Here is a 57,671-nt window from a genome sequence, read left to right as displayed (position 1 = left end):
CCTCCTCGGGCGGCGGGGCCGGCTTGATCCACGGCCGCGCCAGGCCCACGAGGCCGCGTACGGCGGCCCGGGCGCGCGGATCGCGCAGCAGGGCGGCGGGCCCGGCGTGCTCGGCGGCCGGCTCGGGCTCGCGGTCCCGCTCCCAGAGCACGCCGCCGACCCGGTCCAGCAGCTCGAACAGGTCTCCGTCGACGGTGAGGTCCCCGGCCACCCAGGCGCGGGCCAGGCCCAGCTCGCCCGGCTTCCACAGGATCCGGCGCAGGGCGTGCCGGTTGTTCAGGACCAGGATGGGACCGCCGAGCGGACCGGCCTCGCTGCCGTCCCAGGCCCGGATCCGGACGGGGAGAGGGGCCCCCAGCAGGGTTTCGGCTGAAGCGGCCAGCCGCGGCGCGGCGTCGTTCATGCAGGACCCTCCAACAAGCTCAGACAAGTTCCGACCGCACGGCATACCCGGATCCGATCCCGAATATGCCGAAGGGGCCGCCCGCACCACGGATGGCGGGCGGCCCCTTCGGGACGCGCTGGGTCCTACTGGTCCTGCTGGTACCGCTGGTCCTGCCGGGTCCTACGGGGTGGTCAGGAGGCCTTGGCCTTCTGGGCCGGGGCCACGGCGGCCGGAGCCGGCTTGGCGGCCTCGTAGAACTCCTCGCGGGGGGTCTCCAGGGCTCCGAGGGAGACGACCTCGCGCTTGAGGAACATGCCGAGGGTCCAGTCGGCGAAGACGCGGATCTTGCGGTTCCAGGTCGGCATGGCCATGCCGTGGTAGCCACGGTGCATGTACCAGGCGAGCCGGCCCTTGAGCTTGATCTTCATCCCGCCCATGACGATCATCGCCACGCCCTTGTGGAGGCCGAGGCCCGCCACCGCACCCTTGTTGGAGTGCGAGTACTCGGTCTGCGGGAAGCCCCGCATGCCCGAGATGACGTTGTCGCCGAGGACCTTGGCCTGGCGCAGCGCGTGCTGGGCGTTCGGCGGGCACCAGGCGTTCTCCACGCCGGCCTTGCGGGCGGCGAGGTCGGGCACCTGGGCGTTGTCGCCGGCGGTCCAGATGTAGTCCGTGCCCTTGACCTGGAGGGTCGGCTCGGCGTCCACGTGGCCGCGGGGGCCCAGCGGGAGGCCGTAGCGGGCCAGCACCGGGTTGGGCTTCACGCCGGCGGTCCACACGAGGGTGTTGGAGTCGACCTCGAGGCCGTTCTTCAGCACCACGTGGCCGTCCACGCAGGAGTCCATGGAGGTGTTCAGGTAGATCTCGATGCCGCGCGACTCGAGGTGCTCCTTGCCCCAGGTGCCGAGCTTGGGCCCGACCTCGGGAAGGATCTTGTCGGCCGCGTCGACCAGGATGAAGCGCATGTCCTCGCGCTTGATGCTGGAGTAGTACTTCGCGGCGTCGCGGGCCATGTCCTCGACCTCGCCGATCGTCTCGGCGCCGGCGAAGCCGCCGCCGACGAAGACGAAGGTGAGCGCCTTGCGGCGGACGTCCTCGTCCGTCGTGGACTCGGCCTTGTCGAGCTGCTCGAGTACGTGGTTGCGCAGGCCGATGCCCTCTTCCACGCCCTTCATTCCGATGCCCTGTTCGGCGAGGCCGGGGATCGGGAAGGTGCGGGAGATGGCGCCGAGCGCGATCACCAGGTAGTCGAAGGGCAGCTCGTACGCCTCGCCGACCAGCGGCGTGACGACGGCGACCTTGCGGTCCTGGTCGATGTTCGTGACCCGGCCGGTGAGAACCTCAGCCTTGGGCAGCACGCGTCGCAGCGGTACGACGACGTGCCGAGGCGAGATGCTGCCTGCGGCCACTTCGGGGAGAAAGGGCTGGTAGGTCATGTACGAGCGCGGGTCGACGACCGTGACGGTCGCCTCGCCGTAACGCATCTTCTTCATGATGCGCTTGGCTGCGTACAGGCCTACGTACCCACCTCCTACAACGAGGATCCTGGGACGCTCCGTGGTGCTCATGGAACGAGTATCCAGCACCCCAAGGGGTGACGCTCGTGAGCCCCTTCACAAGGACCGGATGACCCTCTGCTACACTCCGCGGCCCACGTGACCGAGGTCATGGCGCGAAGCGGGAACCAGGGTGTAACGGGAGTCGTTGAACACCAGTCCCGACCTGGCCTCCAGGCCCTCAAGCGGAGTAGACCACCGGCTTCGTGGATACCTACCGCCAGAGGCTCGCGGCGTCCGCCATTCGCACGAACACGAGCGAAAAGAAGGCCCGAGGGCCTCCCGAGTCACCCAAAAGACTCTTCCAACGCCCTCACGGGCACCTTTTCCTTGTGAAGAACTTCACGAAGTTCATGTGGACGGCGGGACCCAAGACCCCCGAACGGCCCCCCGAACGGCTGCCGACCCCCTGCGGTTGACCCTCTACCTGGTCGAGGCAGCAGGGTTCGGGGCGTGGAGAACGAGATGCGCAGTATCGGCGAGACGGCCCGTGACAGCGGCCTGAGCGTGAGTGCCCTGCGGTTCTACGACGGGGCCGGCGTGCTGGTTCCCGTACGGGTGGATCCGGCGAGCGGGTACCGCTGGTACGGGCCCGAGCAGGTCGGGGAAGCCGGGCTGCTGGCCCGGCTCCGACGGGCCGGCATGCCCATGGCGGACATCCGGCTCGTACTGGCCGGCTGGGCCGGCGCGGACACCGACCTGGTGCGCGGCCTGCTCCGGGCGCACCTGCTCCGGCTCGAACGGGGTCTGTCCGATGCCCGCAGCGAGTTCTCCGCGATCAGCGCGCTACTCGAAGGCAGGGAGAACCCCATGATCACGTCCATCGGCACGTCCAACGGCACGTCAAACGGCGCGTCCGCGAGCACGCCCCGTCCGACCGCCACCGCCACCCCGACCGCCCGGCTCACCGTGTCCGGACCGGAGCTGGCCGCCGCGCTGGACGCGGTCCGGTTCGCCGTCTCCGCCGACCGGGAGCTGCCGGTGCTCGGCGGCATCCTGTTCGACATCGAGGGCGAGGCGCTGCGCGTGGTGGCCACCGACCGGTACCGCCTGGCCGTCGCCCGCGCCGGCGCCACCGGCCACACGGGACCCCGTCTGCAGCTCCTCGTACCCGCCCCGCTCGCCGACGCGATGCGGGCGCTGCTGAGCGACGACGCCGCCCCCGTCGTGCTCACCGTGGACGGTGACCGCGTGGCCCTGGAGACGCGGACGGCGGACCGTCAGGCGGCCGGCCGCTGCCTGGGCCACGAGTTCCCCGACTACCGCCGCCTCGTCAGCCTGCCGGCGGGGCGCCGGGTCCCGGTCGACGTACGGGCCTTCCGCGAGGCCTTGGAAAACGGCCCCGTCCGCCCGACCGAGCGCGAGGAGGACGGCGCGACCGGCGACGTCAGCGTGCTCAAGGTGACCGACGGGGGCGCGGTGTCCCTCTGCGACGACGGCGACGACGACCCGGCCGGCGTCGGCCTCAACCGCGCGTTCCTGCTGCACGCCCTCGCCGCCGGCAACCGGGACCGGCTGATCCTGGAGCTCGGCGCCCCGAAGGCCCCCGTGGTGGTCCGCCGCCCCGACGACGAGGAGACGTTCTCGCTCCTGATGCCGGTCCGGCTGGACGGCTAGGCCGTCTGCCCCGCTGTGGCCGGTCCGGGGAACGGCGGTGCCCCCGGCGGGATCCGCCGGGGGCACCTGGCCGTGCGTTCGAGCGGGTCGTCAGGCGATGGACCAGGCGATGCCGTCGAGGATGTCGTGCTCCGAGACCACGACCTCCGAGGCGCCGACGCGCTCCATGATCGCCAGCAGGACCAGGGCGCCCGCGCCGATCACGTCGACCCGCCCGGGGTGCATCACCGGGATGGCCGCGCGCTCGGCGTGCGTCAGCGTCAGCATCCGCTCGCTGACCTCGCGGACCGTCTCGTACGGGATCCGGGAGTGGTGGATCCGCTCCGAGTCGTACGCCTCCAGGCCCAGCGCGATCGCGGCGACCGTGGTCACCGAACCGGCCAGGCCCACCAGCGTGCGCGCCTCGGCGAGCGGGACGGTCTCGGAGGCCAGGTCCAGCGCGGCCTCGATGTCGGCCCGTATCGCGGCGATCTGCTCCCCGGTCGGCGGGTCGGTGACGACCCCGTCCACCGTCAGGTGGCGCTCGGTCATCCGGACACAGCCCACGTCGACGGAACGGGCGGCCCCGACGTGCTCGGTGCCGACCACGAACTCCGTGGAGCCGCCGCCGATGTCCACCACCAGGAAGGGGCGCTCCAGGTCGGTGCGGCCGGTGAGTTCACCGGTGGCGCCGGTGAAGGAGAACTCGGCCTCCTGGTCCCCGCTGATCACCTCGGGCTCGACGCCCAGGATGTCCAGGACGCCCCGGACGAACTCGTCCCGGTTCTCGGCGTCCCGGGAGGCCGAGGTCGCCACGAAGCGCACCCGCTCGGCGCCGAGCTCCTTGATGACCGCCGCGTACTCGCGGCAGGCGGTGAAGGTGCGCTCCAGCGCCTCCGGTGCCAGCCGGCCCGTCTTGTCGACGCCCTGGCCGAGCCGGACGACGATCATCCGGCGGTCCAGCTCGATCAGCTCGCCGGTGGCGGGATCGAGGTCCGCGACGAGGAGCCGGATGGAGTTCGTACCGCAGTCGACGGCCGCGACGAGGGTCACGCGCCGGCCTCGGTCGCTTCGGCCTTGGCTTCGGCCGTCGCTTCGGCCGTCGCTTCGGCCTTCTTCTCGCCGCACGGGGTGACGCAGGCGCCCTTGGCCCACCACTCGGGCAGCATCGCCAGGGCCTCGTCGCCGAACGGGTTCACGCCCGGGCCGGCGGCCAGGGAGTGGCCGACCAGCACGTGCAGGCACTTCACCCGGTCCGGCATGCCGCCGGCGCTCGGAAAGCCCTGGAGCACCTCGACGGCGTCGCGTCGGGTGATGTAGTCCTCGTGCGCGGCCCGGTAGGCCGCGGCCAGCTCCGGGTCCACGGCGAGGCGGGCCTGCATCTCCTTCATCACGCCGTTGGCCTCCAGCGTGCCGATCGCACCGGCGGCGCGCGGGCAGGTCAGGTAGTACAGCGTCGGGAAGGGGGTGCCGTCGGGGAGCCGCGGGGCGGTCTCCACCACGTCCGGCTGCCCGCAGGGGCAGCGGTGCGCGATGGCGCGGAGCCCGCGCGGGGGGCGGCCGAGCTGCTGCTCGAACGCCTCGATGTCGGCGGCGGTCGGCTCGGTCCGGTCGGTCTGGGGCGGGGGCGTCTGCATGCCTGGAGGAAGTCTTTTCGTTCTCGTGGATGGGTGGGACTCAGTCGCCCGGGCGGTCGGCCTTGTCGACGCCGTCCCAGACGTTGGAGTACCAGGGCCGGTCGGTTGCGGCCTGTCCGGCGCGGCGGTGCTCGGCGCCGCCGGCACCGGGGTCGGTCATGATGTAGCTGATCTCCCCCGGCCGGACGAAGTGCAGGTGCTTGCGCGCCTGCTGCTCGGCGTACGCGTTGTCCTGCCAGCGGGCCTTCTCGTCACGCAGCCGTTCCAGCCGGTCCCGCGCGGAGACGGCGTCCTTCTGCTGCTTCGCGATCTCCGAGCGCTGGGACACGTACTGGCGCATCGGATACGCGAGGGCGACGACCAGGGTACAGAGGACGAGCACGAGCAGCGCGGCCCGGCCGGTGAGCCGGCTGCGGCGGACCTGCCTGCGGGACTGCGAGCGGTACACGTGCGCCGCGGTCCGCTCACCGAGCTGCTTGAGCCTGGTCGCGGTCGAGAACGTGGCGAACCGGTCCCGGTTCCCGGCCATTGATCCGCCTCCCCTATATGCGCACGACGCACTACGTCCCCGCACACGGTACGGGACCGAGTGCGGGGACGTAGGGAGGCTTGCGCCCTAAAGGACCGATCAGCCCTTGAAGCGCGGGAACGCGCTGCGGCCCGCGTACACCGCGGCGTCGTCGAGGATCTCCTCGATGCGCAGCAGCTGGTTGTACTTGGCGACGCGGTCCGAGCGGGCCGGGGCGCCGGTCTTGATCTGGCCGCAGTTCACGGCGACCGCGAGGTCGGCGATGGTGACGTCCTCGGTCTCACCGGAGCGGTGCGACATCATGCACTTGAAGCCGTTGCGCTGGGCCATCTCGACGGCGTCCAGGGTCTCGGTCAGCGAACCGATCTGGTTCACCTTGACGAGCAGGGCGTTCGCCGAGCCCTCTTCGATGCCGCGGGCGAGACGCTCGGGGTTGGTGACGAAGAGGTCGTCGCCGACGATCTGGACCTTGGAGCCCAGGCGGTCGGTGAGGGTCTTCCAGCCCGACCAGTCGTCCTCGAAGAGCGGGTCCTCGATGGAGACGAGCGGGTACGCCTCGACGAGCTCGGCGTAGTAGTCGGTCATCTCGGCGGCCGAGCGGGACTTGCCCTCGAACTCGTAGTTGCCGTCCTTGTAGAACTCGGACGCGGCGACGTCGAGCGCGAGCGCGATCTGGGTGCCCGGGACGTAGCCGGCCTGCTTGATCGCCTCGACGATGAGGTCGAGCGCGGCGCGGTTCGACTCCAGGTTCGGCGCGAAGCCGCCCTCGTCGCCCAGACCGGTGGAGAGGCCCTTGGTGTGCAGGACCTTCTTGAGGGTGTGGTAGACCTCGGCACCCCAGCGAAGGGCCTCGGAGAAGGACTCCGCGCCGATCGGGGCGATCATGAACTCCTGGATGTCGACGTTGGAGTCGGCGTGCGACCCACCGTTCAGGATGTTCATCATCGGAACGGGCAGCAGGTGCGCGTTCGGGCCGCCGAGGTAGCGGAAGAGCGGCAGGTCCGAGGCCTCGGACGCGGCGTGCGCCACGGCGAGGGAGACACCGAGGATGGCGTTGGCTCCGAGGGAGCCCTTGTTCTCGGTGGCGTCCAGGTCGATCATCGCCTGGTCGATCAGGCGCTGCTCGGTGGCGTCGTAGCCGACGAGCTCCGGGCCGATCTGCTCGATGACGGCGAGGACGGCCTTCTCTACGCCCTTGCCCATGTAGCGGTTGGGGTCACCGTCACGGAGCTCTACGGCTTCGAACGCTCCGGTGGAGGCGCCGGACGGGACTGCAGCACGGCCGGTGCTGCCATCGTCGAGGCCCACCTCGACCTCGACCGTGGGGTTGCCTCGGGAGTCCAGGATTTCCCGGGCTACGACGACGTCGATGGACGGCACGAGCATCTCCTTCTGGGATGTGACGCTGGGTGTGCGGTGGCGTGTCAGGCCGTGGGATGGCCTTGCCGCTTAGAGCCTAACCGGCTCTGGGCACTCGGCCGGCCGACCGCCCGGGGGCTGGGACGAAAAAGGGCCTGAATGCCCCTCTTACAGGACATAGGACCCTTGATCACCGGCTTTCCGGAGGCACCGTCAGGCCGGAGCCACCCGCACACAGCACCGCCCGGCGCGAAGGGGGTTGCGCGCCGGGCGGTGGAATTGCGCGGTGGAACTACTGCGTGTCGCGAAAGCGGCCACGACCGTTCCCACAGGTTTCAGCCGGGGTTCAGCTCCGGCCTCACCTTCGGGTTCAGCTGAGCTTCAGCTTCTGGCCCGGGAAGATCAGGTCGGCGTCCGAGACGATGTCCTTGTTGAGCTCGTAGAGCTTCTCCCAGCCACCGGACACGTTGTTCGCGTCGGCGATCGCACCCAGCGTGTCGCCGGACTTGACCGCGTAGGAGCCGTTGCCCGTCTTGGGGGCTTCGGACGTCGGCGCGGCGGCCGGGCGGTCGGAGCGGGTGGTCGGAGCCTCGACGCGCTTGGTCTCCTTCTTCGGCTCGGCCTTCTTCTCCTGCTTCGGCGCGGGCTTCGGCTGGGCCTTCGGCTTGGCCGGGGCCTGCGCCGAACCGCCGGTGTAGGAGGAGTTCGACAGGCCGACGCCACAGGACGGCCAGGCGCCCTTGCCCTGACCCTTGAGGACCTTCTCTGCGATGGCTATCTGCTGCGACTTGGAGGCCTGGTTGGCCTGCGAGGCGTACGCCTTGCCGCCGTACGCCGCCCACGTGGAGGACGAGAACTGCAGGCCGCCGTAGTAGCCGTTGCCCGTGTTGATGGACCAGTTGCCGCCGGACTCGCACGAGGCGACGCGGTCCCACTCGGAAGCGGTCGCGGCCGAGGCGGTGCCCGCGGCCATCAGCGGAGCCGCGACGGCGACACCGGCGACACCGGCGAGCGTGACGATGCGGACGGCCTTGGAACCGCGACGGTGCTTGCCCTTGCCCGAAAGCAGCATGGAGTTCTCCTCACCGACGCCTACGAGGTGAGCTGTCGGGTTCGGGCGAGTGAGTGCCCGGCCGAGCGACCTAGCGCTCGGCTTAACCCCTAGCCGGTTCCATGACCGTCTCTCAACGGCCGGTTCCGGCGCCTACCTTGGTTCCCCCGCTCCTGCCTTCGGCGCTTTACGCGACGAGTGTTCCCTCCGTCCGCCGGCAGGATTCGGCGATGCGGTCGAAGGAGCCCGCGGTGGCGGGCGATTCAGAAGGTAGACAGGTCTCCCCCCGATGTTCAACGAGGGACATCGGGGGGAAAGGGTGCCTACTTGCGCTCCCCCGAAGGGTGTTTGCGCAGGTGAGAGCGGGGTTTGCAGAACCCTCCGAACCAGACACGCCAGTTGGCCTAGAGAGACACATGTCTCACTTACAGAAAACGGACAATCAGCTGGTTCCGGGCGCCTTAAGTGCCCTTATTGATGCGTTAGATCCAGGTTCTGACCGGGCTTGATCAGGTCCGCGTCGCCGCCGATGACCTGCTCGTTGGCCTCATAGAGCCCCTTCCAGCCGCCCTTCACTCCGTTGGCGTCCGCGATCGCGATGAGGCTGTCGCCTTCCTTCACGGTGTACGTCGGGTCCGACGCGGCGTCAGGCGCGACGGGCGCTTCGACGGCGGCCGGGCCGCGGTGCCTGCCGCTGCCCTCGGTCGCGCCGGGGGCCGCCGGGTCGCTCGGGGCGGTGGACTCGCCGGGTGCGGCCGGAGCCGTCGGGGCGGTGGGATCAACCGGGTTGACCGGAATGGCCGGGTTGGCTTGGTTCTCCGCATTACCCGGGTTCGTCGGGTTCGTGGAGTCGCCCGGGCCGGACGGGTTCGCCGGAGCCGTCGGGTCCACGGGTGCGGTCGGGTCCGCGGACGGGGGCGCCGGAGTCGCGGGGTCCGCCGGAGCCGTCGGGTCCACGGGTGCGGTCGGGTCCACCGGGCTCGTGGGAGCCGTCGGGTCGCCCGGGAGTCCGGGAGGCGACGTCTGGAGGTCCGGCGAGGGCATGACGGGCAGTTCGCCGGGCACGCCGATCGGATAGTCGGGCAGCGGCGAGTCCGACGGGGCCGGGATCTGCTGCGTCGGGGCCCCGAAGTCCGTGGACGGCTTGCCCGAGCCCGTGTGGGGCACCGCGTCGTCCGGGCGGGACGGAGTGGGCGCGACGGACCCGGACCCGGCGGGCAGGCCCGGGTCCACCACGGCGGCGGGCGCGTCCTGCGTCAGACCGGCCGGCACCCCGCACAGCGGCCACGCCTGTGGGCCCTGGGAGGCCAGGACCCGCTCGGCCACGGCGATCTGCTGGGAGCGGCTGGCGAGGTCGGCGCGCTCGGCGAAGTCGAGCCCGCCGGCGTTCTTCCACTGCTCCTGACTGAACTGCAGCCCGCCGTACGAGCCGCTGCCGAAGTTGGCGCTCCACGTGCCGCCGCTCTCGCACTCGGCGACCTTGTCCCACGTGGAGGTCTCCGCGGCGCTCGCGCCGGTGGCGGCGAGCAGCGGCAGGGCGAGGGCGGTGCCGGTGACTCCGGCGGTGACGACAAGTGCGGGCACTTGTCGGGGGCGTCTGTGGCGGCCGTTCCCGGAACGCATGAGGTTGCACCTTTCGCATAACGGCGGGGTAACGGCAGAACCTAGCGGCCTTCGAACGCCGGTCACAAGTTTGGGCAGCGAACTGACTTCCGGTCAGGCAGGTTTCAGGTGTTTTGGGGGGTGATTTCAGCACTGAAGCGGACCGGGAGCGTCCGCAGACCCCGCATGATGAGCCCCCCGCGCCAGCGCAGCTCCCCGGGAGCCACGGCCAGTTCCAGATCGGGCAGCCGCGTCAGCAGGGTCGCGAGCCAGACAGCACCAGCAGGGACTCGGCCACGCGCACCGTCACTCGCAGCGGCGGGATGGTGGGGCGGACGTAGACAGGCGTCCCCGCACGCCGCTCGTTCAGCCGTGCCACGAGCAGGGGCCACGCCCCCCGCTGCCACCAGGAGAGTTGCCGCTCACGGATGCGCTGTGCCGGCCCGAACTCCGCCGGGATCTCCTTCCAGGCGATCCCCGTACGCAGACGGTGCAGCATGCCGTTCAGCGCCAGCCTCAGGTCGATCTTGGTCTTGGTGAACGAAGCGGGCGGGTAGATCGCTTCCAGGATGCTCCGCACGCCGTCCCACTCCTCCTCCATCACATCAGCCGGTACGTCCCGCTTCGCGGACACGTGCCACTGCGTCACCGGGCAGCGCGCACCGGCCTTGTTCTTGAAGCGGTGGTTCTCGACCTCGACGTGGACATCGAACAGCCTGAACAGTTCCAGCTTCTCTTCCAAGCCGGGAGTACCCAGGTGCAGACGTGTCCCGCGAACCCGCTCCCGGAGGTGCTCCTCGCCGAGGAAGTTCGTGCGCTGTTCCCAGACCTCGTTCTCGACCTCGTCTGCTTGCAGGTACACGTCGTCACACCCGCCGGCGTTCCCCTTGCAGCGGTACAGGCGCTTCTCGGGACCTCGCACGCCTCCGCCGGTGTAGCTCTCACCGCAGTTGCCCTTGATCCGTGTGGAGAGCGGGTACAGGGAGTTCTCGCGACGACGTTCGATGCTGAGTCCGTCCATGGCGGAACGGAGCTGCGCTCGACGTGCCGCGTCGAAGGCTTCCGGCATGGGGATCTTGACGGCATCTCCGTACTTGCGACGTCCGTCCCCGTCCACCGCTGTCTTGCCGCCGTCCTTCCGGTAGGTGACGCAGAGCTCGAGGACCGGTTCACTGCCGACACGCTTGATGAGGTTCGCGACCGTCCAGGGACGCCCGCTACGGGTGAACCTGTTGGTGTAGTTGAGATGCCTGCCAGGTCTCGGAGTAGTTCAGCTCAAGATCGATGAGGCAGTGCGCTGCCATGCCCAGAGTCCGGACTTCCTCCTCGCACAGAACGACGGCCGATCCGCTCCGCCCCTGGTTCAGCAGCTCGAAGCCGTACGGCGGGGGCCCACCTGGCCAGCCACCCGCTCGGAGCTTCCACTCCCGGCCACTCCAGGTCCGCGAGAAGATCAGCTCGTGTTCCAGCTCGGCCAGGTATGCCAAGGTCGGCACGGCGACCTTGAACTCAAGGTCGTCCTCCGAGTCGATCCGGCCGTCCGAGGTGACTACGCGGGTCCCCTTGTCGACCATCTCCCGGACCCAGTCAACGATGATCCGGGCGGTGCGGCCGTACCGGTCGAGTTTCTGCGCGATGGCCAGATCGACCTTCCCTGCACGGACAAGGCCTTCGATGAGCACCTTGTCGTCGCGCTGCTCGAGCTTCCCGGAGACACCGTCGTCCGCGAAGACGCCGACGATCTCATAGGGGGTGCCTCGCAGGTGACTGTCGAGCCACGACCGGCAGTCCTTCTCCTGCTGCTTGAGTCCGGACTTCGTACTCTGTGCCTTCGTCGACACCCGGAGGTAGATGACGACCTGAAGGGCAGCATTCCCGGCCTCGTTGGCCCTGATTCCGCTTGCATTGCTCTTCTTGGGCAGGGTTGAATCACGCACGGTCAGTCCTTCCCGACTGGCAAGTCAGACCCCGGAGCCTTCTTAGCGGGACGCTCCGGGGTCTTGGCGTTTCCAAAGCCTAGGCGCCTCGGAAGGTGTCCGTGGGGGAAACCGGCCCTTCACCCGCCTGATGCTCCGTCGCTCGCCACCCGCCACCGACCAGCATCTCGGCGAGAACCCGTCAGGGCGCTTTCGTCGTTCCCAGGGCAGGGCTCGGGGTGAATCGGACGGGCAGGGTGCGCAGGCCCCGCATGATGAGCCCGCCGCGCCAGCGCAGCTCTGCGGGGTCTGCGGCAAGTTCCAGATCGGGCAGCCGGGTCAGCAGCTCGGAGAGGGCTGTCTGGCCCTCGAGGCGGGCCAGGGGTGCTCCCAGGCAGTAGTGGATGCCATGGCCGTACCCGAGATGCTGGTTGTCGCTCCTGGCGAGGTCGAGCGTGTCCGGATCGCTGAACCGTTCCGGATCCCGGTCGGCCGCCGCGAGGACGACGAGGACGGGGTCGCCGACCGGAATGTCCTGCCCGCCCAATGTCAGCGGCTCCGTTGCGTACCGCCAGGTGGCCATTTCCACGGGCCCGTCGTAGCGCAGCAGCTCTTCGATGGCCGTTTCCAGCAGGTCGGTCTCTCCGGCAGCGAGGGAGTCCTGGAGGTGTTCGCGCTGGTCCGGGTTCTGCATCAGGGCATAGGCCCCATTGCCGATCAGGTTGATCGTCGTTTCAAAACCAGCGAAAAGAAGCACGAAGCACATTGCGGCGGCCTCGTTCTCGGTGAGGTGCTCGCCGTGGTCGCTCGCCCGGATCAGTCCGGAGATCAAGTCGTCGCCGAGATCATCGCGCTTGCGGTGGATCAGTTCGACGAGGTAGCTGCGGATCTGCTTGACCGCGCGAGCCACGCCCCCGCGCGGGCCACCCGCGTGCCGGATCATCATGCCCGCCCAGTCCCGGAAGTCGTCCTGGTCCTCTCGCGGTACTCCGAGCATCTCGCAGATGGCGTAGATGGGGAGCGGGAAGGCGAACTCGTGGATGAGGTCGGCCTCGCCCTTCTCGCAGAACTGATCGATGAGGTGGTCGGTCAGTTCCTGCACCCTCGGGGTGAACTCGGCGACCCTGCGCGGGGTGAAGGCCTTCGAGACCAGCCGGCGCAGCCGGGTGTGGTCCGGCGGGTCGATGTTGAGGAGGTGCGTCATCAGCTCCGCCTTGCGCTCCCCCGGGATCCCGGTCCGGCCCTTGGCGTGCGCGGAGCCCTCGTGGTGGGCCGGGTTCTTGCTGAGGCGCTGGTCGGCGAGGGCCTGGCGGGCGTCGGCGTACCGGGTGACGAGCCAGGCCTCGACCCCGCTGGGGAGCGTGGTGCGGTGCACGGGCGCGTGCTCGCGCAGCCAGGCGTACGCCGGGTACGGGTCGGTCGCGAACTCCCAGTCGAACAGGGTCGGCGGCGGGGCGGACCCGTCCGCGGAACGGTCGGCGGAACGGTCCGCGGACTGGCCGGCGGACTGGTCCGCGGACTGGTCGGCGGCTGGCTCTTCGGGGGCTGCGGGGGTCTGCTCGTGCACCCGGAGACCGTATCCCGCCCGCCACCCGTCACCCCATACGGGGCATTTATCGCGGCTGTCCGTAGATAGGCCCTGGCTTGACCTCACGTTCCCCGGCGTTCCTACTTTCGGTTTTGTGGATGTGAGGATCTTGAAAAGCAGCTTCGCGGTGGTGGAGAGACGGGCCGAGCACGCGGTCAAGTTCTTCTACTCCCACCTGTTCTGGCACAACCCCGGAGTCCGTGATCTCTTCCCGGCCTCCTTCGAAGACATGGAACGACAGCGGGACCGGCTCTTCGCCGCGCTCACCCATGTGATCGCCCACCTGGAGAACGAAACGCTCGTCCCCTATCTCCGCGACCTCGGCCGCGACCACCGCAAGTTCCTGGCGGGCCCCGATCACTACGCGGCCGTGGGCACGAGCCTCATCGCCGCGCTCGCCGAGGCCTCCGGGTCCGCCTGGCACGCCCAGGCCGAAAAGGCCTGGTCAGAGGCGTATCAGGTGATCGCCGACGCGATGATGGCGGGCGCCGCCGCCAGCGACGACCCACCCTGGTGGGACGCGGAAGTCATACGCCATCTGCTGTACGGGCAGGACATCGGCGTCCTCACCCTCCGCCCGCACGCCCCCTTCCCCCACCTCCCGGGCCAGTACACGAGCGTGAGCAGCGACCGGGTGCCGACGACCTGGCGCACGTACTCCCTGGGGAACGCGCCCCGCGCCGACGGGACGCTCGACCTGCACGTCAGCCGGATCGAGGGGGGCCGCCTCAGCACCGCCCTGATCCGCGAGACCCAGCCCGGGGACATGCTGCGGCTCGGCGCGGCCGGCGGGCAGATGACCTTCCGCCGCGAGGACCGCCCGGTCAGCTTCATAGCCGCCGGCACCGGCTGGGCCCCGGTCCGCGCCATGCTGGAGGACCTGGCGGAACACCCTCCCGATCAGGACGTACGGCTCTTCGTGGTCGCTCGGGACGCGGCCCACCTCTACGACCGCCCGCTCATCGACGGGTACGCGGCCACCCTCGGCTGGCTGAGCGTCACCTACATCACGCCCGCCCCCGGTCAGCACCGCAACCAGGCCACCGACCGGCTCGCGACCGCGCTCAGCAACCGCGGGCTCTGGCCCGACCAGGACGTCTACCTCAGCGGTCCGCCGCAGTTCATCCAGGAGACCTCGTACCTCCTGGAGGGGCTCGGCGCGCGCCCCGACCGGATCTTCTACGACTCCGTACCCGCCAGTGGCACGGGCCACGACCACGGGAGCCGGCCGATGGGCTTCGGCGAGTGGTTCCTGAACCGGCCCGACCCGCACTGGCACAACCCGTCCGGCCGCGCGCCCCGGGAGTACTGACGCAGTCGCGGTCTCCCGCTGCTGAGGGTTATCCGCCGACGCCCTCGACCGCACGGATCGCGTCCCGGTAGGTCCGGGCCGCCGCGCGCAGCGCGGTCTCGGGGTCGGTCCCCGCCGCTTCGGCACGCGCCGCGAGATCCAGCAGTTCGTACCCGACCCCTTCGCCGCGGGGCAGTTCCACGGGCACCGCCCCCGCACGGGCTCGGCCCGCCAGCTTGGCCGCGAGCGCGAGACCGGGCTGGCCGAGCGGGATCCCGTCGGTCACCGACTCCCGCTGCTTCTCCACCTGCTTGGTGCGCTGCCAGTGCGCGTGCACGTCCTCCGGGGTTTCCGCCGTGGCGTCGCCGAAGACGTGCGGGTGGCGGTGGATCAGCTTCTCGACGAGGGCCCCTGCCACGTCGTCGATGGAGAACGGCTCGTCCTCTTCGCCGGGGCCGCCCTCCTCCGCGATGCGCGCGTGGAAGACCACCTGGAGCAGGACGTCCCCGAGTTCCTCGCGCAGCTCCTCGCGGTCCCCGTCCTCGATGGCCTCGACCAGCTCGTAGGCCTCTTCGATGGCGTACTTCGCCAGTCCCTCGTGCGTCTGCTCCGAGGTCCAGGGGCATGCGCGCCGGACCCGGTCCATGACCTGGACGAGGTCGAGCAGGCGCGCGCCCGGCAGATCGTACGAGCCCGGCAGCAGCTCCAGGTCCGGAACGGCGACCCGGCCCGAGCCCGCGAAGCGGGCCAGCCCGTCGGTGAGCCGCCGGTCGCCCTCGCCGCTGAGCAGGACGACGACCGTGCGGCCGCCGGCGCACTCCTCGATCAGGGCCTGGGCGTCGGGGGTCTCCAGGGCCACGTCGACGCCCGCCTCGCGGAGGTAGGGGAGCTGGACGTGGTCCGGGTCGGCGCACAGCACCCGGTGCGCGGCGTGCAGGGTCTGCCAGGCCGGCCAGGACAGCACGCCGGGGGCCACCCGGTGGCTCGTGGTCAGCAGCACGATGCGGCCGGTGGGCTCGGAGGACACGTCGTCAGTCACCCTCCGAACCTACCTCCCCCGGGGGACGGGCCGGGCCCGGGCGGCCTAGGGCCGTGGCCGGTCACGGCACTAGACGCCGGCGGGGGGCTGCTCGGGCCGGGTGACCTGGGTGATCCAGGGGGTGGCGTGCTCGCCGAGGGTGACCCGCTGGGGGTCCCAGACGCCGTAGCGCGGGTTGACCTCGATGCCGAGCGCGGCCGCGGCCTTCGCGGCGGGCTCGGCGAGCTTGCCCTCGCCGTACTTGGCGTTGAGCTTCTCGAAGAGCACCTGGTCCCGGACCCAGCGCTCGATCTGGTCGGGGGCGACGGCGGCCTTCTGCAAGATCGCCTCCTCGAACGCCGCGGCCCCGCGGTTGCCCTCGTCGTAGGCCTTGCGGGCCTCCTGGAGCTCCTTGGGGGTCACGGTGATGCCGGCGTCGGCGGCCATCCGGTCGAGGATCCGGCTCTGCAGCATCGTGCTGAGCTTGACCCGGTCGAGCTGCGGGACGGCCGCGATGAGCTCGGCCGCGTGTTCGGAGCGGTTCTGTGCGGTGCGGACGTCGTTCACCTGGGCCTGGAGCGCGGAGGTGGTGATCCGTTCGCCGCCGATCACGGCCGCGGTGCCGGGGCGGGCTTCGCCCGAGCACGCGGACAGCAGAGGGGCCGCCAGGAGCAGGGCGGCGGAAACGGAGAGCGCTGTGCGACGGTGCAAAGGAGCCTCCAGGGCCGGGAGATTGTGCTTCGGTGCACAAGGGCCGTGCGGTGATCGATGTTATGCAGTCGAGGTGATCAGAGCCACCGGTTCGACCAACGATTCCGGGGGTGTTGGGGTTCGCGTCCACCGATGGCAACCCTTCGGCCCACCGGGAGTGCCAGGGTCGGCCCACCATGTCGACACCGCACCGCTCCCCGCGCCGCCCCGGTCTGCTCGGTTCGGCGCTCGCCGCCCTGGTCACGGTGGTGGCCGTGGGCGCCGGAGACGCCGTGGCGCGCGTCTTCCCGTACGGGCCGCGCCACCGCAGCGTCAACGACCTCGGCAACCAGTTCGTGCCCTTCCACGCGTACCTGTGGGACCTGCTGCACGGGCGGGCCGGGGGCGGGCTGCTGCTGAACTGGCGGTCCGGGTACGGGACCAGCTTCCTGCCCGACTTCGGGACCTACCTGACCAGCCCGTTCGCGGTCCTGGTGGGCCTCTTCCCGCGCCAGGACATCGACCTCGCGGTGTACGTGGTCACCGTGCTCAAGACGGCGGCCGCCGCGGCGGCGATGGCCTGGCTGCTGCGCACCCAGCGGCGCGGACCGGCCTGGGCGGCGGGGCTGCTCGGGGCCTCGTACGCGCTGTGCGGCTGGTCGGTGATCGAGGCCTCGTACAACCCGATGTGGCTGGACGGGCTGATCGCCTTCCCGCTCCTGTGTCTGACGGGTGAGTGGGCGCTGCGCGGGCGCCGGCCGGCGGTGGCCGCGGTGGTGGTGGCGCTCTGCTGGACGGCGAACTTCTACACCGCCTACATGGCGACGCTGGGCGCGGTCCTGGTGCTGCTGGTCCGGCTGCTGCCGGCCCGCTCGGGCACCGACCGGTCGCTACGGGTCCTGGCGCGGGCGGCGCTGACCACCACGCTCGGCGTCGCCCTGTCGGCTCCGGTGCTCCTCCCCCTCTTCCTCAGCTCGAAGCGGGCCTACCCGGGGTGGTTCAAGCCGTTCGAGCCGGTGGCGACCGGGGATCTGCTGGCCCGGCTGCTGCCCGCCACCTACTCCTTCTCCTCCCCCGCCCTGTTCATCGGCACCGGGACCCTGCTGCTCGCGGCGGCCCTGCCGTTCCACCGGGCGGTGGCGGGGCGGGAGCGGCTGGTGTGGACGGGGCTGGTGCTGCTGGTGCTGCTGTCCTTCCAGTGGATGCCGACGCACCTGGCCTGGCACCTCTTCGCGACGCCCAACGGCAGCCCGTACCGGCAGACCTTCGTGCTGGCCGGGATCGTGGTGATGGCCGCCTGGGCGGGCCTGACCTCGGCCGGCCCGCCGGGGGCGCGGGCGCTGACGGGGGGCGCGGCGGTCCTGACGGCCGTACTGCTCGCGGCGACCGGGAGCCCGCTGGCGACGCCGTGGGGACTCGCCCTGTTCGGCGGCGGGCTGGCCGTGACGGGGGCGGCCTGGTGGGCGGTGCGCCACGGAGGGCGCGGGGTCGGGGGTGACGGCGACGTTGGTCACGGGGACCGGGGCTGGGGACGCGGCGACCGGGGTCACGGCGGCGGGCGGCCCTACGGCCCGGGGCGAGGCCACCGGCGCCTCGTGCTGCCGGCGGCGGGGGCGCTGGCCCTGGTCCTGGTCCTGGTGGCCCAGGCGGCGGCGACCACCGCCCACGGACAGCGGGGCAAGCTGGCGGGCCTGGACGACTACCCGGTGTGGGGCGCGGCGCACACGGCGCGCGCCGGGGCCCTGGCGTCTGCCGAGGGCTGGCCCGCGTACCGCACGGACGCGGGGCGGCCCGCGCTGACGGGCAACGACCCGATGCTGTTGGGCGGGGAGGGCGGCGCGTACTACAGCAGCCACACGCCGGACGTGTTCACCCGCACCATGGTGGCCCTCGGGGCGGGCTGGACCTCGCGCGGCCGCAACGTGCAGAGCCTCGACAACCCGGTGACGGACGCCGTCTTCTCGGTCGGCGCCCGCCTGCGGCCGGACGGCACGATCGCCCGAGCGGAGGTCCCGCCGCTGGTCACGGTTCGCCCGCCGGGGCCCGAGCCGCTCTTCGGCCCGTCCCCCTTCGCCAACCAGGAACTCCTGCTGGGCGCCGAGGTCTACGAGGCCCCGCTCTCCCCCGGCATCTGCCGTGCGGGCACGGAGGCCTTCCTGTGGGCCCCGGAGTACAACGCGACGGCCCGCCTCGCGGACGGCCCGCCCTTCCGCCTGAACGCCAACCCCCCGCGCAACAGGGCGGCCCTCCAGCCCCTGGGCGTCTCGCACGGCCAGCCCTCGCAGCTGGTCTTCGACGCCCCCGCCCCGGCCCACTGGGAACTCTCCTGCCTGGACCGCCCCCGCCTGACGGCGGCGGTAGCGGGCCTGCGCGCCTCGGCGGCGGTGTCGGTCCGGGTCGGCTCGTCGGGGATCCGCGCGGTGCTCCCACCGGGCAGCACGGGCACGGCGGTCCTCTCGGCCCCGGCGATCGCAGGCTGGACCTGCGACGACCGCCCGGCCGCGAGCCGCCTGGGCCTGGTGGCGATCCCCCTGAACGGACACACCACGACCGTGACCTGCACCTTCCGCCCGCCGGGCCTCGTCCCGGGCCTGGCAATCGCGGGAGCCGCCCTGCTCGTCCTCCTGGCCCTTCTGAAGTGGACCAGAAGCACCGTGCCTACGAGACGCACGGACGCATGAAAAAACCGGTCCGGCCGCGATGCGGCCGGACCGGTCTGAGCACATGGCTCCTGTCAGAGCTCCTGGCTACGACTTTCTGGCAGTTCAGTGTCGACGAGGTACTTCATGGCCGAAACCAGATAGTCACCGTACCCGTAGACCACGCCTTGTTTCTCCATCTCGCCATAAATGCGGGCGGGGATGAATCGATCGGAACTCAGGATGCATCGGATGGCGATGCGCAGCGCCAATTCTGGGCAGACGTTCTCGGCGATTTCGTTCCACGCAGCAATGAATTCGGAGTCTGAAGCCCCTTGCCGCACGAAACGCCCGGACGATGCTGTCTCTTCGATCCAGCCTCCGACTACATCGGAAAGCGCGTCATGTTGACAATCCCGGAGGAGTCCGAGATCAGACACGGATGACTCTGCGGGCCAGCTCCCAGCAATATCAGAGACCTGAGTCAGCCAATCCCTGCCGGCCCCAAAAACACCGACCGGATATTCGAAGGGAACGCAGGCAAGCCAGAGAGCCGCCAGGGACTCCCCCGAAAGGGATGACCCGATGAGCCTCTGAGCGTCCTTAAGCAGCAGGGACACCTTCTCGGCATGCGGCTCACCGAGCTCGCTGATCGACACGCGAATCAGACCACTGGGCGTGGTCGCGTAGTTGCGCCAATCCTGATGAAACTCACCAGCCAGCTGAGTAATGCCGAAGTCGAACTCGGCAACATTCACCGCGTGATCACTCATGACTTCAAGCGCCCCATCCTTCGCATCGGATCCTCACTCACTTCGGGATGATCGTATCGACAATGAACCCCATCGGATGGCCCTTCATACGCCGAAGAATCAACGTGTAGGAATTTCCGGTATTCGCCCCGACCAGAACCCCCTGAGCATTAAGAGTGTAGGAAGTTCCAAGGGAAGATCCCCTGGCGCCATGATGGCCCGAGACTACTTTCTTCAGAGCCTTAGTCTTGAACCATGTCTGCAACTCGCTCTTCTGTCCGCCTGCAGACATTCGAGCTATTTCCTTGTCTGCAATATCCTGGGCATCTTGCACGTTGTCGAAAACAGAGTTGATGCCCTTCTCATCCACCAGTTCCCTGAGCCTCGAAGGCGAGGGGTTCACGTGGTGGCCCAGCGTGTGGGCGAGCTGGGGATACAGGACCTCGTCCCCTGCCAGGTCACCGCAGTTGTGAACCAGGACTGGCATGTTGCCCGCCAGCACATGGTACGTGTGCAGACCTTCGACGCTCAGGTCGTACGTGACGCGTTCCGCCGTGTAGGACTTGACCTCGGCGATGGCGGTCAGCTCGCCGTCGCCGTTCTGGAGCTGCTGGCCGGCCTTGAGGTCGCCAGCCTGGGTCCAGGCGTTCTGCGTGGCCTCATAGAACTGGTGGTGCTTGGTGGTCTGGATCGTCTTCGGACCGTCCTTCGTGGCTACGACGACATCGACGTAATCACGGTCGGACTTGGTGACGATCACTTCCTTGACCCGATGCTTCTCCTTCTCCTTCTTGCCGGGCTCGGCCGTGAGGACGTGGTCCCCGGCCTTGACCTCCGCGATCGGCTTCGTCGAACCGTTAGCCAGCAGGACGATGGTCGTTCCCGTGAAGCTGTGCGGAGTCCGCACTCTGCAGCTGCCCGAACCAGTCGACTCCGGACCAGCCTTCGACTTCGGGCCGCGTGCGCTTCCCGCCGCGCCGAAGACACCACCCATCGCCGCGCCAACCGCCGTGGCCTTCGCCGCGCCGCCGACGCTGCAGCCCTCCCTGCTGTTGATGCAGGAAGTGCCGTATTCGACCGCTCCGGTCGCGGCGCCTTCCGTCGCGCCGCTGGCAGCGCCGGAGAGGATCCGACCGGCCGTGCCCGAGAGGAGGCGTCCGGCGGCACCGGCTGCGAAGCCGCCCGCCACTCCGCCGACAGCTCCGGTCAGAGCGCCCACGCCGACCGCCATGGCGAAGCCGCCCAGCGTCTTCGGACCGTCGCTCATCATGTAGCCGACGCCGTTGGCCGCCGCGCCTGCGAGGGCAGCGCAACCGATCGCGCCGACGCCGGCCGTGATGGCCGTGCATCCCGCGAAGACCGCGACACCGACCGCCACCGCGGCGATGGTCGAGGCGTGCTGCTTGACGAAGTTGGCTGTGGCCTTGGCTGCCTTCTTGACAGCCTTGCCAACCTTCCTGGCTGCCTTGACCACCTTCTTCGCTACATGCTTGGCAGCCTTGGCGACCTTGCGGACCTGCTTCTTTACGTGCTTGACGACCTTGTGGGCGACCTTTTTTACGGCCTTGTAGGTCCGTTTGACGTATCTCTTGACCTTCTTGACGCTGTCATTGACCCAGCGCACGGTCTTCTTGACCGCCCGGTACGTCCGGTACACGGTCTTCTTGACGGCCTGCTTGACCTGCCGCGCGGCCTGCTTGACCACCACTGCGGCCTTGTGGACGGTCGCGACCGTCGCGTGCCAGGCAGTCGAGACGGTGTGCGTGACCTTCTGCGTGACCTTCTTGGCGATCTTCTTGAACCAGTCACCCCAGTGACCCGTCGGGTCGGTGACGGTCATCGGGTTGGCGTTGGCGTACGCATAGCTGTTCGCGGTCACCGATGCCGGGAGCGGGTTCTGGGCGACCGTGTCACGGCTGTTGAACTGGCCGGTCTGCGGCGAGTACCACCGCGCGGCCATGTTGACCTTGGCCGTCTCGGGGTCGGTCCAGCCCGACTGGTAGCCCAGCTGGCCGGCCATGCCCTGGGTCGAGACGACCTTGCCGAACGGCGAGTACGTCGTCGAACCGGTCAGTGCCTCACCCGTGGCGGTGAATTGCCCCACCACGTCACTGCGGATGTCCGTCAGTGCCAGCACCGACGCGACGCCCGTCTTGATTCCGACCAGCGACCCGTCCGTGTCACGGCTGTAGGTCGCCATGCCGTCCGATGCGACGTCGTTGCCGGCGCCGCTGTACTGGAACGAGAAGAGCTGACCCCCCGTCGGGGAGCTCGCGCTCAGCACTCGGTCGAGGCCGTCGTACGCGTAGGTACGGTCGCCCTCGTTGATCACGCGGTTGAAGGCGTCGGCCTTGATCGAGGTCGTCTTCCCGCCCTCGTCAGTGACCGAGCTCATCGTGCCGCGCGTGGTGTACGCGTACGAGCTGTGCCCGTCCGAGGTGAGGCGGTTCCGGGCGTCGTAGGTGTACGTGTCACCACCGACGCGCGTGCGGTTGCCCGCCCCGTCGTAGCCGTAGACCTCCGTCGCGGTCCCGTTGTTCCAGGAGGACAGACGGTTCGCCCAGTCGTACGTGTAGGTGTTCGCGGACGAACCCGCGAGACCGGCCGTCGTCTTCGACGTCTCGTTGTCGTTCTCGTCCCAGCCGTAGGTGATGGACGACAGCTGCGCACCCGAGGGCGAGGTCAGCTTGTCGTTCGTGACCCGCTGCAGGGCGTCGTACGTGTACGAGCGCTTCGCCTTGCCGGCGCCGTAGTCGATCGACGTGACGTCGCTGTTGACGTTGTAGCCGTAGGTCAGCGTGCTGCCGGTGACAGCGTCGCTGACCGTCTTCAGCCGGCCGGCCGTGTCGTAGCCGAAGCCCGACGTGCCGGACGCATCCGTCCTCGAAGTCATCGCCCCGTCGCCGTTCCAGGCGAAGGAGGAGGCACCCGAGGGCCCTGCTGCGGAGAGCAGCAGACCGCGGTCGTCGTAGGCGAAGGTGTTCTTGTCGGTACCCGTGCCCGCGACGGCCGTGACCCGGTCGTCGGCGTCGTAGTCGTACGTGCGGGAGACCGTGGCGACTTCCGCGCCCGCACCGGCCTGCGTGATCAGCCGGCCCTTGACGTCGTACTCATTGGTGGTGACCACACCACCCGGGGAGCGCTGCTCCTTGGGTCGTCCCGCGCCGTCGTACACCGTGGTGAAGGTGCGGTCCGCAGCGTTCGGGTGGGTCGGGGTGGAGGGTTCGATGACCGATTCCGGCAGCCCCCACGTGTTGTAGGTCGTCAGGAAGGGGTTGCCTCGCCCGTCGGTGAAGCGCGTCCGGTTTCCCGCCGCGTCATAGCCGAAGGTCGTGGTGATCGACTCCGTCGCAGAGACCGGCTGGACCGCCTTGGTGATCATGCCGGTCGCGTCGTTGGTGAAGGTGGTGGTGTGTCCCCGGCCATCGGTGAGAGACACCGGGTTGCCCGCGCGGTCGTACGAGGAACTGCTGCTGCGCAGCACTGTTCCGTTCGTGTCCAGGTCGCTCGTGGTGGTGGCCTGGCCGAAGCCGTCGTAGGTGTTCTTGGTGCTGGTGCCGTCCGGGTCCGTCGCGGTGAGGACCTGGCCGTCCATGTTGTAGGTGAAGGTGGACTTGCTGCCCGCGGAGTCGGTCACCTCGGTGACATCGCCCACGTTGTTGTACTTGTAGGACTGCGTGATACCGGTCGGACTCACGGTCCGGGACAGGTTGCCACCCGGCGCGTCATACTCGCTGATCGCCGTGTAGGCATGCTGTGTCGGCTGACGGACGATGTCCGTGCTGGTCAGCGGGCGCTCCAGGTAGTCCCAGGTGGTCTCTTCGCGGGCGCCGTTCGGCCGGGTGGCCGACAGCTGGTCGCCGTTGGTGTCGTAGGTGTACTTCGTCGTACCGCCGCCCGGGTCGGTGACCGAGGCCAGGTCGCCGAGCTGGGTGTACGTGTAGGTCTTGCGGGCACCGAGCGGGTCGATCTCCGCCGTGACCTGGCCGAGCTTGTTGTACTCGTTCCAGCTCGTGGCGGTGATCGGGGTCGACGCCCCCGGCGCGGTGTAGTTCGGCATCGTCGTCGAGGACTCCTGGCCCTCGGCGTCGTACGCGGTGACCACGACGTTGCCGAGCGGGTCGGAGGACTCGGTCGGCTCGCCGAAGGTGTTGAAGCCGGTCATCGACACGGGACGGACGGAGACCGGAGTCCCGCCGCTCTGCTCCGTGCTGATGGTCGGCTCGGTGACCGTGGTTTGCTGGCCCGCCTCGTCATAGCCGTAGTCGGTGGTGGTGCCGTTGGCACCCGTCACCGACAGCGGCAGACCCCGCTGGTCCAGCTTCCAGGTGTTGGTGCGGACCGAGCTGCCCGCTGCCGGGAGCGTGCCGTCCTTGACCCCGGCGATCTGCGCCGCGGTCAGTGCCTCGCCGTAGACCTGGACGTCGTCGATGCCGCCCTTGAAGTTGCCTCCGTAGCTCGACGCGGTCTTGTGACGGCCGATCTGGAGCGGGCCGGTGGCCTCCCAGGCCGACGTGAAGGGGTCTTCTTGGGCGAGCGTGCCGTTGACGTAGAGGCGGACCTTGCCCGCCTCCTGGTCGTAGACGCCCGTGAGGTGGGTCCAGGTACCGGCGGTCGCTCCGGCGATGCCGGACACTGCCCGCACCAGGGTGTTGGGCTGGACGTCCTGCGTCGGGAGGGCGAAGGTCCAACCGGCAGTGGTGGAGAAGTACAGCGCGAAGCCGTACGCCGACTTGCCGTCCTGCGCCAGCACGGTGCGGTTGGTCGTGAGGTCGTCGAGCTTCGCCCACGTCGACACCGTGAAGCTGCCGGCGGTGTTGACGACCGGGCCCGTCGTGCGCCCGTAGGAGTTGGCGTCGCCGTCGAGGACGGCGCTGCCGCCCCGGTCGGTGCTCGCGCGCATCCCGGTGCCACGGGTGACGGTGCTGTTGCCGCCCGAGGAGTCGGCGGAGGAGGTTCCCGTCGTCTCGTCCAGCTTGTAGCGGGCCACCGGCGCCGTCGTGCCGTCGTGGACGGTCTTGCCCGTGACGTTGCCGAGCTGGTCGTAGCGGGTGTCCGTCGTGGAGACGTCACCCGTCGCCGGGTCCCTCTCCGTTTCCGAGACGACGTTGTCGTCCGGGTCGTAGGAGACCGTCGTCGTCCGGGCGAGCCCGGCCGGGTCGAGCACCGACTTCGTCGTGCGGTCGGCCGCGTCCACCGTGAAGGAGGTCGTGGTCCGGCCGTCGTTGGTCACCTGCTGGATGAGGTTTCCGGCGGCGTCGTAGGTGTTGGCCTGCTGCGTGAAGGACTTGCCGGTCTGCGGGTCCTTGCGGACCACGGTGGCCGACAGGCCGTCGTCGGTGTAGGTGTACGCCGTCACCCAGCCCATCGAGTCGGTGATCGACGCGAGGCGGCCGGCGGGGTCGTAAGCCCGCGACTCCTGGACCAGGGTGGCCGGTGCCGACGGGTTGTTCGGGTCGCCGGTGTGGTTCAGGAGGCTGCTGGTGAGCGGGCGGTTCTCGCCGTCGAAGGTGTAGGTGTTGACGTTCCCCGCGGGGTCGGTCTCCTTGACCTTGTTGCCGTAGCCGTCGTACTCGAACGACGTGGTGTCGCCGCCCGGGTCGGTGCGGCCCGCGAGGCGGTTGTACGGGTCGTACGTCATGGTCGTCGTGCGCGCGGCGTCGCCGCCGGTCACGTCCGAGACCGTCTGGGACAGGATGTTGCCGTCCGCGTCGAACCCGGTGGTCGTCCTGGCCTGGTGCACCGCGCCGGTGACCCGGTTGGTGATCGCCGGGCCGGTCTCGGTGAGGACCTGGTCGTTCTTGTCGTACGTCTGGGACGTGACGAGTCCGGCCGGGTTGGCGTCGGATATCTCGGTCCGGGTCAGCTGCCGGCCGAGGTTGTCGTACGTGACCTTCGCCTTGGCGCCGTTGGCGTCGGTGATCTCCGCGAGGTCACCGTTGGCGAAGTAGCTGTACGTGGTCTTCTTGCCGCCGGCCGTCGTGACCTGGCTGACCAGGCCCGCCGGGGTCACGGCGGTGCCGCCCTCGGCCGCCGGGGTGGTGGCCGTGGTGTAGGTGGTGCTGGCGGTGCGGCCGTTCGGGAAGCCGGGCACCGGCGGCGTGGTCACCGCGGTGAGCTTGCCGCCCGTGTCGTAGGTGTAGCTGGTGAGATAGGTGTTGTCCGTGGGGCTCGCGGAACGGCCGTCGCGCTCGGTGAGGAGCAGGTCGTTGCGCAGGTCCATCGGCGGGAACGCCGTGGTGGCGTCCGGGTAGTAGCTGTAGTACGCCGTGGAGCACTTGTTGGCGGCCGTGTCCTGGCAGACGGTCTGGGAGACCGTGTTGCCGCGGATGTCGTGGCCGGTGACGCTGCGGTTGCCGTTGGCGTCGGTCACGGTGTGCAGGAAGCCCGCCGTGTCGTAGCCGTAGGTGGTCCGCTTGCCGTCGGTGCCGACCGTCGCGAGCATGCGGTTGCCCAGCTCCGCGTCGTACACGTACGTCAGCGTCTTGTTGGTGGGGTCGGTCAGCGTGACCGTGCGCACCGGGGCGATGCCGGAGGACGCCTTGTACGCGGACCAGTGCTGGCCCACCTCGGCGTCGCTCAGGCCCTTGGCGTGGACGGCGACCTCGGCGATCGAGCCGTTGAAGAAGCTGACGTCGGCCGGCGAGCTGTACCACTTGCTGAAACCGGCACCGACGAACGTCCGCGTCGTCGCCTGGTCGTTCGGGGCTCCGGTGCAGGTGCCCTGCTTGGCGCCGTCGAGGTAGAGCGTCTGCGTGGTGCCGGTGGCCGAGAGGACCGCGTGGTGCCAGGCGTTGTCGGTGACGGTCGCCGTGGAGGAGACGTTCGCGTTGCCGTTGCAGGTGGTGCTCCACCAGTGGCCGTGCAGCTTGTTGTCCGCGCCGACGTAGAGCAGGTCGCTCCAGTCGCCGCTGACGCCCGCGGGGTCGTTGGGCGCCTTGGACTGGTCGCTCATGATGACGCCGGGCTTGGTGGTCTTGAACCACAGCTCGACCGAGCGGTCCGGCTTCGTGTGCAGCGGCCCGTAGGGCAGCTCCACGAAGGAACTGGTCCCGTTGAACTGCGCCGCGCTCACGTCACCGGCGCCGAACGGTCCCGCCACGCCCTGCGTGACCGTGTTGTACGTGCCGAAGCCGGTGTGCAGCTCGTTGGCCGCCTGCGCCGCGCCCTGCGTGTCGTCCAGCCGCCAGTAGCCGCCGGGGGCGGAGCCCATCACGGCCGAGCGGTAGACCTGCGAGGAGCCGGTGACGGTGGGCGGGTTCAGCTTCCAGGTGCCGCCGTTGCCGTCGGTGGCCTGCTGGACCAGGTCGTCGGTGGTGCCGTAGGTGACCGACGCCTGGGTCTTGCCGCCCGGGGTGGTGATCTTCTGCAGCAGACCGGCGGACCGCTTGGCGGCCTGGTACTGGGCCCCGATGACCTCGGGGGTGAGCGGCTCGGTGTAGATGGCGGCCTCGGCCAGCTGGCCGGAGAAGTGGCCGAGCTGGTCGTTCGCGTTCATCGCCGGCCAGCCGCGGTTGTTCACGCCCGCGCCCAGTGCGATGTACGGGGTGTTCCAGTCCCTGATCTGGCCGGTCTTGGAGCCCTGCGCGACGCCGTCCAGGTAAAGGGTCTGGGTGGTGCCCGCGCCGGTGAGGGTCGCCTGGTGCCACTGTCCGTCGTTGACGGAGGCGGCCGAGGTGATCGTCGTGCCGCAGGAGCCGGTGGCCAGGCAGCCGCGCAGCTTGCCGTCGGTGCCCACGTAGAGCGCCGGGGTGTTGTACCAGGTGTTGGCGACCGGGTCGGTGATGCTCAGCGGCTTGTCACCGTAGTAGAAGAGGACGCCGCCGGCCTGGGTGGTCTTGAACCACAGCGAGATCGTCGTGTACGAGGGCGTCGCGCCGGGGGCGCTCGGCATCTCGACGTACGAGGTCGTGCCGTTGAAGGTGGCCGTCTTCTGGGTGGAGCCGGCCAGCAGACCGGCGCTGCCCAGGGTCACGTTGCGGTACAGGGCGTTGTACTTGCCCTGGTTGGTGTCGACCGTGTCCTTGGTGACGGTCGCGCCCGAGGCCTCGCCGAGCCGCCAGTACGCGTACGGGTCGGCGTCCAGCACCGTGGTGCGGTGGTGGTTGCCGGTGGCGTACGTGTACTGCGTGCACTTGGACCAGTCCGCGGGCGGGCACACCGTGGCGAGCTGGTCGCCGGTGTAGGTGTACTGCCAGGTCTGGGCGCTGCTCGGGTCGATCAGCACCGACGGGTCGGTGGACACGGTCGCCACGTGCGGGACGGTGGCGCCGGCCGGGGTGGCCCAGGTCAGCCCGAGCGAACGGCCGGCCGTGGTGTTGGTGATCTTCGTCAGCTGCTTGGAGGCGTTGTACGTGAACGTCTCGCCGCGGCCCGCGAAGTCCACGATGCCGGAGATCGCGTAGACGCCGGTCTTCGCGGTCGCCTGCGTGAAGGAGTAGGCCGTGAAGTCCTTGTCGGTCAGCTTGTAGCCGCCGCCGACCGTTTCGAGGCGGGCGTAGCGGCCCAGCGGGGGCACGAAGCTCCCGTCGGTGTTGCGGCCGAAGGCGACCTGCTCACCGCCGGGGTAGGTGATCGCGACGCTGGTGACGGTACCGGCGCCGTCCTTGGTCTCGGCCGCCTTCATGTCGACGATCGTGGACCAGCCGGCGCCGAAGGCGCTGTCGATCCGCGGGTCGATGCTGTTGTACGAGCGGTCGATCTGGAGGGACGGGCCGACGACGGGTACGTCCGCGTCGGTGTCGTCGGTGGTGTAGTTGCCGTCCGACGGGTCGAACTCGTGGCCGTCGTTGTTCTGGGCCAGGCGCGAGGTGACGGGCGGCTGCGGCACCGCGGTGGAGAAGCGGCTCGCCGAGTACATCACCGAGTCGTATCCGTCGGTGACGCTCACGTACCAGTTGTAGTTCTTGCTCCAGCTGAGCTTGCCCGCGGGGACCTTCCAGGCACGGTCGGCCGTGAGGCCGGACGCGGCGATGGGGGTCGTGCTCGTGCTGTCGGCGTCGTACACCTCGAAGGAGTACGAGAGCGCCCCGGGCCAGTTGTCGGCGTCGCTCGCGTTGACGAGCAGCTCCGGCTGGAGGGTGTGCGCCTGGAAGTTCTCCGGCGGGTACTGGGCGTTGACCTGCGGCTTGGTGTTGGGCGAGTAGGTCAGTTCCAGGGCGGGCCGCCAGCCGGCGGTCGCCGAGTTGTCGGAGTGGAACTTCTTCCAGTGCAGGGCGTCCCCGGTCGGCGCGGTCAGCGCCAGGCCGTAGTTGGCGCCGCCGAGTGCCACCTGGTCGAACCAGGCGGTCTGGAGCGGCACCGGCATCTTCACGCCGACGCTGGTGGCGCCGGTGGTGTTGCTGCAGGAGGCACCGGGCGCGGGCGTGGCCGACCCGATGGCCGTGCCGTAGCTCGGGCCCGGGTAGCTCGTGACGCCGGAGGGCGTCCACGACTGCGTGATGTGGTTGACGGAGAACGACGACGCGGTGCAGGTCGAGGACCAGAGCGCGTACACGTTCAGCGTGGCGGCGGTGACCCGCTGCCCGGCGAGCGTGCTGCCCAGCGAGGAGAACTGCAGGAAGGAGTTCGCCTTGTTGGTGCCGGAGTCGTACGAGCCGACCTTGATCTGGTTCTCGGTGGAGTGGTCACCGGAGATCGTGTTCTGGGTGTACGTGGAGTTGCTGGCGGTGACGGTCGGGTCGACGGTCACCGGGTAGACCCGCTCGGGGGCGTCCAGCCAGGCACGGTCCGCGGTCATCCGCAGGGCCGGCTTGCCGTCGGCCTGGATCAGCTCGTAGGTGACGGCCCGGGACTGGGCGGCGTCGCCGGAGCGCGGGTCGATCTTGGAGTCTTCCATGAACGCGTGCGGGATGGTGGCGGTCACCTTGCCGTCGGCGGCGGTGAACTCCACGTCGCCGTCGGCCGCGATCCGCGGCGTGAGTCCCTTGGTGTCCAGGAGGAAGGTCCAGGAGTTCGCCGCCTTCGGGGACCGCAGGACGAGGTTCTCCTTGAAGCCCTCGCTGAGCGGCACCAGCTGCACGTCCGTGTCGGGCAGGGCTCCGGCATAGGTCACGGTGCCGTTGGCCGCCACGGTGGGCGTGGCCTTCGCGGCGCCGCTCAGGCCGTACGCGAGGGAGCGGCCGGATCCGAAGTCGATGGAGGCGAGCTGCTGGTCGGCGGCGTTCGGGGCGAACTCGACGTCGAGGGAGTTGGAGCGCTCCTGGAGCCGGCCGTCCTTGTCCTCGACCAGCGCGGTGTCGATCTGCTTCCAGGTGCCGTCGGCGTCCTTGAAGTTGCTGCGGCCGGAGAAGTGGCGGACGGTCGTGGAGCCGTCGGCGTTGACGTAGTGGTCCGACGTGGCCGTGGACTTCTTGGCGTCCCGCTTGCTGGTCCGGGCGTCGAAGCTCTTGCCCGTTCCCTTGGCCGTGCCGGTCGTGGCCGTGCCGGGCTCGTCGGTGAACCGCTCGTACGGAGCGAGTTCGCCCTTGCCCTTGCCGGGCTGGCGGCCGGCGCCGCCTTCTTCGCTGGTGTCGTCGGCGGAGGCCTGGTGGCCCTTGCCGCGGGCGGTGCCGCCCTGCTGGTCCGGTGTGTCCAGCGGGGACGTGCCGGCCCAGCCGATCAGGCCGGACAGGGAGAATCGGGGCATGCTCAGCGCCGGAAGCGTGACGCCGCTGGCAGCCGCGGTCTCGGTGGTGAGCATGCAGGAGAAGGAAATCAGGACGGAAAGAGCGGTGACTCTCGCTCTTCGCCTACCGGTACGACCCGGTGGGAAGAGGCGCGAGCTACGAACCCTACGAACAGGCATGGGCGAGCCTTTGCTTAGGCGAAATCGATAAAAGCTTCGCGAGACTGCCCGATCACCGAACACGCGCCCGAGGCGGGGTCGGTGGTTTTATCTCATCGTTACCTGCCGCGCGAGGGCGCCGCCTGACCGTTATGCGGCTATGCGCCCGACGACTTGACGGCCTGCCGGACGGCCTCCGCCACGGCGTCCTGGAGCCCGTCCCCGGACTTGACCACCGTGACGTTCCCGGCCGCCCCCGATCCGTCCACCAGGACGAAGCGCGCCTTGGGATGGTCCTTCGCCCCCGCCTGAGTGGCCTCCACCTGGGAAGCGCCGACAGCCAGCACCACGTCGCACTTGCGCTGCATCAGGCTGTTGAAGAACGGTCGGGCGTCGGCGGCCGACGGCTCCCCGACGACCGGGACGTACGTGACGCGCGCACGGGTCTCCAGCGAGGCCTTCTGCATGCCCTCCCACACCGGAGCGGCGGGCGCGCCGGTCACGATGCCCTTCTCGTCCGTCAGCAGACAGGCGTCGAACTCCTTGTACTGGCGCGCCCTCGGGTCGGGCGGGCCGTCCTGCCCGCCGCCGGCGAACACCCACACGCCCACCACGGCGAGCGCCAGTACGGCCGCGCCGCCCAGCGTCCATCCCTTGCGGCCGCGCAGCACGGCGCTCACCGCGGCCAGCGCGGCCGGCACCCGGACGCGGAGCGTCCCCCTGCCGGATTCCGGGTGGTCCGCCCGATTCCTCCACGTGCGTCGGGTCTTCATCGGGACACCGCCGCCACACTCTTGGCGAACAGGCGCTTGGCGAACAGGCTGTGCAGCGCGGCGCCCGCCGTGGCGAGGAACAGCAACAGCACGTCGGCGCCGAACTGCCAGCCGTGGGTCTCCTCCGGCGTGAGCGCTATCTGGAACCACCAGGCGACGGTGGCGCAGCCGAAGAGGAGCGCGGCGAGCCAGTCGGCGCGCGCACCCCGGCGCCAGGCGATGACCAGCGAGGGCACCGCGCCGAGGACCCCGAGGCTCAGCACCGGTACGGCGGCCAGCAGGGCCCTGGGAAGGATCCCGGGCAGGGTCCTTTCCCGCGGCGGGGCCGCACTCTGGACGGCCGCGGTGGCGGCGGTCTCCTTCACGATCGACAACCTCTCGGGAGCGCATGGGCGCGTACGGATGCGGACGGGACGCCGTACGGTACACCGCGGACCGAGGGCCTCCGTTCCCGGGTCCGTGATCGCGGAGCCCGCTCCGTCAGCGCACCTGGCCCAGCCACTGGAGGGTCCGCCGGACCTCCGCCGAGAAGGGGTGCGCCGGCCCGTGCAGGCGTTCCGCGTCGAAGAGGAGGCGGGCCAGCGTGTCGTGGGCCGCCGGGCGGTCGCCGAGGGAGAGCAGCAGGTGCGCTATGCGGCGGCGGACCTCCAGCGGGAGGCCCGGGTCCGGGTTCGCGTAGTGGTTCTCGAAGAGCGGCAGCAGCGCGCGGTACTCGGCGAGGGCGGCCGCCGGTTCGCCGAGCTGTTCCAGGCACTGGGCCGCGTCGTAGCGGAAGCGCAGGGACTGCGGGTCGCCCGCCGGGAACTCCTCGGCGAGCCGGCGCAGTTCGGGCAGGGCGCGGCGGTACTGGCCGTCGTCCATCAGCGTGGCCGCGTACTGCTTGCGCAGGGAGCGGACCACCGGCGAGTGCGCGCCGTGCTGCTCGGCCGCCGCCGGGAGGATGCCGCCGAGGATGTCCACCGCCTGGGTGAGCATGCCCTGGTCCAGGAGCTTCTTGGCCTCCTCCACGGCCGCCGGGACGTCCGGCCGCGGCGGCGGGGGCGGGGTGGCCGGCCGGGGCGGGATCACGTGGGCGCGGTCGGGCCAGGGTGCCTGCGGGCGCAGGAAGGGCCGGGTCGGGTCGAGGGGGCCGGTGGGGGCGCCCGAGCCGGAGTGGGGCAGCAGGGGCGCGAGGGACGCGTACACCGCCTGCGCGGAGGCGGGCCGGTCCTGCGGGTCCTTGGCCAGCAGGTTCAGGAGTACGGCTTCCAGCTGCTGCGGGACCTCGGGGCGCAACTGGCGTACCGGGAGAGGCGGTTCGTACAGGTGCCGGTGGAGCACCCCGAGCGCCGTGGAGCCGGCGAAGGGGACGTTGCCGGACAGCAGCTCGTACAGGACCACGCCGAGCGCGTAGAGGTCGGTGTGCGGTCCGACGGCCCCGCCCATGGCCTGCTCGGGCGCCATGTACGCGGGGCTGCCGATCGGTGAACCGGTGCTGGTGAGGCGGGTGGTGTCGGTGTCCATCACGGAGGCGACACCGAGGTCCAGGACCAGTACGGTCCCGTCGGGGCGGACCATCACGTTGCGCGGCTTCAGGTCCCGGTGGACGATCGGCACCGCGTGCACCGCCGACAGCACCGAGCACAGTTGGGCGATCACCGAGACCGCCCACGGCCACGGGTACGGATCGTGCTCGGCGAGGTGGTCGGCGAGGTCGGCGCCCTCGACGTACTGCATGACGAGGTACAGCTCGTCGCCGTCGCTGCCGGCGTCGTGCACGGTGACCAGGCCGGGGTGGTCCACCTGCGCGGTGACCCGGCACTCGCGCACGAAGCGGCGGCGCAGCTCCTCCGCCACGGAGCCGGGGCCGGCCACCTTGTCGGGGCGCAGCAGCTTGACCGCGACGCGGCGGTCCAGGCGCCGGTCGTACGCCGTCCAGACCTGGCCCATGCCGCCCTGGCCGAGGATGGTGGCGAGCTGGTAGCGGTCGCCGATGAGCCGGTCCGTCACGGGCGGGGGCCCTCGTTGTGGGGCGGCTGCTGCCGGCGCAGCAGCTCGCTGAGCTCGTCGAGTTCGGCGCGGACCTGACCGATGCGCGGGGGCGGCGTCGGGTTCGGCTCGGGCTCGGGGGCCTGCTGGGGGGCGGGCGGGTAGCCGTACGCGGGAGCCCGCGGCTGCTGCTGCGGCGGTACGTACGGCGCGTGCGGCGGCGGATACCAGGCGGCCGGCTGCCCCGCCCTGCCCACCGCGTGGTGGCGGATGTCGGCCGCGAGGAAGTACGCGGTGACGCTCAAGCCGGTGAGGATCGTGAGGGAGGCACCGGCGTTGGCCTGCCAGCCGCTGTTGTCGGGGGTCGGGTCGAGCCCGCTCAGCAGCACCCAGAAGAACTCGGCGACCACGGACGCGCCCATCAGCCACCAGTCCCTGCGCCGGCGGGTGACCAGCGCGAGCCGCAGCATCGTCCCCCAGGCGAGGAGTCCGCAGCTCAGGACGGGCAGCAGCGCGAACAGCACGCGGAGCGTCACCACGCCCCCGGTGCTGGGCTGGTGACCGTGGGGCGGCGGGGTGCCGGGGCCGTGCATCGCTGCTCCTGACGGGCCGTGCGGAGGAAGGGCGGAGGAAGGACGGAGAAGTGCGGAGGATTCCGGGTCTGAGGGTATACAGCGTTCCCGGCCGGAAGTGAGGGGATGCGCTCAACCGTTGTACGGTCGCGGCCCGGCCGTGCCGCGACCGGGCCGCGACCGGTCCGCGCGGTCATTCCGGCCGGACCGTACCGTCCGACAGCCCGTCGTACAGCCCCTGTACGAGCTGCTCCCCGAGCCGGGCGGCCAGCCTCAGGGCGTCCTCGAACTCGGCGAGCGCCCGGAACCGGGTCCCGTAGACCTCCTGCTCCGCCCGCGGCAGCCGGGGCAGTTCGAGGCGGCGCACGTCGAGCCGGGTCGTGGTGGAGGCGTGGCTGCTGGCGCGGCGGTTGTTGGCGGTGGCGCGCAGGAAGCCGGCCAGGAACCAGGGGTCCAGCGCGTCCGGGTCGGGCCGCAGGAGCTGCAGGCCCCGGCCGAGCGCCGCCCCGGCGGTGCCCGCGTCGACCACGCGGGCCACGCCCGCACCTCCGGTGAGGGGGACGACCACGTCACCCGGAGCGGTGAGGAGCGGCTGCTCCGCGCCGGCGGCCAGGGTGCCGGAGGGTCCGGTGCCGGCGCTCACGTCGTACTCGGTGAGGACGGGGGCCCCGCCCTCACCGCTGCCGGTGCCGGTGTGCAGGAGCAGGGCTCCGGCGCGGGCGAGTTCGCCGATGGTGGTCAGCGGCGGCCGGACCGGCGCCGCGGCGGCCCGGTCCGGGGCGGCGGCGGGCGGGGCCGGCGGGGTGAGCCGGGCCGCGCGGGTCAGCGTCGAGTCCAGCCGGTCCCGTACGGCAACCAGCTCGGCCACGCCGCCGCCCGCGGCGGGCGGCGGCAGGTGGCGGGCCGGAGTCAGGTCCACATCGTCGTCGAGCAGGTCCAGGACGGGCACCACGCGGCGCACGCCCGGGACGTCCGGGGCCGGGCCGCCGCGCTCGTACGCCGTCCAGGCCTCCTCCACCGCGCTGTGCACGGCGGCCCAGCCGGCCCGCCCCGGCCCCGGTCCGGGCCCGTCGGCGAGTGCGGCGGTGTCCACGAGGAGCAGCCCGGAGGGGGGCGCCGCGTGCGGGGCGGGCCTGCGCAGCACCCACACGTGCAACGGGATCCCGTACGGCGGCGCGGCGCCGGCCGGGAGGGCGACGACGGCCCGCAGCGCGCCCCGGCGCAGCAGGTCGGCCCGGATGCGGCGGCCGGAGCGGCGGGCGGCCGCGGCGGGCGGCATGAGCAGGACGGCGGTGCCGCCCTCGCGCAGGTGGGACAGGGCGTGCTGGACCCAGGCGAGTTCGGATTCGGCGCGGGCCGGCAGCCCGTACTCCCAGCGCGGGTCGTAGGCCAGCTCCTCGTGGCCCCAGTTGCGTTCGTTGAACGGCGGGTGGCAGAGCACGGCGTCGACCGGTTCGGCGGCGGGGCGTCCGAAGGCGTCGGCGCGCAGGCTGTCGGCGGCGGCCGCGCGGACCGGGGCGTCCGACTGGAGGGCGAGGCGCAGCGCGGCGAGGGAGGCGAGCTCGGGGGAACTGTCCTGCGCGTAGCGGGTGGTGGCTCCGGGGACGGCCCGCAGCAGGGTGCCGGTGCCGCAGGCCGGGTCCAGGACCGTGAAGGGCGCGGCGCCGGCCGCTCCGGTGCCCGCACCGGCGGCGGGTCCGGCGAGGGCGGCCATGAGGGTGGCGAGGCCGTCCGGAGTGAGCGTGTACTGGCGGGGGTTGGCTTCGAGGTGGCGGCCGAGCAGGAACTCGAAGGCGCCCCGGGTGCCGAGTTCGGCGGCGAGCTCGGCGGCGGCGCGCAGGAAGGGCACGGCGGCGGGCTGCAGGGCGCCGGTGGCTCCGAGCGGGTGCGCGGGCCCGAACCGCAGGGCGAGCACCCGGTCGACGGCGGGCGCCAGCAGGGTGGCCATCCGCTCGTCGGAGACGGCCGCGGCCTCCAGCCACTCCATGGGCCGGTCCCGTACGAGCAGCAGCGCGCTCCCGGCCTTGACGAGCGCGGCCACGGAGCCGCCGGGGTGGGCGGCGACGTACTGCCAGACGCGTTCGCGCAGGGGGACTTCGGCGAGCTTGCCCTGGGCCCGGAGCCAGTCGGTGACGTCCGCCAGCGCGAAGGAGGGGCTGGTGTCGGTGCCGCCGACGGGGCGGGGGAAGTCGGCATGGCGGCGGCGCCAGTTGCTCACGGCGGCGCGGCCGACTCCCGCGAGACGGGCGATCTCGGCGGCGGTGACTTCGGGGGTGACTTCGGCGGTGGCTTCGAGAGTGGCTCGGGGGGTGACGACTTGGGGGGTGGCGACTTCGACGGCTTCGAAGGCGGGGGCGCTCGTGGGCGTCGGGGTGGGGGTGGCTGGGGCCTCGGTGGGGGGCTTCTGCTCCGGCATGTGCGCGAGCATACCGCTGCAAAGAGGAGAGACCCATTCACAGCGTGAATTTAACAATCCCTCAGAAATTCGTTGACTCGGTTCACAGGCCCTGTTGCGATGATCGCACCGAACAGGACGTCAGATCAGGCAGGAGCCACACACTCCTGTCCCTCACCACGCGCACCAGTTGGACCGCCCGCACCACCCGCAACAAGATCCTGGCGGGCTGCGGCGCGGCCCTCGCCCTCGCGACGCTCACCGCGTGCGGCGGCACCGAAACCACCGCCGACAAGGGCGCCGACGCGGCCGCCTCGAAGCCCGCACCGGCGAGCAGCGCCCCGCCCCCCGACGCGGGCAAGGCGAAGTCGGCCATCAAGGGCAGCGACACCTTCCAGGTCGGCTCCGACGTCCAGCCGGGCCTCTACCGCTCGACGGGCAACACGGCCGACGACAACTGCTACTGGGAGCGCGCCAAGGACTCCAAGGGGGAAGCCGAGTCGATCATCGACAACGACAACGCCGTCGGCTCCACTTACGCGGCCATCGCCGCCACCGACAAGATCTTCAAGACCGAGGGCCGCAAGGGCTGGGAGCTCGTGGACCCGAAGGCCGCCGGCACCCCGAAGGCCGAGATCTCCGGCAAGGGCGGCATGCTCGAGGTCGGCGTCGACGTCGCCCCGGGCACCTACAAGTCCGCCGGTTCCACCGACGACGGCTCCGGCTGCTACTGGGAGCGCACCAAGGACGCGTCCGGCAGCGTCGAGACGATCATCGCCAACGAGAACCCCGAGGGCCAGGCCGTCGTGACGATCGCCGCCGGTGACGGCTTCTTCAAGACCGTCGACTGCCAGGACTGGAAGAAGGCCTGATCAAAGCCCTGATACAGAGGTAGGGGTGGCCCGGGGCCCGACACAGGGTGGCCCAGGGCCTGATGCAGGGGGGTCCGGGGCCCGGCCGAAACGCGCCCCAGGACCCGATCCAGGGGGGAGCTATTGGCGCGTTGGTTGACCCTTGTGAGTGATAGTGCATATGGGTGGGCGTCGTTACGGTCGGATGCATGAACCTGAAGGAGTGGGCGAAGGCGCGGGGTGTGCATCCGCAGACCGCGTATCGCTGGTTCCGTGAGGGCGCGTTGCCGGTACCTGCCGAGCGAATGGGCGACGAAGGTTTGGGAAGCGGTGGCTGCCGATGACTGGGCAGCCGAAGAAGAACCAGCTCCGCACCATCGATCCTCCGTTCGTGACCCTCGGCCCATCTGGTGTCGCGATACGTGGTCGCCTCAAGAACCTGAGCGTCGAGGACGACAAGGTGTTGCGATTGATCGGCGAACACCTGGGGCGTCTAGCCTCCCTCGACCTGGCGGCCCGCTGCGCGGATGGCAACGACCATGACGCGCAAAGGTGGGCGGCCCGCAAACAGGGCCTGACCGCTGCATCGTCATCGCGCTGGGCCGGTTCGATCACGAAGGCCACCCACGATCAGTGGGCGCCCTCGCACCGTGGTCAGCTCGCGCACATCCAGAACCTAGAGGCCGGTATCCGCACGCTGACGCACCGCCTGTCCCAGCCCATCAGGGAGAAGGGCACCAAGCGGGCGGCAGGCGGATACCACTCGAAGGGCGAGTGGTTCCACAAGACACGGCGTCTGCACATCCTGGAGCACCGTCTCGACACGGCCCGGGCCGACCGGGAGAACGGTGTCGTGCACGTGGTGCGCGGCGGCCGGCGGTTGCTGGGCACCCGGCACAACCTCGAAAAGGCGCAGCTCACCGAGGACGAGTGGCGGGAACGCTGGGAGGCGGAGCGCTGGTTCCTCGCCGCCGACGGAGAGTCGGGCAAGCAATGCGGCAACGAGACGATCCGGGTCACTCCCGGCGGTGAGGCGTCGGTCAAGCTGCCCGCACCGCTCGCGCACATGGCAAACGGCAAGCATGGCCGGTACGTCCTTACTTCCAAGGTGCAATTCCATCACCGGGACGCCGAATGGCGGGATCGTATCGAGGGGAATCGAGCCGTCGCCTACCGCATCCACTACGACGCGCCCCGGGGAGGCTGGTACCTGACCGCCTCCTGGCAGCGCCCCGTCGTCCAGACGGTCCCGCTCGCTGTCGCCCGCGCGACCGGCACGATCGGTGTGGATACGAACGCTGACCACTTCGCCGCCTACCGTCTCGATGCTGACGGCAATCCGATGGGCGAGCCACACCGCTTCTCCTACGACCTCAGCGGGTCGGCTGACCACCGGGACGCGCAGATCCGGCACGCCATCACCCAAGTCCTGCACTGGTCTTCGGCGCCCGCCCCTTGACCGCGAGCCCGTCCACCGAGGCCAGGGCCACCGGGCCGTTGGCCGGGCCCACGGCGTTCGCACCCGCACCGACTCCGGGCTCGGGGAGCCCCGCACAGCCGGAGACCGCGAGGGCCGAGGCGAGCAGGAGGGCGGGAAACAGCAGGCGGGGACGCATAGGACAAGATCATAAACTCCATGGCTTTACGGCACGTTCCGACGCTCCAGCGGGCGAACCACCCCAAACGCGCGTAGCGTCGCACACGGGATTACGGAAGGAGCCCGAGCATGGGGATTTTCGACAGGTTCAAGGACAAGGGCAAGGACATCTCGGACAACCTCGAACAAGAGGCCAACGAGAAGACCGGCAACAAGTACGCCGACCAGATCGACAAGGCCCAGCAGCAGGCGGAAGACAAGCTCGGCATCGACGACGACCCGAACAAGTAGCCCCCGCGGGAACGCGATCGGCCGCGACCCGGGACCGGAAGGTCCCGCCGCGGCCGTCGCCGTCCCTACGCGTCACGCCTACCGCCCTGCCTGCGCGCCGCGCTTACGAGCCGTCCCTACGAGCCCTGCCTACGAGCCCTGCCTACGAGCCCTGCCTACGAGCCGAGGATCGTGGCGAGGAACTCCCCGGTCCAGCCCAGCAGTTCCCGTCCGACCAGCGGCTTCCCGCCCACCCGGGCGGTCTTCGGCCGCGGCACCAGGACCTGCGAGGCGGCCGGCTTGATCACCGAACCCGGGTAGAGCCGCTTCAGCCGCAGCTCCTGCGACTCGCGCAACTCCACCGGCCCGAAGCGGATGTTGGGGCCCTGGAGGGTGATGTCACCGACCCCGCAGGCGCGGGCGAGCATCCGCAGTCCGGCCACCAGGAGCAGGTTCTCCACGGGCTCCGGCAGCTTGCCGTAGCGGTCGGTGAGCTCCTCGCGGACCGCCTTGACGTCCTCCTCGGAGTTGGCCGACGCGATGGACCGGTACGCCTGGAGGCGCAGCCGCTCGCCCGGCGCGTAGTCGTGCGGGACGTGCGCGTCGACCGGCAGCTCGATCTTGACCTCCAGCGGCGGCTCCTCCTCCACCCCGCCGTCGACGAGGGACCGGTAGTCGGCCACGGCCTCGCCGACCATCCGGATGTAGAGGTCGAAGCCGACGCCCGCGATGTGGCCGGACTGCTCGCCGCCGAGCAGGTTGCCCGCGCCGCGGATCTCCAGGTCCTTCATCGCCACGTACATGCCCGCACCCATCTCGGTGTGCTGGGCGATCGTCGCGAGCCGCTCGTGCGCGGTCTCGGTCAGCGGCTTCTCCGGCGGGTACAGGAAGTACGCGTACCCGCGCTCGCGGCCTCGGCCCACGCGGCCGCGCAGCTGGTGGAGCTGGGAGAGGCCGAAGTTGTCGCCGCGCTCGACGATGAGGGTGTTGGCGTTGGAGATGTCGATGCCGGACTCGACGATCGTCGTGGAGACGAGGACGTCGAACTTCTTCTCCCAGAAGTCCACCACGACCTGTTCCAGGGACTGTTCGGACATCTGGCCGTGCGCCGTCGCGATGCGCGCCTCGGGCACGATCTCGCGGAGCTTGGCGGCCGCCCGGTCGATGGACTCGACCCGGTTGTGGATGTAGAAGCACTGGCCCTCGCGGAGCAGTTCGCGGCGGATCGCGGCGCCGATCTGCTTCTCCTCGTAGGGGCCGACGAAGGTCAGGACCGGGTGGCGCTCCTCGGGCGGGGTGGTGATCGTGGACATCTCGCGGATGCCGGTGACCGCCATCTCCAGGGTGCGCGGGATGGGGGTCGCGGACATCGTCAGCACGTCGACGTTGGCGCGCAGCTTCTTGAGCTGCTCCTTGTGCTCGACGCCGAACCGCTGCTCCTCGTCGACGATGACCAGGCCCAGGTCCTTGAACCTGGTCTCCTGCGAGAACAGCCGGTGCGTGCCGATGACGATGTCCACGGAGCCGTCGCGCAGGCCCTCCAGCGTCGCCTTGGACTCGGTGTCGCTCTGGAAGCGGGACAGCGCCTTCACCTTGACCGGGAACTGCGCGTACCGCTCGGAGAAGGTCCCGAAGTGCTGCTGCACCAGCAGCGTGGTCGGGACGAGCACGGCGACCTGCTTGCCGTCCTGGACGGCCTTGAAGGCCGCTCGCACGGCGATCTCGGTCTTCCCGTATCCGACGTCTCCGCAGATCAGGCGGTCCATGGGGACCGACTTCTCCATGTCCTCCTTGACCTCGGCGATGGTGGTGAGCTGGTCGGGGGTCTCCGCGTACGGGAAGGCGTCCTCCAGCTCGCGCTGCCAGGGGGTGTCGGGGCCGAAGGTGTGGCCGGGGGCCGCCATGCGGGCGCTGTAGAGCTTGATCAGGTCGGCGGCGATCTCCTTGACCGCCTTCTTCGCCCGCGCCTTGGTCTTGGTCCAGTCGGCGCCGCCGAGCCGGTGCAGGGTCGGGGCTTCGCCGCCGACGTACTTGGTGACCTGCTCCAGCTGGTCGGTGGGGATGTAGAGGCGGTCGCCGGGCTGGCCGCGCTTGGCCGGCGCGTACTCGACGAGCAGGTACTCGCGGGTGGCGCCCTGCACGGTGCGCTGCACCATCTCGATGTAGCGGCCGACGCCGTGCTGCTCGTGGACGATGTAGTCGCCGACCTCCAGCGTGAGGGGGTCGATCGTCTTGCGGCGCCGGGTCGGCATCCGGCCGAGGTCCTTGGAGGCGGTGCGCTGGCCGGTCAGGTCGGTCTCGGTGAGGACGGCGAGCTTGAGGACGGGGTCGACGAAGCCGTTGTCGAGGGAGCCGCACGAGACGTGGACCAGCGAGGGCTCCAGCGCGGTGACATCGGCCTCCAGGCGGGCCGCGATGCCCTCGCCGCCGAGCACCTCGACGGTACGGGCGGCCGGGCCGTGGCCCTCGGTCAGGAAGACGGTGCGCCAGCCGTCGGCGAGCCAGGCCTTGGTGTCGGCGAGGGCGCGGGCGGTGTCGCCGCGGTAGGCCTCGGGGGCGTGCATGCCGAGGGTCAGGCTGTCGCTGCCGATCGCTGCGTCCTCGTCGGCGGCGAACGGGGACACCGACCACCACATCATGCCGAGCTCGCGCGCGTGCTCCCGTACGTCGGCGATCCCGCGGAGCGAGGCCGCGCCCACGTCGATGGGTGCCTCGCCGCCGCCCGCGGTGGCCGCCCAGGAGGCCATCAGGAACTCCTGCGAGGTCGCCACCAGGTCCGAGGCCCGCGTCCGCACCCGCTCGGGGTCGCACACGACGGCCATCGAACCGGCCGGCAGTACGTCGATCAGCAGCTCCATGTCGTCGACCAGGACCGGGGCCAGGGACTCCATGCCCTCGACGGCGATCCCCTCGGCGATCTTGTGCAGCAGCTCGCCGAGCTCGGGGTGGAGCTCGGCGAGGGCCGCCGCGCGCCCGCGCACCTCGTCGGTGAGGAGCAGCTCCCGGCAGGGCGGAGCCCACAGGCCGTGCTCGGCGATCTCCAGGGAACGCTGGTCGGCGACCTTGAAGTAACGGATCTCCTCGACTTCGTCTCCCCAGAACTCCACGCGCAGCGGATGCTCCTCGGTGGGCGGGAACACGTCGAGGATGCCGCCGCGCACCGCGAACTCGCCGCGCTTCTCGACGAGCTCCACGCGGGCGTACGCGGCCCCGGCGAGTGCCTGCGTCACCGCGCCGAGGTCCACGCTCTCGCCCTGGCGCAGGCTCACCGGGACCAGGTCCCCGAGGCCCTTGACCTGCGGCTGGAGCACGGACCGGATCGGCGCGACGACCACGGAGACCGGGCCCGCGGCGGGGTCGTCCTTGCTCGGGTGCGCGAGGCGGCGCAGTACGGCGATGCGGCGGCCGACGGTGTCGCTGCGCGGGCTCAGCCGCTCGTGCGGGAGCGTCTCCCACGACGGGTATTCCGCGACCTCGTCGGGGTTGAGCATCGAGCGCAGCGCGGCGGCCAGGTCCTCGGCCTCCCGCCCGGTGGCGGTGACCGCGAGCACGGTGCGCCCGGTGCGGGCGGCCAGCGCGGCGATGGCGAAGGGCCGCGCGGCGGCCGGGCCGACGAGGTCCACGTGCATGCGGTTGCCGTCGCCGGCCGCGGTGACCGCCTCGGCGAGTGCGGGGTCCCGGCTGACGGCGTCGAGCAGTCCGTGCAGGCTCATGAAGGCGGCTTTCCGTCCGGTGAGGTGCGGCGAGTTCCCGCGAGGCGGCAACGCGAAGGACCCGACACGTCGAACGGGCCGGGGGTTCCCACCCTACGACGCGGGTCGGACAGTCGCGCGTGGGATTCGGGCTTGCCCGGGCGGTGGCGGGGCGCGGGGTCGCCGGCGGCGGCGAGGTGGTCGTCGCCAGGGCCGGTGAGCCGGTCCCCGAGGCAGCCGGCGGACGCACGGAATCACCCGGTCCGTCCCGGAACGACCGCGGCCCCGCCCCACCCGAACGGGTGAGGCGGGGCCGGGGCGTTCCCCCGTACGACCGGCCGGCGACTACTCGCTGGCGATCGCGTTCAGGACGTTCATCCGGCCCGCCCGGAAGGCCGGGACCAGCGCGGCCAGCAGGCCGACCAGGGCGGAGCCGGCGAAGACTCCGAGGATGGTGGGCCACGGGATCTCGAGGATCTTCATGCCCTGCAGTGCGAGGAGCTGGTGGGCGGTGGCCCCCCAGCCCATGCCCAGGCCGAGGCCCAGCAGGGCGCCGAAGAGGGCGATGACCACCGACTCCAGGCGGATCATGCGGCGCAGCTGGCGGCGGGAGAGGCCGATGGCGCGCATCAGGCCGATCTCGCGGGTCCGCTCGACCACCGAGAGCGCCAGGGTGTTCACCACGCCCAGGACCGCGACGATGATCGCGAGGGCGAGGAGGGCGTAGACCACGTTCAGGAGCTGGCCGACCTGGTCCTTCAGTGCCTGCTTGTAGTCGGTCTGGTTGAGCACCTGGTACTGCGGGTACTCGGCCAGATCCGCCTTGACCGCCTTGTACGCGGCGTCGTCCTGGCCGTCCTTCGCGGTGGCCAGCAGCATGAAGGGCCTGGGCAGCTTGTCGGCGGGCACGTTCGCCTCGGCGACGGCGGTGCTGATGTACTTCATGCCGTTGTCGAGGTTGCCCTCGTCGCTGGTGATCGCCGCGACCTTGAGCGTGGTGGTCTTGCCGCCGGTGAAGGCGACCGTCAGCTCGTCACCGAGCTTGACCTGGTGCTTGGTGGCGAAGTCGGAGCCCACCGACATCGCGCCCGGCTTGTACGCCGCCGCGTGCTCGCCGGCGATCATCTTGCGGCGGATGTCCTTGGCGTAGGTGGGGTCCATGGCTCCGAGGCCGTCGATCTCGGTGGCGCCGTCGGGGGTGGTGATCTTGGCGTCCACCTCCCGGTAGGCCGTGACGTGGTCCAGACTCTGCGTGGCCCGCAGCGCCTCCTCGGCCTGCGGTACGACCGGCTGACCCGTCATGGACTGCACGATGAAGTCCGCGCCGACCGTCTTGTCGAGCTCGTCGGTGGCCGAGGCCACCATCGAGGAGCCGACCACCGACAGACAGGCGACCAGCGCCAGGCCGATCATCAGCGCGGCGGCGGTGGCGCCGGTGCGCCGCGGGTTGCGCAGCGCGTTGCGCTCGGCGAGGCGGCCTATGGAGCCGAAGGGCCGCAGCACCGGAGCGGACAGGGCCCGGACCACGACTCCCGCGAGGAGCGGGCCGATCACGATGAACCCGATGAGGGTGAACAGCACACCCAGCCCCAGCCACTGCGCTCCGGTACCGGCGGCGTCGGCGGTCCCCGCGAGGTACAGGGCCGCGGCTCCGATGCCGGTGAGGCCCAGGCCCAGGGCGGCGCGGATCCGGCCGGCCTTCTTGTCGCCGGGGGTGCCGGACTCGCGCAGGGCGGCCATCGGGGAGACCTTGCCGGCCCGGCGGGCGGGTATGAAGGCGGAGACGACGGTGACGACCACGCCGAGGACGATGCCGATGACCGGGGTGGTCCAGGCGACGGTGAGGTCCTCCGTGGACAGGCTCATGCCGAGCCCGCTCATGAGCTCCATCAGGCCGACGGCCAGGCCGATGCCGGCGGCGACGCCGAGGATCGAGCCGACCACACCGAGCAGCAGGGCCTCGATGACCACCGACTTGAGGACCTGGCCGCTGTCGGCGCCGATGGCCCGCATCAGGCCGATCTCACGGGTGCGCTGGGCGACCAGCATCGAGAACGTGTTGAAGATCAGGAAGATTCCGACGAGGAAGGCGATCGCGGCGAAGCCGAGCATCACCCACTTCATGATGTCGAGGAAGTCCATGTTCTTGCGGTTGGCGTCCGCGGCTTCCTTGGCGGTCTGCAGCTTGTAGCTGTCGGCGCCGACGGCGGACGCGACGTGCTGCTTGAGCTGGGCGTCGCTCACCCCCTCCTTGGCCGTGACGTTCACGTGCGTGAAGGTGTCCGGGGCGCCGAGCAGCTTCTGCTGCGCGGTGGCGGTGTCGAAGTAGACGACGGTGGCGCCCGGGTTGGTCACGGTGAAGGCGGCGATACCGGTGATCTTGGAGCGGATGTCGCCGGTGACGGCGATGGTGCGGATGTCGTCACCGAGCTTGAGGCGGTGCTTCTTCGCCGTGTCGGCGTCGATCATCACGTCGGTGGGGCCGCGCGGGGCCTGCCCCTCGATGATCTTCATCGACTTCAGTTCGTTCTCGGTCCAGTTGCCCGCGAAGGTCGGGGCTCCCGTGGACGAGCCGAGGTTCTCGTTCTTGGAGTTGACGACCGTGACCGCCATCGAGGAGACGCCGCCCTCGACGGACTTCACGCCCTCGGCCTTCTTCACCTGCTCGACGACCGAGCCGGCCAGCGCCTGCGGCTTGCCGGTGTCGGGGGTCTCCCCGCTGCTCTCGGCCTCCTTGGGAGTGACCGTGACGTTGGCGTTGGTGACCGCGAACAGCTTGTCGAAGGTGGTGTTCATGGTGTCCGTGAACACCAGCGTCCCGCAGACGAAGGCGACGGACAGCAGGACGGCCACGGCGGAGAGCGCCATCCGCCCCTTGTGCGCGACGAAGTTGCGCCGCGCGGTCTTCATGACGGTCATGACGTCCGCCCACGGGCGTCGAAGTCCTTCATGCGGTCCAGGACCTGGTCGGCGGTGGGGGTGTGCATCTCGTCCACGATCCGGCCGTCGGCGAGGAAGATGACGCGGTCCGCGTAGGAGGCGGCGACCGGGTCGTGGGTGACCATGACGATGGTCTGGCCCAGCTCGTTCACCGAGCGGCGAAGGAAGCCGAGGACCTCCGCGCCGGCCCGGGAGTCGAGGTTTCCGGTGGGCTCGTCACCGAAGATGATCTGCGGCCGGGAAGCCAGGGCGCGGGCGACCGCGACGCGCTGCTGCTGGCCGCCGGAGAGCTCGGTCGGCCGGTGCTTGAGGCGGCCCGCCAGGCCCACGGTCTCCACGACCCGGTTCAGCCACTCCGCGTCGGCCTTGCGGCCGGCGATGTCCATGGGGAGCGTGATGTTCTCCAGGGCGTTGAGCGTCGGCAGCAGGTTGAAGGCCTGGAAGATGAAGCCGATCCGGTCCCGGCGGAGCTTCGTGAGCTTCTTGTCCTTCAGACCGGTGATCTCGGTGTCGTCGAGGAAGATCTCGCCGCTCGTGACCGTGTCCAGCCCGGCCAGGCAGTGCATCAGCGTGGACTTGCCCGAGCCCGAGGGCCCCATGATCGCGGTGAACTGGCCGCGGTGGATGTCCACGTCCACCGCGTCGAGGGCGACGACCCGCGTCTCGCCGGAGCCGTAGGCCTTGACGACCTTCCGCGCTCGAGCCGCGACGGCCTCATGCCCTCCAGTACCCCCGTGCCTGGTTTCGGTCATAGCCGTTGTCACGGTGTTTCCCCTCGTCCTGATGCGTGTCTCGAAGCACGTGATGCGCTTCGTTCGAAGTCTGCTGGCCGGGGGTGCCGCGGCGCGCTGGTGCCAATCGCCGTATCCATAGGGGTGCTAGCCCTACCCCCCGGACTCCCGCCCTGTAGAAACCAGTTAAGGACTTCCGCAGCCCTTCCTCGTCCTCCCCCGGGACGAAGCGCCCCCTGGATCCTTGTGAGGACCTACCCCTAGGGGATCTCGCCCGTTGGGACGAGACGACTGAGGGGATACCGCCCCGCAATCCCGCGGTGAGATGGTGTCCGCGCAGGTAAGCGCGGGGGGAGGGGTTTTTCATGGGCTCAGGGGAGAGCACGGGCGCGAGTACCGACGACAGCGCCGGAGACATACCCCGAGGCGGCCCCGCCGGATCCGGAGGCCAAGCCTCCGGCCAGGCCGCGGGCAAGCAGGCGGAATCCCCGCCCGGGCGGCCCAGTACGGCCGTCGTCGCCGCCCTGATGCTGACCATGGGCCTCGTCGCCCTCGACAGCGCCATCGTCGCCACCGCCGTCCCGCAGATCGTCGGCGACCTCGGCGGCTTCGCCGTCTTCTCGTGGATCTTCTCGGGCTACATCCTGGCCGGAACGGTCACCCTGCCCGTCTACGGCAAGCTCTCCGACACCTACGGCCGCAAGCCCGTCCTGCTCCTCGGCATCAGCCTCTTCCTGGTCGGTTCGCTGCTGTGCGCGGCCGCCTGGAACATGGCCGCCCTCATCGCCTTCCGGATCCTCCAGGGCCTGGGCGGCGGCGCCCTGCAGGGCACCGTCCAGACCCTGGCCGCCGACCTCTACCCGCTCAAGGACCGGCCCCGCATCCAGGCCCGGATGTCCGCGGTCTGGGCCACCTCGGCGCTGGCCGGCCCGGCGCTCGGCGGGCTGATCGCCACGTACACCGACTGGCGCTGGATCTTCCTGCTCAACCTGCCGCTGGCCGCCGGCGCCCTGTGGATCATCAACCGCCACCTGGTCGAGCCCACCCGGCCCCCCGGCCGCACCGGCCCCGTCGACTGGGCGGGCGCGCTCGCCGTCTTCGCCTGCGGGGGGCTGCTGCTCTTCGCGCTGGTGCAGGGCGGTGTCGCCTGGCCCTGGCTGTCGGCGCCCTCGCTGGGACTGTTCGGGGCCGCCGTCGCGCTGGGCGTGCTCGTCGTCCGGACCGAGCGCCGGGCCGAGCAGCCCATCCTGCCCGGCTGGGTGTGGCGCCGGCGCACCATCGCCGCCGTCAACCTCGCCATGGCCGGGCTGGGCCTGCTGATGGTCGCCCCGATGGTGTTCATGCCGACGTACGCCCAGTCCGTGCTCGGCCTCGGCCCCACCGGCGCCGGCCTCGTCACCTCGGCGATGACCCTGAGCTGGCCGATCAGCGCCGCCCTCGCGCAGCACGTCTACCGGCGCATCGGCTTCCGCAACACCGCCGCCACCGGGGTCGGGCTGGCCGCCCTCATCCTCGGCGCCTTCCCCCTGCTCCCCTATCCCGCCCCGGTCTGGCAGCCCGTACTGATCCTCCTGCTGCTGGGCGGCGCCCTCGGCCTCTTCCAGCTCCCGCTGATCGTCGGGGTCCAGTCCACGGTGGGCTGGGAGGAGCGCGGAACCACGACGGCCTCGGTGCTGTTCTGCCGCAACGTCGGGCAGAGCGTCGGAGCGGCCCTGCTCGGGGCCGTGGCCAACGCCACCATCGCGAGCCGGCTGGCGCAGGCCCCGCTGCCCGGGCTCCCCTCGAACCTGGACGACGCCTCCCAGGCCCTGACCCACCCCGACCTGCTGTCCCCGGAAGCCGCCGAGTACCTGCGCCGGGCGGTGGCCGCCGCCGGGGACCACATCTTCCTCGGCGCGACCCTGGCGGCGGCCGCGACGGCGCTGGTCCTGCTGCTGGTGGCGCCGCGGCGGTTCCCGGTGCTGCCGGAGCAGCGGGAGGGGTAGAAGCGACTTGTCATGCTCGGGCTGAGACGGTAACCCTCTTCGGAGACACCGCACTCCCGGGGGGACCACACATGACGTCCGCACTCTTCGCACTCGCCTTACTCGCCGCCCTCGCGGGCCCGATCGTCCTGCGCCTGCTCCGCCGCCCCGGCTTCGTCACCGGCCGCGACGGGCGCCTCTCCACCTCGATCACGCTCGCCCTGGCCTGGACGGTGATCCTGATCTGGCTGCTCCTGGCGACCCTCGGCTACGGGCTCACCGCGGGCGGCGGCGTCGACTGGTTCCAGGGCCCCGAAGGCCCCCTGTCCTCCCTGACGACCGTCTACCTCCCGCTGCTCGGAGGCCCGTACACGGCCCTGATCGCGGCGAAGGCGGTGGTCGGCATCCGGGTGGAGCGGGGCTCCATGGCCAAACCGGCGCCCAAGGGCACGGGGCGGCGCCCGCTGCACGACCTGATCGCGAACGACGGCGGGCGGACCGACCTGGTCGACCTGCAGTACGTCGCCCTGAGCGCGGTCACGATGCTGTACGTGGTGGCGTTCTTCCTGGCGGACATGGGCGGCGGGCTGCCGAAGCTGCCGACGGAGATGTGGGCGCTGACCGGAGCGCCCGCCGGGGCCTACCTCCTGAACAAGGTGGCGGTGCGGGGGATCCCGGTGATCACCGGGCTCTCCGTGACGGACGGTCTCCTGACCGTCGATGGCGGCGGCTTCGGGGGCGATTCCCGGATCGAGCTCGACGGCGCGGCCCTCCCGACCACGGTCGCCTCGGCCGGGACCCTGACCTCGCCCCTCCCCGCGACGGCGCCGCCCGCCTTCACCGTGGTCGTCACCACCCGAGGCCTCCGCAGCGACCCGGCCCCCTACACCCCACCGTCCTAACGGATCCGCCGCGCGGGCGGAGTTCCCCTACCCGCCCTTCCACCGTTCCCAGGGCCGGCCCTGACCCGGTCCTCAAACGCCGGACAGCTGAAAGATCAAACCCCGGCGGCCCGAAGCGAGCCGCCCACGGTACGAAGGCCACACCCCCGGCGGCCGAAAAGACCCACCACCGGCGGGGCTGGAGGCGCCGGGTCGGGGACGGGGGCGGGGTGGGGTGTCGGCCGGGACGTAAAGCGTGATTTGTGGCGCAAAAGAAGAGCTGCCGAACGTAAGGCACAGGGCGCCTAAATCATGCAGTCCAGGCCGACACCCCACCCCGCCGCCGGCACCGGCCCACCCGCAGCCAAGCCCGCCACCCACCGCCCACCACCCTCAGCCCTCCGCCGGAGCACGCCCCGTCAGGGCGGCCAGGCTGGAGCGGACATGGTTCATGTGGGCCCGCATCTCGTCCTGGGACTCCCCGTGCTCCCGCAGGATCCGCTCCGTCTCCCGCCCGACCCGCTCCTCCCGCACCCTCGCCTCCGCGATCAGCTCCGCCGCCCTAGCCTCCGCGTCCTCCTGCCCGTGCCGCGCCGTCTCCTGCGCCTGCGCGAAGGCCCGCTTCGCCTCCGCCAGCCGCGACTCCGCGTACCGCTCCAGCTCCGCGTGCCGGGACTCCAGCTCCGCCTCCCGCGCCGCCAGCTCCCGCTCCGCCGCGTCCCACCGCTCCGCGTGTTCCTGCTCGCGCTCCGCGAGCAGCGCGTCCGCCCGGCGGGCCGTGTCCGCCAGCACCGCCTGCGCCTCCCCGCGCCACGCCGCCGCGTCGTCCCGCGCCTCGGTCCGCGCGTCGTCCGCCTCGCGCCCCGCCCGCATCAGCAGCTGCCGGGCCCGGACCTCCGTCTGCTCGCGCACCGCCTCCGCGTCGCCGCGCGCCAGCTCCGCCACCCGCTCGGCGTGCGCCTCGGCGGCGGCCGCCGCCGCCAGCGCGTCCGCCCGCGCGTCCGCCCGCAGGGTCTCGGACTCCTCCTCGGCCAGCAGCAGGATCCGGCGGGCGCGCTCGCCGAGCTCCTCGTACGTCTGCGGGGCCAGTCCGGAGACCTCCACCCGCAGCCGCTCCGCCTCCGCCTCCATCTGCCTGGCCAGCACGGTCAGCCGGGCCACCCGCTCCCAGGCCTCGTCCCGGCTCCCCGACAGCCGGGCGAGGTACCGGTCCACCTCTTCCGCCCGGTAGCCACGGCCACGCACGGTCGTAAAGGGTGCACTCATCCTGGAAGCGCCTCTCTCGCGGGGGTTCCTGCCAAGGATGCGCCATTTGATCCCAGAAGCCCGAATGGCCGGGCCGAGACCCCGTTCGAGGGTCACGACCCGGCCATCCGGATGAGCGGAGGATCCGCGCGAGATCAGCAGAAACCGGTCAGAGGAGCCCGTCCCACATCTGCTCCAGCAGCACCGACCACCAGTTCTCCGGCGACGCCAGCGCCGCGCTGTCCAGCCCCGCCAGATTCGCCTGGAAATCGACGGTCCAGCGGCCCGCCTGCTCCGGCGTCAGATGCTGGCGCAGGCGCCACATGTGACCCAGCATCGCCAGGGACCGTACGAACTGCGGCAGCGAGGAGTTCACGAACTGCGGGGGCACCGGCGCCCCGCCCGGACCGCTCTCCACCGGCACCGCGACGATGTGCGCGGTGCCGTACTGCACGCACAGCGCCTTGCCGAAGTCGCTGCCCACCACGAGGTACGAGCCCGCGTCCGAGGCCGGCTGCACCTGCCGCTGCGCCGCCAGCTCGGCCAGCGTGGGCAGCGGGGCACCCGGTACGGCCTGGGCCCAGAAGAACGGCCCGAAGTCGACCGGAAGACCCGACCACATCAGCGTCTGCGCCACGATCTCCGGCACGCCCTGCCGGGACACCGCGCGCTGCTCGAATCGGAACACGCCCTGCGGCCCGAACGCCCCCGCCAGCTCCTGCGCGATCGCGTCCAGCGGGATCGCCGGCTGCAACGGCACCTGTGGCAGCGGCGCGCGCACCGGCGCGGGGCGCGCCGGTCCGTCCGCGACCTGGTGCAGTTCGCCCTGGTGGGTCAGCAGGTGCCGCATGCCCTGCTGCCGGCCCGCGTGGTCCGTGCCGTACGGGGCCACGCTGGTGATGCGCACCTGCGGCCAGGTCTCCCTGATCATGCGCGCGCAGTAGCCGCCGGGGAGCTCGCACGAGGCCAGCTCGGTGTGCAGTTCCAGCACCTGCTGCGGAGGCACGTTCATCGCCCGCAGCTCGTACAGGATCTGCCACTCCGGGTGCGGGGTGCCGGGTGCGGAACGGCGGATGAGCTGCTGCTCGGAGCCGTCGGGAGCCCGGTAGCGCAGCACGGCCTGATAGCCGGGCCCGACCGTGGGCACCCCGGGAGCCGACGCCTGCGGCGCCTGGGCCTGCGGCGCGTGTACGGGTCCGGGTGCCTGCGGCGCGGGACCGGGAGGCGCGGGCGGCTGCGGACCGCCGGGACCGGCCAGCATGGTGGCGGCGTACGCGTCTCCGCGCCCGCCGGACGCCCCGGGAGCCCCCGGCGGACCGGGCGGCGCGGGCGGCCGGCCCGTCACGGCCGGACCCGCCAGCATCGTCGCGGCATGGTCCAGCCCACCGCCGGGCACGCCGGGGGGGCCGGGAGGCGCGGGCGGCTGCCCGGCACCCGACGGAACACCGGGCACGCCGGGGGGACCGGGCGGCTGGGGCACGCCGGGACCGGCCAGCATCGTGGCGGCGTACGCGTCTCCGCGCCCGCCGGACGCCCCGGGAGCCCCCGGCGGACCGGGCGGCGCGGGCGGCCGGCCCGTCACGGCCGGACCCGCCAGCATCGTCGCGGCATGGTCCAGCCCACCGCCGGGGGCGCCGGGAGCCCCCGGAGCTCCGGGCGGACCGGGCGGCGCGGGCTGCTGCGGACCACCGGGGCCCGCCAGCATGGTGGCGGCGTACGAAGGCGACTCCGCGGCGCTGCCCGGCGCACCGGGCGGACCCGGCGGAGTCACCGGCGCGGGCGCCCCGGGCCGGTTGACCCGGGCCTTGCTCGTCGGCGCGTCGGCGATGTCCCCACCGGACGCGGAACGGGGACCGGACGCGGAACCGGACGCGGGACCGGCGGCGGAGCCGGAACCGGAGCCCTGCCCCGCCCCCTGCCCCGACTCCGGGTCCAGCGCGGGCACGACGGCGGTCTTCGGGAGTTCACTGCCCCTGGGCATCAGGGTCGTGCGCGCCTCCGGTCCCGGCCCCGACGGCGCCGGGGAGTCGTCCTGGTCCGACCCGGACAGCGGCGGCGCGAACACCGTCGCCGGCAGCGGTACGGACACGGAGTCCGCGCCGGGGTTCACGTCGGTCCCGGCCCAGGGCGTGGCCCCGGTCGGGACGGCGGCGGGCACCCCGTCGTTGGCGGTCGGCTCGTAGGGGACCTCTCCCCCGCGCCGCAGCGGCACCGGCTCCGAGGAGCCCGCCCCGGAAGCGGCCGGAGCCGCCTGCCCGGCCGGTCCCGAAGGCACCACCGGACCTTCCTGATCAGCGGAAACAACGGAAGCCGCGGAAGCCGAAGAAGCCACAGGAGCCGCGGAAGCCGTAGGCGCCGAGGAAGCCGCCGGCGCAGCCGGGATCCCCGCCCGGTCCGCCGCCTCCTGCAGCCACTCCGGCGGACTCAGCATGAACGAGGTCTGCTCCGAGTCGATGCGCGGCACCGGCACCGAAGCCTCGGCCTGCGCGGCCGACGCCCCGTACTCCTCCTCGTAGCGGCGGATCACCTCGCCCACCGGCAGGCCGGGCCAGAGCGTCACCTCCCCGCTGTCCCGCGCGATGACCAGCCGCTGCCGGCCGCCCCCGGACACGGGGCCCGCCGGGCGGTCCTCCGCCCACACCACGAAACCGAGTCCGAACTCCCGTACGCGCACCTCGCGGTGCTGGTACCCGGGCACGTCCCCGTTGATCCATTCCTCGGCGCGCTCCTGCGCCTGCGCAAACGTCACCATCGCGCCGTCACCCCTCCACCGGTGCCGCGGCCGGCCCGGCACCCGGAACCGAACCCGGAATCGAACCAGCGGCCGAACCCGCACCCGCGCCCGGACCCGTCACGGGAACCGAGCGTGCGAATCCGCCGTCCACCATCAGACCGGCCACCGTTTCCAGTTCCGGCGGGTTGCCCGCCAGCCGCTCCAGGAAGGCGTCGAAATCCGTACCGCACGGCAGCAGCAACCGCTCCACGCGTTCCTGCACGGACCAGCCGTCCTGGTCGCGCGCATCGTCGAACGGGGAGAACCAGACCGAGCCGATCCCCTCCCCGCGCACCTTCACCGCGAGGAGCCCGCCCTGCGCGAAGGCCACGCACAGGTAGTCCTTCGTCAGGTGGTCCCGCAGACACTTGTTGACGTAGACGAGGTCGTTGACCGCCGCCTCCTCGCGCACCGTGAAGAACGGCTGGTCCACCAGCAGCCCCAGCTCCACGTCGAGCCCCGTGCCCACCGGCGCGCAGCCGCCCGCCGCCTTCAGGAAGGAGCGGTACGCCTCCGGGAGCCGGTAGCCGAGGTCCTCCTCGACGCCCTGGACCTGCTGCTCGGACACCGAGACCACCGTCTTGGGCAGCCCCAGGTGCACCGGGCGCACCTCCTGCAACGGCCGCGTTCCGCGCTTGCCGTGGTCCACCGCCGCCGTCGCCAGACCGGCGTGGTGCCTCAGCAGCGACTTCACCTCGACCGGGACCAGCTCCATCCGGCGGGTGCCGGACACGTGGTGCCAGGTCCAGCCGTGCGGGGTCGACACCGGGCCGACCGTGTCCCACAGTTCGTGACCGGTGGCCCGCATGGCCGCGTTCGCGGACACGCAGTCGGTCAGGCGCAGCTCGTCCACGCCGAAGCCCTCCGGGGGCTCGGCGATCTCGACGGCCGCGCGCGCGTACAGCGCGAAGTCGGGGTGTCCGTTCGCGTCGATGCGGACCCCGTGGGGATGGCGCGCGGCCCGGACGGGGTCCGGGAAATGCACGACCTGCCCCGAATAAGCGGCGTTGGGTGGCGCGGCCTGATGCCCGAGCCGACCTGTCGTCATGGCGGTAGCCCCCTGCTGGATCTGGCTGGTTCACCACAGCCTATGTGCTCCGGCAAGGGCGTCACCCGCCCGTGTGCGGGGACCCCGCGGGACGGCCGGGAAGATCCGAATTGATACGAATATTCGACCCAGCTTCCACATGCCACGGGACATTTGACAGGCTGTCCCCACGGCACGGGGGCGTGCGCGACAGCGGTCAGCACCGCGGCCACGGGAGGGAAAGCGCAGCCATGCAGAACACGGCAACACGTACAGACGCGGCCGACGCCCACTCAGGAGGCGCGGGAGCCCGGAGATCCGCGGGACCCGCGGACGCCCTCGGCCCGGCGGGCCCCGCCGGACCCACGGGATCCGGTGACCCGGCGGCCGTCCCGGCACAGGCCCGCGCCGCGGCCGACCAGGGCGCCGGCGACCCCCGGCTGCGCTGGGGCGGCGGCGGGGACGGCCGCCCCGCCGTGCCCACGCTCCGCTTCCGCCGCGACGGGATCCTGCCGACCGTGGCCGCCGCCCTGTCCGTACGCGGCGAGACCCTGACCGGCACCGCCGGCAAGGCCGACCTGCCGCCGGTACTGCACGCCCTCGTACAGGATTTCCTCGACACCCTCACGAGCGGCCAGCGCGAGCGTTTCACCGGCCGGTGCCCGGAGGCGATCCTGCTCTCCCGCCACCTCGCGACCGTCGAGGGCGCCCGCAGCAAGCGCGCCTCGCGCAAGCCCCTCACGCCCAGCGAGGCCCGCCGCTCGCTGAAGCACTCCAAGATCACCGCGCGCCGCATCCGCGAGGACGGCGACCCGCTCCACGGCAGCTACGCACCTCCCTGCCGCTCCTGCGAGGCCCTCCTCGCCCACTTCGGCGTACGCCCCGTCGACCTCACCCACCCCGAGTAGCCGCCATGACCACGACCTCCGCTTCGTACGCCCGCTCCTCGGCCACCCGCTTCCCCGTCGCCGTGGACGCCGCCCTGCGCACCGCCGGCTGGGAGCCGGGCCGCTGGGACATCAAACAGGCCGAGTACTGGGCCGACGCCCTGCGCGACCACACCACCCCCGCCGGGCACCGGCACACCGTCTTCCCGGCCGCCGTCGAGGCCTGGGCGGAGTTCGGGAACCTCACCATCAGCGCCCCCGGCCCGGGCCGCCAGATCGCGCCCACCGCCATCCACCTGGACCCGCTGACGGGCCTCCACCTCGCCCGCACCTTCGCGGACCTCGGCCGCGCCCTCTCCACCCAGCTCTGCCCGCTCGGTGTCGAGGCCGACACCGAGCAGGCCGGCGGCGGCTCCCACCTCGCCCTGGACCGCGAGGGCCGGGTCTACTGCGTGGACCACACCGGCGACTGGTACCTCGGCGCGAGCCTCGACGAGGCCCTCGCCCTCCTCCTCACCGGCCTCCAGCCGACCCGCCTGACCACGGGCTAGACGCCTGACGACGGGCCAGGGCTGACCGCTTCAGCCGCCCAGCTCCGGAAGCCGCTCCCCGTCCCCGGGGTAGCGGCCCTCCTCCAGCCGGAAGAGGTACGCCCGCAGATCGGCGGCGAGCCCGCCCTCCAGGTACGCCCGGAAGTCCCGCGCCCCCACGGCGGCGTCCCGGTCGGCGGGATGGACGCTGTCCCCGTACTCGGCCAGCGTGAGCTCCAGGTGCTCTTCGACCCGCCCCCGCCCGGCCCACCAGCCGCGCACCGTCTCCGGGGTCCACCAGCGGTCCCCGTCGTACGCGTACTCCTGGAAGGGCTCCTCGTCGGCCGCGTCCACCACCTGGCGGACCTCGCCCGGACTCCGGGGCTGCCGGAACACGTATTCGAGGGTGCCCTCGGAGCTCGCCGCGTACATCACGTTGCCGGGCGCGTTCAGCCGTCCGGTCCAGCACGTGTCCGTCTCACCCGTGTAGAAGGGCCCCGGCACGTTCAGCCACAGCCGCTTCGCCCACCGCCCCTGGAACAGCTTCCGGTCCTCGTCCGTCAGCTCCGCCACCGGATCCCAGCCCACCCTCATCCCGGCCATCCCCGCTATCCCCTCTTCCGCTCGCTCGGCAGGACCGCCGAGACCTTGAAGCCGCCCTCGTCCGTCGGGCCGGACACGAACACCCCGCCCAGTCCGAGCACCCGCTCACGCATCCCGACCAGGCCGTTCCCGCCGCTCGGCAGTCCCGGCTCGGCCGCCTTGCCGTCGCAGGGGCCGTTCTCCACCTGCATGGCCACCTCCCCCTCCCGGTGCGCCAGGCGTACGACGACCCGTGCGCCCGCGGCGTGCTTGTGGCAGTTGGTCAGCGCCTCCTGCACCACCCGGTAGGCGGTCTGCTCCACCTCCGCCGCGTACGCGGCGCACGCACCGCGCACATCCAGCTGCACGGACATCCCGGCCGCCCGCGACTGTCCGACCAGCGCCTCCAGCTCGCCCAGCGTCGGCCCGTCGTCGAAGCTTCCGACCAGCGCCACCGGCGCCATCACCGCCGCCGGCTTCGGCGCCTCCGCGCGGAGCACGCCGAGCATCTCCCGCAGCTCCGTCAGCGCCTGCCGTCCCATGTCACCGACCAGCGCGGCGTTCTTCGCCGCCTTCGCCGGGTCCTTGGCGGCGATCGCCTGGAGCGCGGCCGCGTGCACCACCATGAGCGACACCCGGTGCGCCACGACGTCGTGCATCTCCCGTGCGATCCGGGTCCGCTCTTCCGTACGGGCCCACTCGGCCCGCTCCTCAGCCCGGTCCGCGAGCAGCGACAGCTCCCGCTCCAGCGAGTCGGCCCGCTCCTGCAGGCTCTCCATCAGCCGTCTGCGGGCCGCCGTGTACAGCCCGAGCAGCACCGGCGGCACGGTCAGCGCCACCGCTACGAACACGGACAGGGTGATGACGAGGGTGAGGGTGACCTCGGGGTCGGCCCGGGTGCGCATGTACATCACCACGAAGGTCGCGGCCAGCGACATCGACGCCAGGGTCGCGGTGATCCGGCGGGGGACCTCGGAGGCGGCCAGCGTGTACAGCCCGACGAACCCGAGCAGGAACCCCATGGCCGCCGGCGACACCGCGATGCCGACCAGCACCACGACGATCGGCGAGCGCCGCCGCAGCACGAGCACGGACCCCACCAGCAGTCCGACGAACACCCCGGCGAAGACCGGGATCCCGGCCTCGCGCGCGAACCCCACACCCTCCACCCCGCACTCGACGGCGGACACCGCGCCGAGCCCCACGTCCAACACGGCCGACCTGCGCCGCTCCCACCACAGGGGCCCGTCCCGCCCGGCCCCCGCCTCTCCCTGCTCTTCCCCCGTACTGGTCATGCCGACAAGCCTACGCAGGGCCTCCAGCACACAGCCGCCTGAAATTCCCGCAAACCAGCGGTAACCGCACGTACGACTGAATAGCCCGCTGAGCGAGACCTGAATCCCGCATTCCGGACGACATTGGCGACATGACCGATATCAACCGACGCCCCGGCGACGGCACCGGCGGCCTCCGCAGCGGGACCGCGACCTACGAATCCCTCCGCGAACAGGCGATCGCCCTGCGCCGGGAGGGCCTCAGCCTGCGCCAGATCCGCGACCGCCTGAGCATCCACAACAACAACATCAACAGCCTGGTGAAGGGAGAGCCTCCACCTGAGT

Annotated in this window: 39 protein-coding genes, 3 pseudogenes and 1 riboswitch (2 of these 43 cut by a window edge); of the genes and pseudogenes, 12 read left to right on the top strand and 30 right to left on the bottom strand. The window is 71.3% G+C overall.

Features of this window, described 5'->3' with window-relative positions; translation table 11 throughout:
- Both AC6CKD_RS23480 and AC6CKD_RS23475 read right to left on the bottom strand, forming a co-directional pair.
- A protein-coding gene (locus AC6CKD_RS23480; protein WP_498329623.1) for a class I SAM-dependent methyltransferase crosses the window boundary here: on the bottom strand, nt 1-403 show its start. Its footprint begins 917 nt before the window's first position; 403 of the gene's 1,320 nt are visible here — the first part of the coding sequence; it begins with the start codon at nt 401-403; its stop codon lies off the left edge, out of view.
- A gap of 173 nt (nt 404-576) precedes the next feature.
- Nucleotides 577-1,953, bottom strand: coding sequence for an NAD(P)/FAD-dependent oxidoreductase (locus AC6CKD_RS23475; RefSeq protein WP_498329621.1), 1,377 nt, complete (start codon nt 1,951-1,953; stop codon nt 577-579).
- 453 nt (nt 1,954-2,406) lie between these two features.
- On the opposite strand from AC6CKD_RS23475, the gene AC6CKD_RS23470 reads away from it, so the two are divergent.
- A complete protein-coding gene (locus tag AC6CKD_RS23470; protein ID WP_498329620.1) occupies nt 2,407-3,558 on the top strand; it encodes a DNA polymerase III subunit beta family protein in 1,152 nt (383 codons plus the stop codon).
- A gap of 90 nt (nt 3,559-3,648) precedes the next feature.
- Here AC6CKD_RS23470 and AC6CKD_RS23465 read toward each other — a convergent pair whose 3' ends face one another.
- The 10 genes and pseudogenes from AC6CKD_RS23465 to AC6CKD_RS23420 all read right to left on the bottom strand — a co-directional run bounded on the left by AC6CKD_RS23465 (nt 3,649) and on the right by AC6CKD_RS23420 (nt 13,072).
- Entirely contained in the window at nt 3,649-4,590 is a 942-nt protein-coding gene (locus AC6CKD_RS23465; protein ID WP_498329618.1) for a Ppx/GppA phosphatase family protein, read from the bottom strand.
- Nucleotides 4,587-5,174 carry a DUF501 domain-containing protein gene (locus AC6CKD_RS23460; protein WP_498329617.1) on the bottom strand — a complete coding sequence of 196 codons (588 nt, stop codon included), beginning with the start codon at nt 5,172-5,174 and terminating at the stop codon, nt 4,587-4,589. Before AC6CKD_RS23460 ends, AC6CKD_RS23465 begins: the two co-directional genes overlap by 4 nt.
- 40 nt (nt 5,175-5,214) lie before the next feature.
- Nucleotides 5,215-5,703, bottom strand: coding sequence for an FtsB family cell division protein (locus tag AC6CKD_RS23455; RefSeq protein ID WP_498329616.1), 489 nt, complete (start codon nt 5,701-5,703; stop codon nt 5,215-5,217).
- 99 nt (nt 5,704-5,802) lie between these two features.
- Nucleotides 5,803-7,089 (bottom strand): phosphopyruvate hydratase, encoded by a 1,287-nt coding sequence (eno, locus tag AC6CKD_RS23450; RefSeq protein WP_356513069.1) that lies wholly within the window; start codon nt 7,087-7,089, stop codon nt 5,803-5,805.
- Nucleotides 7,090-7,432: 343 nt separating this feature from the next.
- Nucleotides 7,433-8,134 carry a transglycosylase family protein gene (locus tag AC6CKD_RS23445; RefSeq protein ID WP_498329614.1) on the bottom strand — a complete coding sequence of 234 codons (702 nt, stop codon included), beginning with the start codon at nt 8,132-8,134 and terminating at the stop codon, nt 7,433-7,435.
- A 2-nt stretch (nt 8,135-8,136) separates the two neighbouring features.
- A riboswitch (cyclic di-AMP (ydaO/yuaA leader) is annotated at nt 8,137-8,308 on the bottom strand.
- Between the two features lie 276 nt (nt 8,309-8,584).
- A complete protein-coding gene (locus tag AC6CKD_RS23440) occupies nt 8,585-9,697 on the bottom strand; it encodes a LysM peptidoglycan-binding domain-containing protein (RefSeq protein WP_498329613.1) in 1,113 nt (370 codons plus the stop codon).
- A 143-nt stretch (nt 9,698-9,840) separates the two neighbouring features.
- A pseudogene (locus AC6CKD_RS23435) lies at nt 9,841-9,996 on the bottom strand (cytochrome P450); the annotation flags it as partial.
- Nucleotides 9,969-10,736: a transposase gene (locus AC6CKD_RS23430; protein WP_498329611.1), complete on the bottom strand. Its 768-nt coding sequence runs from the start codon at nt 10,734-10,736 to the stop codon at nt 9,969-9,971. The gene AC6CKD_RS23430 and the pseudogene AC6CKD_RS23435, both read right to left, overlap by 28 nt.
- Nucleotides 10,737-10,932: 196 nt before the next feature.
- Complete coding sequence (locus AC6CKD_RS23425) at nt 10,933-11,652, bottom strand: recombinase family protein (protein ID WP_498329609.1); 720 nt, start codon at nt 11,650-11,652, stop codon at nt 10,933-10,935.
- Nucleotides 11,653-11,833: 181 nt separating this feature from the next.
- Nucleotides 11,834-13,072: a cytochrome P450 family protein gene (locus tag AC6CKD_RS23420; protein ID WP_498329727.1), complete on the bottom strand. Its 1,239-nt coding sequence runs from the start codon at nt 13,070-13,072 to the stop codon at nt 11,834-11,836.
- Between the two features lie 247 nt (nt 13,073-13,319).
- Here AC6CKD_RS23420 and AC6CKD_RS23415 point away from each other — a divergent pair, with 247 nt between their 5' ends.
- Complete coding sequence (locus AC6CKD_RS23415) at nt 13,320-14,531, top strand: globin domain-containing protein (RefSeq protein WP_498329607.1); 1,212 nt, start codon at nt 13,320-13,322, stop codon at nt 14,529-14,531.
- A gap of 28 nt (nt 14,532-14,559) precedes the next feature.
- Here the strand turns inward: AC6CKD_RS23415 and AC6CKD_RS23410 are convergent, their stop codons facing one another.
- Together AC6CKD_RS23410 and AC6CKD_RS23405 are read right to left on the bottom strand one after the other, a co-directional pair.
- Nucleotides 14,560-15,549 (bottom strand): nucleoside triphosphate pyrophosphohydrolase, encoded by a 990-nt coding sequence (locus tag AC6CKD_RS23410; protein WP_498329606.1) that lies wholly within the window; start codon nt 15,547-15,549, stop codon nt 14,560-14,562.
- A gap of 69 nt (nt 15,550-15,618) precedes the next feature.
- Nucleotides 15,619-16,239, bottom strand: coding sequence for a SurA N-terminal domain-containing protein (locus AC6CKD_RS23405; RefSeq protein WP_498329604.1), 621 nt, complete (start codon nt 16,237-16,239; stop codon nt 15,619-15,621).
- Between the two features lie 176 nt (nt 16,240-16,415).
- Here AC6CKD_RS23405 and AC6CKD_RS23400 point away from each other — a divergent pair, with 176 nt between their 5' ends.
- Nucleotides 16,416-18,899: a YfhO family protein gene (locus AC6CKD_RS23400; protein WP_498329602.1), complete on the top strand. Its 2,484-nt coding sequence runs from the start codon at nt 16,416-16,418 to the stop codon at nt 18,897-18,899.
- Between the two features lie 53 nt (nt 18,900-18,952).
- On the opposite strand, the gene AC6CKD_RS23395 is transcribed toward AC6CKD_RS23400, so the two are convergent.
- From AC6CKD_RS23395 to AC6CKD_RS23365, 7 genes are all read right to left on the bottom strand, one after another.
- Nucleotides 18,953-19,630 (bottom strand): hypothetical protein, encoded by a 678-nt coding sequence (locus AC6CKD_RS23395; RefSeq protein ID WP_498329600.1) that lies wholly within the window; start codon nt 19,628-19,630, stop codon nt 18,953-18,955.
- A 37-nt stretch (nt 19,631-19,667) separates the two neighbouring features.
- A complete protein-coding gene (locus AC6CKD_RS23390; RefSeq protein WP_498329599.1) occupies nt 19,668-30,290 on the bottom strand; it encodes a LamG-like jellyroll fold domain-containing protein in 10,623 nt (3,540 codons plus the stop codon).
- A 242-nt stretch (nt 30,291-30,532) separates the two neighbouring features.
- Nucleotides 30,533-31,147 carry a BMP family ABC transporter substrate-binding protein gene (locus AC6CKD_RS23385; protein ID WP_498329597.1) on the bottom strand — a complete coding sequence of 205 codons (615 nt, stop codon included), beginning with the start codon at nt 31,145-31,147 and terminating at the stop codon, nt 30,533-30,535.
- Nucleotides 31,144-31,512: a hypothetical protein gene (locus AC6CKD_RS23380; protein ID WP_498329596.1), complete on the bottom strand. Its 369-nt coding sequence runs from the start codon at nt 31,510-31,512 to the stop codon at nt 31,144-31,146. The genes AC6CKD_RS23385 and AC6CKD_RS23380 overlap by 4 nt, the downstream gene beginning before the upstream one ends.
- A 115-nt stretch (nt 31,513-31,627) precedes the next feature.
- A complete protein-coding gene (locus tag AC6CKD_RS23375) occupies nt 31,628-33,136 on the bottom strand; it encodes a protein kinase domain-containing protein (protein WP_498329594.1) in 1,509 nt (502 codons plus the stop codon).
- Nucleotides 33,133-33,708: a hypothetical protein gene (locus AC6CKD_RS23370; RefSeq protein WP_498329593.1), complete on the bottom strand. Its 576-nt coding sequence runs from the start codon at nt 33,706-33,708 to the stop codon at nt 33,133-33,135. Before AC6CKD_RS23370 ends, AC6CKD_RS23375 begins: the two co-directional genes overlap by 4 nt.
- A 172-nt stretch (nt 33,709-33,880) precedes the next feature.
- Entirely contained in the window at nt 33,881-36,103 is a 2,223-nt protein-coding gene (locus AC6CKD_RS23365; RefSeq protein ID WP_498329591.1) for an N-6 DNA methylase, read from the bottom strand.
- A 44-nt stretch (nt 36,104-36,147) separates the two neighbouring features.
- Here AC6CKD_RS23365 and AC6CKD_RS23360 point away from each other — a divergent pair, with 44 nt between their 5' ends.
- The 3 genes and pseudogenes from AC6CKD_RS23360 to AC6CKD_RS23350 all read left to right on the top strand — a co-directional run.
- The gene (locus AC6CKD_RS23360; protein ID WP_498329589.1) at nt 36,148-36,954 is read left to right on the top strand and encodes an Rv1352/Rv1906c domain-containing protein; all 807 of its coding nucleotides are present in this window, start codon (nt 36,148-36,150) and stop codon (nt 36,952-36,954) included.
- A gap of 188 nt (nt 36,955-37,142) precedes the next feature.
- Nucleotides 37,143-37,244 (top strand): annotated as a pseudogene (locus AC6CKD_RS23355) (IS607 family transposase); the annotation flags it as partial.
- A 29-nt stretch (nt 37,245-37,273) separates the two neighbouring features.
- A pseudogene (locus tag AC6CKD_RS23350) lies at nt 37,274-38,374 on the top strand (IS200/IS605 family accessory protein TnpB-related protein); the annotation flags it as partial.
- On the opposite strand, the gene AC6CKD_RS23345 reads toward AC6CKD_RS23350, so the two are convergent.
- A complete protein-coding gene (locus AC6CKD_RS23345) occupies nt 38,352-38,549 on the bottom strand; it encodes a hypothetical protein (protein WP_498329587.1) in 198 nt (65 codons plus the stop codon). The pseudogene AC6CKD_RS23350 and the gene AC6CKD_RS23345 overlap by 23 nt on opposite strands.
- 110 nt (nt 38,550-38,659) lie before the next feature.
- Here AC6CKD_RS23345 and AC6CKD_RS23340 point away from each other — a divergent pair, with 110 nt between their 5' ends.
- Nucleotides 38,660-38,821 carry an Rv0909 family putative TA system antitoxin gene (locus AC6CKD_RS23340; protein ID WP_498329586.1) on the top strand — a complete coding sequence of 54 codons (162 nt, stop codon included), beginning with the start codon at nt 38,660-38,662 and terminating at the stop codon, nt 38,819-38,821.
- 155 nt (nt 38,822-38,976) lie between these two features.
- Here AC6CKD_RS23340 and mfd read toward each other — a convergent pair whose 3' ends face one another.
- The 3 genes from mfd to AC6CKD_RS23325 all read right to left on the bottom strand — a co-directional run bounded on the left by mfd (nt 38,977) and on the right by AC6CKD_RS23325 (nt 46,184).
- On the bottom strand, nt 38,977-42,513 hold the full coding sequence (mfd, locus tag AC6CKD_RS23335) for a transcription-repair coupling factor (RefSeq protein WP_498329585.1): 3,537 nt from the start codon (nt 42,511-42,513) through the stop codon (nt 38,977-38,979).
- A 324-nt stretch (nt 42,514-42,837) separates the two neighbouring features.
- Nucleotides 42,838-45,411, bottom strand: a complete 2,574-nt coding sequence (locus AC6CKD_RS23330) for an ABC transporter permease (RefSeq protein ID WP_498329583.1) — start codon at nt 45,409-45,411, stop codon at nt 42,838-42,840.
- Nucleotides 45,408-46,184 (bottom strand): ABC transporter ATP-binding protein, encoded by a 777-nt coding sequence (locus AC6CKD_RS23325; protein ID WP_478684933.1) that lies wholly within the window; start codon nt 46,182-46,184, stop codon nt 45,408-45,410. Before AC6CKD_RS23325 ends, AC6CKD_RS23330 begins: the two co-directional genes overlap by 4 nt.
- Nucleotides 46,185-46,528: 344 nt before the next feature.
- On the opposite strand from AC6CKD_RS23325, the gene AC6CKD_RS23320 reads away from it, so the two are divergent.
- Nucleotides 46,529-48,148 carry an MFS transporter gene (locus AC6CKD_RS23320; RefSeq protein WP_498329581.1) on the top strand — a complete coding sequence of 540 codons (1,620 nt, stop codon included), beginning with the start codon at nt 46,529-46,531 and terminating at the stop codon, nt 48,146-48,148.
- A 71-nt stretch (nt 48,149-48,219) separates the two neighbouring features.
- Nucleotides 48,220-49,029 carry a choice-of-anchor Z repeating domain-containing protein gene (locus AC6CKD_RS23315; RefSeq protein ID WP_498329580.1) on the top strand — a complete coding sequence of 270 codons (810 nt, stop codon included), beginning with the start codon at nt 48,220-48,222 and terminating at the stop codon, nt 49,027-49,029.
- 372 nt (nt 49,030-49,401) lie between these two features.
- Here AC6CKD_RS23315 and AC6CKD_RS23310 read toward each other — a convergent pair whose 3' ends face one another.
- The 3 genes from AC6CKD_RS23310 to AC6CKD_RS23300 form a co-directional block, all read right to left on the bottom strand.
- A complete protein-coding gene (locus AC6CKD_RS23310; RefSeq protein WP_498329578.1) occupies nt 49,402-50,274 on the bottom strand; it encodes a DivIVA domain-containing protein in 873 nt (290 codons plus the stop codon).
- A gap of 148 nt (nt 50,275-50,422) precedes the next feature.
- The gene (locus AC6CKD_RS23305; protein ID WP_498329577.1) at nt 50,423-53,005 is read right to left on the bottom strand and encodes an SUKH-4 family immunity protein; all 2,583 of its coding nucleotides are present in this window, start codon (nt 53,003-53,005) and stop codon (nt 50,423-50,425) included.
- Nucleotides 53,006-53,012: 7 nt separating this feature from the next.
- Nucleotides 53,013-54,074 carry an SMI1/KNR4 family protein gene (locus AC6CKD_RS23300; protein ID WP_498329575.1) on the bottom strand — a complete coding sequence of 354 codons (1,062 nt, stop codon included), beginning with the start codon at nt 54,072-54,074 and terminating at the stop codon, nt 53,013-53,015.
- A gap of 230 nt (nt 54,075-54,304) precedes the next feature.
- Between AC6CKD_RS23300 and AC6CKD_RS23295 the strand changes: the two genes are divergently transcribed.
- Together AC6CKD_RS23295 and AC6CKD_RS23290 are read left to right on the top strand one after the other, a co-directional pair.
- On the top strand, nt 54,305-54,961 hold the full coding sequence (locus AC6CKD_RS23295; RefSeq protein ID WP_498329573.1) for a YwqJ-related putative deaminase: 657 nt from the start codon (nt 54,305-54,307) through the stop codon (nt 54,959-54,961).
- A 5-nt stretch (nt 54,962-54,966) separates the two neighbouring features.
- The gene (locus AC6CKD_RS23290; protein ID WP_498329571.1) at nt 54,967-55,491 is read left to right on the top strand and encodes an SUKH-3 domain-containing protein; all 525 of its coding nucleotides are present in this window, start codon (nt 54,967-54,969) and stop codon (nt 55,489-55,491) included.
- A 30-nt stretch (nt 55,492-55,521) separates the two neighbouring features.
- Here the strand turns inward: AC6CKD_RS23290 and AC6CKD_RS23285 are convergent, their stop codons facing one another.
- Nucleotides 55,522-56,073: a hypothetical protein gene (locus AC6CKD_RS23285; protein WP_498329569.1), complete on the bottom strand. Its 552-nt coding sequence runs from the start codon at nt 56,071-56,073 to the stop codon at nt 55,522-55,524.
- 5 nt (nt 56,074-56,078) lie between these two features.
- Nucleotides 56,079-57,347, bottom strand: coding sequence for a sensor histidine kinase (locus AC6CKD_RS23280; protein WP_498329567.1), 1,269 nt, complete (start codon nt 57,345-57,347; stop codon nt 56,079-56,081).
- A 131-nt stretch (nt 57,348-57,478) separates the two neighbouring features.
- On the opposite strand from AC6CKD_RS23280, the gene AC6CKD_RS23275 reads away from it, so the two are divergent.
- A protein-coding gene (locus AC6CKD_RS23275; RefSeq protein WP_498329565.1) for a hypothetical protein crosses the window boundary here: on the top strand, nt 57,479-57,671 show its start. The gene runs 710 nt beyond the window's last position; only the first 193 of its 903 coding nucleotides appear in the window; its start codon is at nt 57,479-57,481; the stop codon falls past the right edge of the window.

It is taken from the genome of Streptomyces sp. GQ60 (assembly GCF_059758875.1).
The sequence above is the reverse complement of the archived record's forward strand: the minus strand, read 5'-3'. Positions and strand labels throughout refer to the sequence as shown.

Excerpts from the sequence above, each read along its gene's own strand:
- AC6CKD_RS23475 (WP_498329621.1), bottom strand. The coding sequence starts at position 1,953 with ATGAGCACCACGGAGCGTCCCAGGATCCTCGTTGTAGGAGGTGGGTAC.
- AC6CKD_RS23470 (WP_498329620.1), top strand. The coding sequence starts at position 2,407 with ATGCGCAGTATCGGCGAGACGGCCCGTGACAGCGGCCTGAGCGTGAGT.
- AC6CKD_RS23460 (WP_498329617.1), bottom strand. The coding sequence starts at position 5,174 with ATGCAGACGCCCCCGCCCCAGACCGACCGGACCGAGCCGACCGCCGCC.
- AC6CKD_RS23455 (WP_498329616.1), bottom strand. The coding sequence starts at position 5,703 with ATGGCCGGGAACCGGGACCGGTTCGCCACGTTCTCGACCGCGACCAGG.
- eno (WP_356513069.1), bottom strand. The coding sequence starts at position 7,089 with ATGCTCGTGCCGTCCATCGACGTCGTCGTAGCCCGGGAAATCCTGGAC.
- AC6CKD_RS23445 (WP_498329614.1), bottom strand. The coding sequence starts at position 8,134 with ATGCTGCTTTCGGGCAAGGGCAAGCACCGTCGCGGTTCCAAGGCCGTC.
- AC6CKD_RS23430 (WP_498329611.1), bottom strand. The coding sequence starts at position 10,736 with ATGGACGGACTCAGCATCGAACGTCGTCGCGAGAACTCCCTGTACCCG.
- AC6CKD_RS23400 (WP_498329602.1), top strand. The coding sequence starts at position 16,416 with ATGTCGACACCGCACCGCTCCCCGCGCCGCCCCGGTCTGCTCGGTTCG.
- AC6CKD_RS23395 (WP_498329600.1), bottom strand. The coding sequence starts at position 19,630 with ATGAGTGATCACGCGGTGAATGTTGCCGAGTTCGACTTCGGCATTACT.
- AC6CKD_RS23390 (WP_498329599.1), bottom strand. The coding sequence starts at position 30,290 with ATGCTCACCACCGAGACCGCGGCTGCCAGCGGCGTCACGCTTCCGGCG.
- AC6CKD_RS23385 (WP_498329597.1), bottom strand. The coding sequence starts at position 31,147 with ATGAAGACCCGACGCACGTGGAGGAATCGGGCGGACCACCCGGAATCC.
- AC6CKD_RS23370 (WP_498329593.1), bottom strand. The coding sequence starts at position 33,708 with ATGCACGGCCCCGGCACCCCGCCGCCCCACGGTCACCAGCCCAGCACC.
- AC6CKD_RS23365 (WP_498329591.1), bottom strand. The coding sequence starts at position 36,103 with ATGCCGGAGCAGAAGCCCCCCACCGAGGCCCCAGCCACCCCCACCCCG.
- AC6CKD_RS23345 (WP_498329587.1), bottom strand. The coding sequence starts at position 38,549 with ATGCGTCCCCGCCTGCTGTTTCCCGCCCTCCTGCTCGCCTCGGCCCTC.
- AC6CKD_RS23340 (WP_498329586.1), top strand. The coding sequence starts at position 38,660 with ATGGGGATTTTCGACAGGTTCAAGGACAAGGGCAAGGACATCTCGGAC.
- mfd (WP_498329585.1), bottom strand. The coding sequence starts at position 42,513 with ATGAGCCTGCACGGACTGCTCGACGCCGTCAGCCGGGACCCCGCACTC.
- AC6CKD_RS23330 (WP_498329583.1), bottom strand. The coding sequence starts at position 45,411 with ATGACCGTCATGAAGACCGCGCGGCGCAACTTCGTCGCGCACAAGGGG.
- AC6CKD_RS23325 (WP_478684933.1), bottom strand. The coding sequence starts at position 46,184 with ATGACCGAAACCAGGCACGGGGGTACTGGAGGGCATGAGGCCGTCGCG.
- AC6CKD_RS23320 (WP_498329581.1), top strand. The coding sequence starts at position 46,529 with ATGGGCTCAGGGGAGAGCACGGGCGCGAGTACCGACGACAGCGCCGGA.
- AC6CKD_RS23315 (WP_498329580.1), top strand. The coding sequence starts at position 48,220 with ATGACGTCCGCACTCTTCGCACTCGCCTTACTCGCCGCCCTCGCGGGC.
- AC6CKD_RS23310 (WP_498329578.1), bottom strand. The coding sequence starts at position 50,274 with ATGAGTGCACCCTTTACGACCGTGCGTGGCCGTGGCTACCGGGCGGAA.
- AC6CKD_RS23305 (WP_498329577.1), bottom strand. The coding sequence starts at position 53,005 with ATGGTGACGTTTGCGCAGGCGCAGGAGCGCGCCGAGGAATGGATCAAC.
- AC6CKD_RS23300 (WP_498329575.1), bottom strand. The coding sequence starts at position 54,074 with ATGACGACAGGTCGGCTCGGGCATCAGGCCGCGCCACCCAACGCCGCT.
- AC6CKD_RS23295 (WP_498329573.1), top strand. The coding sequence starts at position 54,305 with ATGCAGAACACGGCAACACGTACAGACGCGGCCGACGCCCACTCAGGA.
- AC6CKD_RS23290 (WP_498329571.1), top strand. The coding sequence starts at position 54,967 with ATGACCACGACCTCCGCTTCGTACGCCCGCTCCTCGGCCACCCGCTTC.
- AC6CKD_RS23285 (WP_498329569.1), bottom strand. The coding sequence starts at position 56,073 with ATGGCCGGGATGAGGGTGGGCTGGGATCCGGTGGCGGAGCTGACGGAC.
- AC6CKD_RS23280 (WP_498329567.1), bottom strand. The coding sequence starts at position 57,347 with ATGACCAGTACGGGGGAAGAGCAGGGAGAGGCGGGGGCCGGGCGGGAC.